Raw genomic sequence first — 57,671 nt, 5'->3', positions numbered from 1 at the left:
CGGAGCAAGCGGAAGTGCAGGTGTATTTTCTACAGCTCAAGATGTCGGAAAATTCGGTCGATATTTCTTGTATCCAGAAATGCAGCAGGTGCTGTCACCGGAGACGATTAGGAATGCTAGAAAGCATGTGATACAAAATCGTGGGCTTGGCTTTGAGGTTTGGGACGGAGAAGGAAAGGCATTATCATGTGGAAGGAGGTGGTCAGAAGGAAGCTTCGGCCACACAGGGTTTACTGGTACTAGTTTATGGATTGATCCTAAAGAAGAGCTGATCGTCACTTTTTTAACGAATATCGTGCATTACGGAAGAAACCACAACATGAGACAGATTAGACTTCATCTTCATTCTTTGATTCATGACTCTTTTACTAATTAAATGAGGGGGAAATATTTTGGATAAAATGAAAGCGTTTACTTTTTCTGGTTTTCTAGCGTTGATTCTTGTTCTATCTGCGTGTAGCTCAGAAAGTGGTGGGAATTCGGGAGACTCTGAAGCAAGTGAAGATAGCGTTACGATAACGATCGGAAGCTGGAGAACAGAAGACAAAGCAAGCTATCAAAAAATGATTGATGCTTTTAATGAAGAAAATCCGGACATTAACGTGGAATTCAAGTCTTCAAAGAATACGGAGTATAACACGATCTTAAATACGGCCCTTCAAAGTGGGGAAGGTCCTGATATCATTCACCTTCGCCCTTATACACCGGGCATCGAGCTTGCGGATGCTGGATATCTTGAGCCGCTGGATGATCTGGAAGGACTAGATCAATATCCAGAGGAAACCCTTGCCGCTTCGAAAGGATCTGATGATAAGCAGTACGGTGTGCCGCTAAATATGAGCACGACGCAAATGTTCTACAACAAGAAAATGTTTGAAGAAATGGGTCTTGAAGAACCGCAAACATGGGAAGAGTTCATGACGCTAAATGAAAAAATAATGAAGGAAGGTACTACACCGATCGCTCTTGGAACAAAGGAAGGGTGGCTCTTATCATTATCGCATGGAATTATTGGTCCAGCTCACTATGGTGGTAATGAATTTGTTGATCAAATCACAGCTGGTGAGACGGATTTTACAAGTGATGAATTTCAAAGTTCGATTGACGCAATGGATGAACTGAAAGAATTTTTCCCTGAAAATTACGAAGGTCTTGGAATGGAAGATATTCGTACGATGTTCTTTACAGGTGATGCAGCGATGTTCCCACTTGGAAGCTGGGAAATTGAAGTGCTACGTGAAATGAATCCTGATCTTGAACTTGGCTTCTTCCCGATGCCGTCTGCTGTAGGAAAAGAACCTACGATTACAACTTGGGTAGATGGATCGTATGCAATCAATGCAAGCTCGGAGCATAAAGATGCCGCGAAGAAATTTCTTCAGTTTATGACAACAGAAGAGTTTGGCACGATGTTCACAGAAGAATTTAAAATGATCAGCGCAATCCCTGGTATTGAGTCGGAAGATGAACTTGTCAATGCGCTTGGAAAAGCAGCAGAAGAACAGTCAACACCGTACATGATGCTCGTTCATTTCGCTGGTGGAAATCCTTCCACAAAAGCGACGATCGAAACAGAGCTTCAGGGGATGTATCTTGGTGAACGTACACGAGAGGAAGTAGCAAAGACTATTCAAGAAAGCGCACAGTCCTGGTATGAGCCACTACAGTAATAAGGGGCGGAAAATATGAAACTAGCTACAAATTCAATCGTGAAAATCAAAAAAGAAAGGAACTGGAAAAGGTGGACCATCCACCTTTTCCCGATTCCTGCCCTGATTATATATGGGCTTTTCATCGTTTATCCTTTGTTTGCCGCCTTAACCTACAGCTTTTTTGATTGGAAAGGAATTGTACGTGGGGAGTTCGTTGGGCTGAAAAATTTTAAAGATCTGTTTACGCTGGAGCCTTTTTCGGGACTATTTTGGGGTGCGTTTGGCCATAACATTCTTTATTTTGTACTACAGATGATTTTCCAGAACGGCCTTGCTTTTGTACTTGCCTATATTATTTATAAAAAAGTGAAGGGATCGGAATTTCTTAAAATTGCTTATTTCCTGCCGCGACTTCTATCCGTCATCGTTGTCGGTTTTCTCTGGAAGCTGATTCTAAATCCAAACTACGGTGCACTGAATGTGATACTTGAAAAGCTCGGTTTGGAACAGTTTCAAAAAGCGTGGCTTGGTGATCCAGATACAGCTTTGATTTCTATTATTCTCGTTAACTGCTGGTATGGTATTGGGTTCGGTGTCCTTATTTTTCTTGCCGGTCTTCAGTCGATCCCGAAGGAACTGTTCGAAGCAGGTAAGCTTGATGGCGCAGATGGTTTGTCGATGATACGTAAAATCGTGCTTCCGTTAATGGTTCCTTCGTTCATGATTATGACGGTCCTCACATTTATTCAGTCATTTGAAGCGTTTGAACTCGTCTACGCGATGCAGGGATCGCAGGGAGAACCTTACCATTCTACTGATACGCTTGCGATTTACTTTTATCGTCTCGCATTCGGAGGTTCTGCAGGAGGATCGACAACGGCAGTCGGATTAGGATCAGCACTTGCGGTTGTGCTCTTTCTCTTTATCTCATTCTTTACCGCACTCTATTTACGCTATATGCAGAAAAAACAAGTGGACATGTAAGGAGGCGATACTATGAACCATACGATTTGGACGAGACCGTTTTACTATGTATTTGCTTTTCTCATCGCATCCATTAGCATCTATCCGATTCTATTAATGATCCTTTCTTCCTTTAAAACAAGCGCGGAGATTTTCACAAGTCCACTCTCATTCCCGAAGACGTTCACGCTTGATACGTATCGGAACTTACTAGAGATCATACCGTTTACAACGTATTTCATGAATAGCGTGTTTGTGAGCGTTGTTTCTGTTCTATTAATTTTGATTACCTCGTCACTTGCCGCCTTCTATATCGCACGCTTCACGTTTGTATGGAATAACATCATCTTCTTTTTCTTTCTGATGGGAATGATGCTTCCGATCAAACTAGGCATCGTGCCGCTGTTTATTTTAATGAAAGATCTCAACTTACTAAACTCGCTCTGGTCACTGATCTTTATGTATATTGCCACGGGAATTCCACTGTCGATTTTGATTTTGACAGGATTCTTCCGAACAATGCCTCGTGAACTAGAAGAAGCGGCCCGTATTGATGGAGCGGGAAACCTTCGTATTTTATGGAGTGTTGTGCTACCACTGATGCGACCGGCGCTTGGAACTGTGATGATCATCCAATTTATCCAGGCCTGGAACGATTTTTTCTTCCCACTTATTTTTATTACCGATGACATGAAAAAGACAATCCCAGTGGGCATGCTTTCCTTATTTGGCGAATACTCTGCAGATTGGGGAGCCCTTTTTGCCGGTCTGACCCTTGCGTCACTTCCGATGATTGTCCTCTTCTTCATCGCATCAAAACAATTTATGGAAGGACTTACTCAAGGTGCAATCAAATAAGCGATTCTACATTGGCATAGACGGCGGAGGAACGAAAACTCTGGGATTATTGTGCAATCAAAACGGAGTGATTTTAGCTAAAAGTACGGCTGGTTCGACAAATCTAAAATCTCGTGCAGAACAAGAGGTGCGATCTGCCATTCATCACGTGATTATGGAATTAACGTCGGGGTTAAAAGATGGAAAGCTTGCAGGAATCTTTGTTTCAACAGCGGGTGGTGATCGAGAAGAGGATCAGAAGCGCTGGGAAAGATGGCTGAGAGAGAGGCTTCCGAGTTTTGAAGGGATTCTCAAAGTTAAGAACGATGCTTACGGTGCACTTGCAAGCGGTACATTTTCGATGGAAGGGACCGTTCTCATTGCCGGTACTGGTTCGATTTCCTATTCGATCGATGCAAATGGTTCCCGTCGTGTGGGAGGCTGGGGCTATTTGTTTGGCGATGAAGGAAGCGGCTACGATATTGGGCGGAAGGCGCTCCGGAAAGTTGCGATGATGCATGATGGAAGAATGATGTTGGATGAAGCTTTTTGTAGTAACATCCTTTCCTTCTTACAAGTAAACGGTGCGCCTGAAATGATTACGGCGATTTATGAGGATTCCTATGCGCGTATGAAAGTCGCTTCTGTTGCTGAGAAGGTCATCAAGCTTGCAGAGCGACAAAATCAAACGGCGTTGAAGATCGTTCAGAGAGCTTTTGAGAGTTTGAGTGAATTAGTTCGTGCCATCGAGATTAGGGGCAGTCAATTAGTGATTTGCGGAGGGTTAATGCAATCCTCCTTCTTTCGAAATGGGTTTCTTGAAGAAATGAAAACAAGAGGGGTAAGCGATGTGTATTATCCTAACTTATCTCCAGCTGTAGGGGCATGTATTTGTGCGCTACTTTGTTGTGGTGTACCGCTCACAGAGGAACGGAAAGCAAATCTGATGTCGTCTCATCACGTAATGGACGGCTAAACTAGGGGAGAGATGACGTTGACAGACGTGAATGAGATGAAGACAGAAATGCGTAATGCAAAATCGGAACATCTGCACCAATTTTCAACGCTTGAAATAATCGAGCTGATGAACGAAGAGGATGGGAGCGTAGCCGGAATTGTGAAAACCGCCCTCCCCGAGATTGAGAAAGTGGTTGATCAAGTTGTTGCTGTGATGAAAAAAGGCGGAAAGCTCTTTTATTTTGGAGCTGGTACGAGCGGGCGTCTCGGCGTGTTAGATGCTTCTGAGTGCCCGCCGACATTTGGTGTTGCGGCTGACCTAGTGAATGGCGTAATTGCTGGAGGAGACCGAGCGCTCAGGTATCCAATCGAGGGGGCGGAAGATAGTAGAGAAACGGGGGCAGAGGATGTAAGGAAGCATGTTGGTGCACATGATTTGGTAATCGGGATTGCTTCAAGCGGAAGAACCCCTTATGTGCTTGGCGCAATCGGAGAAGCGAATAAAATGGGTGTAGTGACAGCAGGGATTTCGTGTAATACAGGTGCGTCGCTTTCAAAAATGGTTACATACCCGATTGAATTACCAGTAGGTCCCGAAGTGGTGACAGGTTCAACTCGACTAAAAGCAGGAACAGCACAGAAGATGGTGTTAAATATGATTACGACAGCCTCGATGATCAAGCTTGGGAAGGTCTATCGTAATTTAATGGTGAACGTTCAAGCATCGAATGAAAAGCTACGGAAGCGAACAGTTTCAATTATTCGGGAGTTAACGAGAGTGAGTGAAGAAGAAGCTGCACGCTACAGTGAACAGGCAGAAGGTGATGCGAGGGTAGCGGTGCTGATGATTTTGCGAAAAGTGGATGCTGATCGAGCAAGGCGACTGCTTAAGGAGAAGGATGGGGATTTTGTGGCTGCGATGGAGGGGTGAAGATAGGTAAGGGGGCAGGTGCGTTACCGGTGACGTACCTGACCCCTATTAAATACATCTGTTTTCTCAACAAAGACACATCGCATTCTTTCTATTAAAACAGCCCCTGCGGAGTTACCGCAGGGGCTGTAAATATTTATTACATCATTAAGTCCGCTGGTGAGTCATCAAAGTAGAGCCAGTGAAAATATTCTACTTCCGCATCAGACATTCTCAGAACTTCTTCTCTGTTCATTGTCGTTTTGTCGCACAAAAGATCAATAAATTGGTTTCGTGCTTGCTGGCTCATTGTAAATCCTCCCTGTATTTTAAGCGGCATTCCCTGTTTCGTAACCGCTTTCAATTTGTTAATTTTATTATACATCTCACAATGAGATGATTCAAATACCAAAATGAGATATATTGCAGGGAACCGATGTGAAATTGCTATGAAAGTGAGCGGAAGTTCAATGAATAAGAGTTATGAAGGGAATGTATGTTCTTATTTTGTTGGTTTTAATTGAAAAAAATGTGTATTTTGGTTGTTTCCTCCTTTTTAACAAACTTGATGAAGTGATCTTTACTTTAGAAGGGATGGTTAGAATCAGAATTAGAGATGGATTTAGAAGGAGATTTGCCCGCTCTGCAGGAGTTTTTTCCTATTCAATGGAAGTAGAGAAGATGTAGAAAGGGAGTGTGGATGATGGAAATTGGAAGTGACAAGAAACAAAAGAATGTGGAAGAAAGCCTTTATGATTTCACTTTTGTTGGTGATCCCCAACTTTCACCTGATGGGAGCTACGTTGTTTATGTAAAGAAAGTGATAAATGAGGACAAAGAATATACTTCAAATTTAGTCATAGTAAATCGCGATACTGGAATTGAGCATGATTGGACATATGCTTCTGGGGAGAAAAAAGATCACTCTCCGCGCTGGTCGCCTGATGGGAAGACGATTGCTTTCGTTTCGAATCGATCAGGAGAAAATCAAATATGGCTTATCTCAACTGATGGTGGCGAAGCGCGACAACTATCTGATTTAAAAAGTGGTGTTTCCGCTCCTGTTTGGAAACCCGATGGTTCTTCGCTACTTGTTTTAAGTAAGGATACAAAAGAGAAAGAAGAAGGACGTAAGCCTCTCGTTGTGACTGACTTACAGTATAAAGCAGACGGGAGTGGTTTTCTTGACAATAACTTTTTGCAAGTTGTCTTGATCGAGGTAACCTCAGGTGAAAAGAGAATAGAATGGCTTACAGATGCACCATTTAATCATTCTAGCCCTAACTGGTCACCGGATGGACAATCCATTGTATATGTGAGAGATCGATGTGAAGAACAGGGGTCCTACATGCGAGCCGACATCTTTATTCAGGGTCTGAATGAAGGATCAGAGCCTGAGCAGTTAAATCGTGAAGGTGGGAGTTTTAGCACACCGAATTGGTCACTAGATGGGAAGAAGCTTTCATTCATTGGCCATAATTTTGAGCATGAAGGAGCTACGTTAAATAAAATCTGGACTGTTGATATAGCGAAAAAAGAGTTTACTTGTTTAACAGAGGATGTGGATTTAGAGTGTTCGGATGTATTGATTTCAGATATGCACTGGGGAGGCGCTTCTCCTGGTGCGATGTGGAGCCAAAATGGAGATGGACTCTATTTTCTTGCTAGTAAAGAAGGAAACACTGGTGTTTATTTTGTCGGAGAAGATTGCACGGTTCGACAAATAACGGGTGGTGACAGGCACCATTACGCATTTCACTACTTGCCAGGCGCGAAAGAAGCGGCTATTGCGATTAGTGATCCACTTAACATTGGCGATATTTATACGCTTACGTTTCATGGAGATCGAGTAAATGAACAGTGTTTGTCTCAATCAAATGCTGATGTTCTCGAAAGCTTGGATCTCTCCAAACCAGAAATGTTTACATACGCTGGGAAAGACGGTTTGGAGATTCAGGGCTGGCTCATGAAGCCAAAGGATTTTAAGGAAGATCAGGGACATCCCCTTATTCTTGAAATTCACGGTGGACCGCATATGATGTATGGTAATTCATTTATGCACGAATTTCAGCTTCTTGCAGCAAAAGGATATGTTGTCCTTTATACGAATCCACGTGGTAGTCAGGGTTATGGACAAGAGTTTGTAAATGGCTGCCGAGGAGATTATGGTGGGGGTGATTATGAGGATTTGATGGCGGGTGTTGATGTCGCGTTGGACAAGTATTCCTTTATTGATGAAGCTCAACTTTTCGTGACGGGAGGCAGCTACGGTGGCTTTATGACGAACTGGATTGTTGGGAAAACCGATCGATTTAAAGCAGCGGTTACCCAGCGCTCCATTTCGAATTGGCAAAGTTTCTATGGTGTTAGTGACATCGGATACTTTTTCACAAAGTGGGAAGTTGGAAGTGATTTAGATGAAAACCCTGCTAAGCTATGGCATCATTCACCGCTTAAGTATGTGGACCAAATCGAAACCCCACTTTTAATTCTTCATAGCGAAAATGATTATAGGTGCCCTATTGAGCAAGGAGAGCAGTTATATGTGGCTTTAAAGCATCGTGGGAAGGAAACGATGTTTGTAAGATTCCCAGATTCTGATCATAATTTATCAAGAAGCGGTCATCCAGAACTACGAGTGGAACGACTTAAGCATCTAGGAAACTGGTTCGACAATTACCTAGAAGGAAGGCAATAAGAAATCTTTCGACAAATATCGGGCGGTGACAGGCACTTTTTGAGATCTTCCCTTGACGCCCTTCGAGAAAGATACTATACTATTGAAAATAGTTAAATAATATTGAAAACTCTTATCAAGAGTGGCAGAGGGACTGGCCCTGTGACGCCCAGCAACCATCTCAGTTCGTGAGAAAGGTGCTAATTCCAGCAAACGAGCAATCGTTTGAAAGATGAGAGAGAGTTCAGCACTGCTGATAATGATGAAATGATACTACTCTCTCTGTACTTTACAGAGGGAGTTTTTTTATTGGGAGGGGATTTTAGCAGGTCGAAGTACTTTTTCGCTTTTATGTTTTAGTGCTAAAACGCTTTACATTACTATATGAATTTTAAAGGAGATTGAGAAATGAAGAAATCATTGTATCTATTTGGTGCACTTATTTTAGTCTTTTTGGCAGGTTGTTCAGGGAATGAGGCTTCTGGGGGTTCAGAAGATGACCCACTGAAGGTAGGGGTAACGGCTGGTCCGCATGAAGATGTGATGAATAAGGTGAAGGAACTCGCAGCGGAAGACGGATTTGAGATTGAAGTGATTGCGTTTAATGATTATGTGATGCCAAATACAGCCCTTGATGAAGGAGAATTGGATGCGAACGTATTTCAGCACGAACCTTATTTGAATGATTATGTAAAAGAAAGAGGACTCGATCTTTCCAAGGTAGCAACTACGATTACTTTTCCAATGGGAATTTATTCTGACAAATATAAGAGTCTTGATGAATTGCAAGAAGGCGACAAAGTTGGCTTACCTAACCATTCAACAGGCGAACCGAGAGCGCTAATGTTGTTTGAGCAAGCTGGCATTATTGAGTTGAAAGATGGCGTTGGTGTTAAAGCAACGATCAAAGACATTGAGAAGAATCCTTACAATCTCGAGTTTGTTCCATTAGAAGCTTCACAAATTCCAAGACAGCTCGGTGAGCTTGCGATTGCAGCAATTAATACGAACTTTGCAATGGAAAGTGGACGCGTACCGAAAGAAGATTCGCTTGAAATGGAACCAGAAGATTCCCCATGGGTGAACGTGATTGCAACACAAACAGAGAACAAAGATGATGAACGTATTCAAAAGCTAGTGAACTACTATCAATCAGATGAAGTGAAGCAATTTATCCAGGACGAATTTAACGGTTCTGTAGTTGCATCCTGGTAATTCGAAAGAGGAGTGAGCACGATGATTCGATTAGAAAATATAACGAAAACGTATAAAAGCGGTGAGAGGATTACGAAGGCGGTTGATGATGTTTCCATAGAAGTTGAGAAAGGAAGCATCTATGGCGTCATCGGTTATAGTGGTGCAGGAAAGAGCACGCTTGTCCGAATGGTGAATCTTCTGGAGCGACCGACAGATGGAAAGGTATTTATCAATGACATTGAGCTCACTTCTTTGTCTACTGGAAAGCTTCAAAAAACAAGACAGCGTATTGGGATGATTTTTCAGTCTTTTAATTTGTTGAAAACAGGCACCGTGTATCAAAACATTGCCATCCCGCTGAAGCTTACGGGCCTTCGTAAAAAAGAGATTGAAGCGCGAGTTGATAAATATTTAGGTATCGTTGGGTTATCAGATAAGCGGGATGCTTATCCTTCCCAGCTATCAGGTGGTCAGAAGCAGCGTGTGGCGATTGCCCGTGCGCTTGCTCATGAACCTGAAGTGCTTTTATGCGATGAGGCAACGAGTGCCCTTGACCCAGATACGACAGAATCAATCCTATCTTTATTGGAACAAATCAATCGTGATTTTGGAATCACGATTTTACTCATTACGCATGAAATGCATGTTGTCCAGAAAATATGTCATGAAGTGGCTGTGATGGAGAACGGGAAGGTGATTGAACAGGGGCGAGTGATCGATATCTTTAGTAAGCCTACTACAACGACGGCCAAACGATTTGTTCAGTCGTTATTTCAGGATGAGCTTCCAGAGTCGCTTGTGTCGCGATTGAAAGAGCGTGGTCAGATCGTGAATCTATCATTTATTGGGGAGAAATCAGGTAGTCCCGCTCTTGCGCTTGTTAGTAAGAAGTTCGACGTGTACCCGTCCATTTTAGCAGGGAACATTACACAACTGAAGGATCAGCCTTTTGGTAGGCTAGTCGTTCATTTAGATGGGGAAGCGGAAGAGACGGCTCGGGCCGTTGCCTTTTTAGAGGAAAGTGGTGTCGTAGTAGAAGGCTATGTTCAGGAGGTGGAAGCTCATGTCAGCTAAGGTATCGGAGTTTATTGATCTTTGGGGTGCAGACATTTGGAACGCGATTATTGAAACATTTCAAATGGTTGGGATCTCACTACTGATTTCAGTGTTGATTGGCCTCCCGCTTGGTGTGCTACTTGTTTTAACTAGACCTGAAAAAGCATTAGAAAATAAAGTTCTTTTCCGTATATTAAATGCGGCTATAAACGTGATCAGGTCGATTCCATTTATCATTTTACTGTTTTTCATCTTACCTTTTACAAAAATGATTGCAGGTACAACTATTGGAGTAAAAGGTGTGATTGTGCCGCTCGTTGTCTTTACGGCGCCGTATATCGCAAGGTTGATGGAGTCTGCTCTTCTTGAGGTCGATCGTGGAGTAGTAGAAGCCTATGAAGCAATGGGGGTAAAAACGAGACACATTATCTGGCATGTTCTTGTAAGGGAGTCTCGTTCATCGATCGTTCTTGGATTAACGATTGCGACAATTGGACTGATTGGGGCAACGGCAATGGCTGGGCTCGTTGGAGCAGGTGGACTTGGTGATCTCGCTTATCGATACGGTCATTTGCGATATGAAGTCGATGTGATGTACGTTACGGTATTTCTCCTTATTGTCCTTGTTCAGGGACTCCAATCGTTCGGGAATGTTCTCTCCGCTCGTTTGAAGAAGGATTAAGTTAAAGGAGGTTGACTGGTGATGACAGTATCTGCTGAGCCTTTTCCTGTTCAGTTTGAGCGGCTTGAAGAAGTTGCGAAACAAAAGATGGCTAAGGAAGTTTTTGATTATGCACAAAGTGGAGCAGGAGCAGAGGAAACGCTTCGGACAAATCGCAAGGCGTTTGAGAAGTGGAAAATCGTTCCTCGTTTTTTAAGCGACGTATCTACCCTTTCGACGAAAGTACTTTTGAATGGATGCGAATACGATGCCCCAATTATGTTAGCGCCAATCGGAATGCAGGGCATTGTTCACGAAGAGGGGGAACTTGCTACAGCTCGAGCCGCTGCAAAGGAAAATCTCCCTTTTCTTTCAAGTACGGTTTCGTCTTATTCAATGGAAGAGATTGCTTCGGAAAGTAATGGACCGAGATGGTTTCAATTGTATTATCCGAATGATCCAGCGCTCGCTAAAAGTCTTGTCGAGCGAGCGGAGAAGGCAGGGTATTCTGCGATTGTGATTACTATTGATACGGTAATGCTTGGCTATCGTGAGAGGGATCGAGAAAATCGGTATTCTCCATTTCTGCTCGGTAAGGGCATCGCAAATTATGAAGCTGATCCAGTGTTCTGTGAACGAATGAGCTTAATAGACAACGCAACCTTTTTAGATGAAATGAAGAAGGTATTTTACAAACCATCTCTTAGTTGGGATAACATCGCGTATTTACAGAAGATCACGTCACTTCCGATTTACTTAAAAGGAATTGTGAGTGCAGAAGATGCGAGGACAGCTGCTGATTATGGCATCGAAGGAATCGTCGTTTCTAATCATGGTGGGCGACAGCTTGATGGATGTATTGCTTCGCTGGATGCACTTCCTTCTATTAAAAAAGAAGTAGGAAATGAGCTAACGATTTTATTTGATAGTGGCATTAGGCGTGGATCTGACATTGTCAAAGTACTTGCGCTCGGTGCAGATGCTGTATTAATTGGTCGTCCTTATCTTTATGGACTTGCTGTAGATGGCGAAACGGGTGTACGACAAGTTATTCAACAGTTAAAGGAAGATCTTTTTATTTCATTGTCATTAGCAGGTGTGTCTTCAATAAATGAACTTCATGATCAGTTTGTTCATCAGATTTAGGAGGAAGAAAAGATGGAATCAATTCAGGTAAGAGCAACGCCAGGACATTATGAGTGTCGATCAGGTATCCTTCAAGAATTACCACGGTTACTTCAAGAAGGGCAGTTCCAAAAAGTATTTGTGATTTCTGGCCATCAATCGTGGGCAGCGGCTCAAGATTATTTCCCGGATCTATCTGCCTTTCATGTAGCTTATTCTACGTACAGTGGTGAATGTTCAGAAACTGAAATTGCAAGGCAATCAGAATTAGCCAAAATTCACGGTGCCGATTTGATACTTGGGGTAGGCGGCGGAAAAGTTCTGGATGTAGCGAAAGCGGTTGGTAATGAAGTGAACAAAGATGTGGCTCTTGTGCCAACTCTTGCGTCTACTTGTGCTGCAACGACGCCGCTTAGTGTGAAGTATTCAGATGAGGGAGAATTTATTACGTATACTATTTTTCCAAGAAGTACATATCTTGTTCTTGTAGAACCTGAAATTCTTGTGCAGGCACCAATCGCTTATTTGAAAGCGGGGATTGGTGATACGCTGGCCAAATGGTATGAAGCGAGAGCACTCATTGAGGAACTGCCTTCGACGCCAATCCCAGTAAAACTAGCGTATGAAGTAGCAAGAAGCTGCCGTGATGTCCTTGTGGCAGATGGTGAAAAAGCGGTTAAGGATCAACAGAAGGGTCGTTTGAGTGATGCGTTTATTCGGGTGATTGAAACAAATCTTTTATCAGGAGGGATGGTAGGAGGTCTTGGAGATCGCTATGGTCGGATTGCAGCGGCACACTCCATTCATAACGGATTAACACATGTATCTGAAGCTCATTCGTTTCTTCACGGTGAGAAAGTAGCTTATGGCATACTTGTGCAACTTGTACTAGAAGGTGAGTGGGAAGAGGTGAGAGGTTTATTTGCCTATTATAAAGAAATTGGTTTGCCCCTCTCGTTAGAGTCAATTGGCATTGAACCAACAAATGTGGAGAGCATAGGTCAAGTCATCGCAGAATACGCTACGAGAGATGGGGAGTCTATTCATTTCCCTTCAGGTCATGTGACGAAAAATGATGTAGTTGAAGCGATTCTTGGTTTAGAAGCATTACAAGTTACATTAAGCTGATTAGAGGCATATCTAGCGAGAAAAAAGTCCCCTGGAAGTTACGATTCAACGTCCAGGGGGCTAAATATGATAGATGGATTTTGCGAGCAGATCAAGATGGCGGTTGCGATGTTCCTTCCATTGACATTGTTGGCCAGCACCAGGCTGAAAATAGTTCTTGATCAGTAATAAAATCATTGAAATGTTCCCCCTCTGATTCAACGAATGTATTATTTAGCGCCTATTAATAATTTCCTGTTCAAGAACGTAAATGTTCTCCATGTCCAGCACCTCCTTGTGTCTCTCTTTCTTTGTTAATTACAGTCTACGCCGTATGCGTATCAAATAAACCAGTCACCAGTTCGGTTTTCAACTCATCCTTAAGATGGAGATTTCATAAGCCTTTTCCTCCATTCGACAAATAGCGGGAAGTGACAGGCACCAGCGCTTGACAGTGCCACAAATTGGTAGTATTTTAGATTAATGCCGACTAAACTTATAAGGATTATAAAGTTTTGGTTTTATAGAGAAAATAAAAGGGGGAAATAGCGTGGATACATTTTTAGTCATTGTGAATATTGCCATTTTACTTGTTCTTATTGGTGTTTTAATTAAGATGCAGCAGAAGCATGTGTCTTTTAGTAAACGTGTGTTTGCTGGTTTAGGATTTGGGGTTGTGTTAGGTGTTTACTTGCAAGCTGTCTTCGGAGCTAGCTCAGAGATTGTGAGTCAAACATCAGATTGGTATAGCATTGTAGGGAGCGGATATGTACGCCTTCTAATGATGATCGTGATACCACTTGTTATGGTTTCGATCATTCAATCGATTACGAATCTTGAGAAGACTTCAGAGCTTGGCAAAATGTCAGGGTGGATTATTGGAATTCTTGTATCAACCGCAATGGTTGCAGCGATCGTTGGTGTAGGTAGCTCGCTCGTCTTTGATTTAAATGCAGAGCAAATTGAGGCAGGGCAAGCGGAACAGGATCGTGGAAGCTATCTAGAAGAAACGCTTGGTAGTGTGAAAGATATGAGTACGCCAGACAAAATTCTTGCGTTTATTCCTGCAAATCCGTTTGAAGATATGACAGGAGCTCGCCCGACCTCAACGATTGCCGTTGTTATATTCTCAGCTATTGTCGGAATCGCGGCACTAGGTGTACGTCGTAAAAATCCAGAGCAAGCAGCCGTCTTCACGAAAGGTGTGAACGCTGTCTATGCGATCGTTATGAGAATCGTCACACTAGTTCTTCGGTTAACTCCATTCGGGATTATGGGCTTGATGGCAACTACCGTCGCTCAAACGAACGTAGGCGGTATTCTCGAACTCGGGAAATTCGTTCTTGCATCCTATTTAGCACTGCTTGTGATGTTTATCATTCATTTGATTTTGGTTGCGACAGGTGGATTAAATCCACTAACATATTTGAAGAAGGTATTACCTGTTCTTACGTTTGCCTTCACTTCTCGTTCAAGTGCAGGGACAATTCCTTTGAATATTTCCGCTCAGAAAAATAGCCTTGGTGTTGATGAAGGAACAGCGAACATGTCTGCATCCTTTGGTGCAACGATTGGCCAAAATGGTTGCGCTGGTATTTATCCAGCGATGCTCGCAGTTATGATTGCGCCAACGGTAGGTATTGATCCGCTCAGTCCTGGATTTTTAATCCAACTTGTCTTAATCGTTGGTATTAGTTCGTTTGGTGTGGCTGGAGTCGGAGGCGGAGCGACATTTGCTGCGTTAATCGTTCTTTCTTCTATGAACCTACCCGTTTACTTAGCCGGTCTTCTCATTTCTGTTGAGCCACTCATTGATATGGGGCGGACGGCGTTAAATGTGAATGGTGCGATGACTTCAGGTACACTAACATCACGAATTCTTGGCAAGTTGAACCACGATAAGTTCAATGATTCAAATGCTGTTGAAAAAGATATTGCCGTTTAACTAACGGATGAAGCCCGCTTTCCAAAGAAGGCGGGCTTTTTTTATGAGAAGAATAACTCGATTGACATAGTGCATCGTCAAAACCCAGTCAGCTTGTTGTTAGGAATTTTTCCATGTGAAGGAAGTGCAACCATCACCGTCGAAAAAGATAAAGGTACAAACGGTCAGGGGGAGAAGCGTATGTATGCGATCAGATTACTCATCGTGGTTTTGATAATGTTGATGGCCGCTTCATGTTCGTCTAAGGCTACTACCGTTCATCATGAAAAAACAGATACCGTTCATTTAGTTCCTGAAGGGTTTGAGGGGAAATTGATCGTGATTTACAACGTGGAAGGCGCTCCAAAATTAAAACAAGAAAAAGGCTTTACGGTTATTCCCTATAGCGAAGACGGTATGTATTTAACTTCAACGGAAGATATGAAATACGGGGCAGTAACGGATGAATTCTATTATGTGGATCAAAAAGACAAGCGTACTGAAATTGATACAAGCTGTACGTATTTGTTCCCAAATAGCGGGATCACTATAGAAGATCGCCGCCTCCTTTATAATGCTTTTTATTTAACACAGTCACACTGTAGTGAAGATTTTCATGGTAAAGGTCCTGAAAATGAAGGGAATCGAAACATTTTCGCTAGCGTAGAGGAGAAGTTAAAGAAAGAGGGGGTTTTAGAATAAGGTTCTTTAAATCGAGACATATCGAGGGTTCAAGTTCTTCGCAAGAAAGTAAACCGCACTCTTGAACAGCATAAAAAATGACGGCGCTAAAGGGCCGTCATTTTTTATGCTGTTCTTTCCCAAATACGCTCGACCTTCATTAACTCTTCTCCTTGAAAGGTGAGGCAATACACATCAGGCATATCGAGATTCTCCCAAAAGTGTCTATCGTACTGATTATCGAAATGACTCATCAGGAGAACCATTAAATTCCCGTGAGTACCGATCACTACGCTTTTTCCTTTGTAGGTTTTAAGTACGTTTTGAAGAGCGCTCACTCCTCGGCTACGAGCGAATTCGTTGGATTCACCACCAAGGTAGCTAAACGTTTCATCTTGCCAAACAGCCTTGATTGCGGATTGGAAATCCTCAACAGGTTGCCCGGCGAGTGTTCGCTCTTTAAATGCTTCTATAACTTGAATGTCTATCAAGTGATGTTTTGCGATGCCTTCAACTGTATGAATCGCTCGATTATAAGGGCTAGAAAGCACAACATCAATTTGTTTTTCTTTCATTAGATGTGTAAGGCTCTTTTCATCCCTGTTACCTTTAGGTGATAATCCTCGTCCGTATTCATCAGGTGTATAAGAAGAATGAGCATGGCGTACAAGATAAATTTTTGTTTCATCCATTCATCGCTTCACCTCTTTAAAGGATTGGGGGGTCAGGTGCGGACCTGCCCCCCCCCCCCCAATCCTCCATTATTTCCTCTCAAGCATAATACGCGTTAGCTGCGTGCGGTTCTTTACACCAGTTTTCTCATAAATTCGACTTAAATGTTTTTTGATAGTCACTTCGCTTAAGGAGAGTTCAGCAGCAAGATTAGCATTTGAGTATCCTTGGATGACGAGTGTAACAACCTCTTCTTCACGCGGGGTAAATTGAAATGGATGGTGCGGTGTTTCCGTTAGATTTACGCCGAGCGTCTGTGCGAATGTTTCAAGGTACTGGGAAAGACGAGCGTTTCTTAAATCAAGTTCATAAGTCTTGGAAGGTCGGCCAGGACCATAGTCAAAATGCATTGCTTCGTGTACTTCGCTGAAACGGAACTGTTCTAATAAATCTTGATAAAAAGGAAGTGGTGTCGATGCAACGAGAATTCCTTCAGTTAGAACAAGAGGCAGAAGATGATACAAAAGTGCCTGGCGATCTTCCATTTGGTTCACATTTTTTACACCGAGGTATCGAATGACCCATCCTGCTGGCTTATCTTGAGACAAAATACGTTTTTCATCTGCAGAAGACAGCCTCTTAAAATAACTTCTTGTAACAGGGCTTTGCTGTAGCTTCTTAAGCGTGCTGGACTGGATTGGAATAAGAAAAGCAATTCCAATAACTTTTCCACCACGGTGACGTAGCAGTTTCACATGCTGAATCCCTACAGACTCAATCATTTCCTTCGTTATATAAGCGGAATCTTTATCACCGCTCTTTGGAGCACGTTGATAAAAAACCTTGGTACTTCGATCATTAACGAACGAGGCTTCCCCGGCGTCATTCATCGTGGAATGGCTTTTCAAATAAGGAAGGACCTCGTCCCAATCGTCTGAGCTAGCAGAAGTCATGCTATAGGTAGAGAGCGTGTCGTGATCAAATAAAGAAGCACGCATCATTGGTTCACCAAGTAAGTAGAAGAATTCGCTGATTTCGGTGGAATCCATGACACGGTCGTGCTTAAAAAAGGATCGACAATAGAGCAGGGCACGTTTCCATAATTGATAATAATACGTGGGTTTTCTTCTACGTAGATCGTCTCTCATTGCCCGTTGAAAAAGAGTGTTGAGCTGCCATCCTGACTCTGTTTCTTCAAAAAAGGAAAGGGATACGAGTGCTTCAAAATCTTTTCGCGAGATCGTTTGATCCAGCATTACTTCAAGTTTTTCCTGTTGAATGTAGTGACCAATCGACGCCACTTCTATGTAGGGAAGGAGGAGATCATCTTCAAGTTCACTTAGCCATTCTTGGACGACGGTTCTATAAATTTTCTGCTCATCCTTCTCATTCCATTCCTGCGTCTCGTTTAGTTTCTGAACGCAAAGTGATAATGCATAGGGATTACCACTTGAAAATTGCCAGGCTAACTTAGTGAGCTCTGGTTTTAAAGTGCGAAAGGCAGAATCATACTGTCCGATGCTGAAACCTTTTAATTCAATGGAAGTAATGAAAGGATACCAGATCGATGCCCTCCAGGATTCCCTGAGCTTTTTGCGCCCGCAAAAAATGAGAATGCTTGAAGAGGGAAGAGATGGAAGGAAAGATTGCCTGAACCATTCGTCTAATTTTTCAAAGCGTTCATATGAGTCAATGGCTATGACGAAACGAATTCCTTGTTGTTCAAGATGTTGGATGTGCATATTAATTGCTTCAAGAGGCGAAATGTATAGGTTAGATGCTCCCATTTGCGCCAATAGTAATTGAAGAAAAGCGGATGGTTCAGCCTTTGAATACTGAGCGTTTACAAGGTAGAAAACAATATCTCTGTCTGACGCTTCCTTTTGATAATGCGTCATTAGCTCACTTTTTCCTGTCCCGGGCTGTCCATATACGGATAGAATGCTGCTCCCGTTTTCATCTAGCAAACGAGAAAATACGGTTAACTCTTTTTCTCTCGTAATATTAAACGGAAAAGCCTTCGACTGAATTTGTTCTTGATTGGGGTTATCTGGAAGGTTCATCCTTATCACACTCCACTGAAAAAGTACTCGATTTTTGTCTAAGTAGTATACTTTCGTATACTACCCTCTAATTCCTGCTTTTGATAAAATTAATTTATACAATATTCAGAATTTACAAAATAAGGGAGGTGTCGCAGTGGAAACAGGGAATAACCCTGAAAAAATGGGCCAAACCCCTCGCAAAACATCGAGTGGTATGGAGGAAAATGTCGCAGGACTGTTGACCTATGTGCTGGGGTTCGTGACTGGTATTATTTTCTTGTTGATTGAAAAGGAAAACAAGTTTGTGCGTTTTCATGCCATGCAGTCGATCGTTGTGTTCGGAACATTATTTGTCGCAAGTCTTGTTATGAATGTGATTCCAATTATAGGATCGCTTGTCTCTCTTCTTATATTGCCACCCCTAAGCTTAATTGTTTGGATCGTCTTAATGGTAAAAGCTTATCAGGGAAAGATGTATAAGCTACCGGTTGTTGGCGAATTTGCAGAGACACAGCTAGAGAAAATCAAATAATAAAAACCGCATTCCTCTATCATGGGAGGAGTGCGGTTTTTATCTTACTTATTTATTTTTTTGTTGTGAGTTCTTGATCCACAACTTGTTTTAAATAGTTCATCACATCTTTTTGAAGGTCTGGACGATTAAGGGCAAAATCAACTGTTGCTTTTATAAATCCAAATTTATCACCAACGTCATAACGTTGACCTTCGAACTCATGAGCAAAGACTGCTTGCTGCTCATTTAGCACCTTGATCGCATCTGTAAGCTGAATTTCTCCGCCTGCTCCTTTAGGTAGGTTCTCAAGAATAGAGAAGATTTCAGGTGTTAAGATGTAGCGTCCAAGAATGGCATAATTAGAAGGTGCCTCTTCAAGGGATGGTTTCTCAACGAGTGACTTAATTGGAATAATGCCGTTGTCAATTTGTTCTCCCTTAGGAGAGATGATTCCGTATTTAGAAACAGCATCGTCAGCCACTTGTTGAACACCTACGATTGAAGTGCGATAACGATTGTAGCTATCCATTAGCTGGCCGATACATGGTTGATCTGATTTTACAATGTCATCACCAAGGAGAACAGCGAAAGGTTCATTGCCGATAAAACGGCTAGCACAATTAATGGCATGACCAAGCCCTTTAGGTTCTTTTTGGCGAATGTAGTGAATGTTAGCGAGATTAGAAATTTGTTGTACTTCTTTTAACATCTTGTCTTTTTGCTTCTTGATTAGCGTTTCCTCAAGCTCATATGATTTATCGAAATGATCTTCAATAGCACGCTTTCCGCGACCGCTAACGATGATAATGTCTTCAATTCCAGCAGCGACAGCCTCTTCTACAATATATTGAATCGTTGGCTTGTCCACGATTGGTAACATTTCTTTTGGCTGTGCCTTAGTTGCTGGTAAGAACCTTGTTCCAAGACCAGCGGCAGGTATAATCGCCTTTCTAACTCTCATGTTGAATCCTCCCAGTAACTAATTGTTTTCAAAATCCCAATAAGTGCTTACTAATATTAACATATATCATGACTATTTTCCTGCATTTTCATAATGAAGAGACATGACGAAAGGAAGACTTCACTCGAATTAAACTAAAATCGAGAATCAACAATAATGCTAACATAGCTTTACAAATAAGAAGCCATTCTTCATTGTCGTTCGCTTCCATAACAGATTTTTCGACAGCGATAGTCGGTATCCTTCTCATTTGGGTAATGTTATGATAAAGCATAACGAAATAACGCTTTTTTTGTGTTTATTGGGTCTTGTTTGCTTTTATTGCCCTTTGCTTCTCATATCTTCATTGTTTTTAATGACATCTAAAAGGGTAATGAAGGTTAACTATGTATAAGTCTGTTTAAGTATAAAATGGATCATTTTTTCAATGATAGAATCTCCTATTCCCATAGCAATCAAAAAGTATGTGTCGGATTTAGATTGCATAGGTCACTAAAGTACGTGATTCTAACTAAGCATCCATTTATTACAAGTGATCGTAGGGCCACAATCTTAATGAGAGCGACGAAGGATGTCAGTATGTTAATTAAAACGTGAATCCATTATGAAATATTAAAATACCGCTCATTTTAAACTCGCTTTTCTGCGATAGGTCTTTGTTTATTCTTAGAAAACGACAGCAATGGCCAATGATTGTTCACACAATTGAAAGAAAATAAATTACTTTTCCCTTATTTTTACAATGATTCTTTAACCTGTATCATGTATACTTAAATATTAGATTGAAAAGGTTTATGTAAGTCTCTTAGATTAAAAGAGAGATAAGGCGAAGTTGTGAAGGGATGAAAAGAAATGAAAGAATTGTTCTTTTCCGTGCTTCTCGTCGTGAAGAATGAAGAGAGGTATATACGAAAGTTGCTGGAAGGTGTCTTGCAACAGGAGTTTCCTCAAGATTCATATGAAATTCTAGTAGTAGATGGAATGTCGTCCGATCGAACGAAGGATATTATAGAAGATGTTAGTAGTAAGAACCCGGGAAGAATACGGTTGTTTGAAAATCCGAAAGAGACGTTGCCGACAGGATGGAATCTTGCCATTCAAAATGCGAAAGGGCAATACATTCTACGAGTAGATGGTCATACTATGATTCCAACTAATTTCCTTACGAGTTATTACGACTTAACTCAGCGTCAGCCTGATATGGACTGCGTTGGTGGAGTCATTCGAACAGAAGGAAAAGGGTTCTGGGGAACGATTAATGCTTATGTTTATTCGCATCCTATGGGCGTTGGGAACTCTATGTTCCGCATCACTAAAAGCTCTAGCAAATGGGAAGGGCGAGTAGATACCGTGCCATATGGCGCTTACAAACGTGAAGTGTTCCAGAAAGCCGGATTATTCAACGAAAACTTAAGAAGAAGTGAAGATATTGAATTTCATGCGAGAGTACGGAATCAGGGTGGCAAGTTTTATTTATCAAGCGAAATTGCTTCCACTTACTACGCAAGAGATAGTCTGAAAGCATTTGTTCAGAAATCCTATGCAGATGGAAAATGGGGTATTATTGCATCAAGAAGTACTCGAGGTGTGATGAGATTCCGACAGCTTGCTCCGTTAATGGCATTTCTAACTGGAACAGGTCTTGGAATTGGAGCGCTTTTTAACAATGCGTTTCTAATTAGCTTAATCACGATCGTTACTATTTATATGATGATGATCGGCATTTCTTCGCTAGGAGTTATTAAAAAACATGGTTTCCGCGCTTATTTCCCAACTGTGATGCAGTTCTTTTTGCTTCACTTTACGAGAGGACTTGGACTAGTAGGCGGATACTTTAGCAAACAATACTGGAAGGTGAAGACCGGTCATGAAAAATGGGCAAGAATTACTACCGACCACATTTCTTGATAATGAGACGATCCTTGCATATCGTAAGCAGTCTCAAACCTTAAGTTACAAAGAAGACCTGTGGTCATGGTACGTACTGCGTCGAATTTCGATTTACCTTACAATTCTTTTTTGTAAAATGCGTATAAAACCAAATACGATAAGCTGGATGAGTGTATTCTTCATTCTCATATCAGGCTTATCACTTGTGATTGCTACACCACTATCCATTATACTTGCAGCGCTCTTTTACAATATCGGTTATTTACTTGATTGTGTAGATGGTGAAGTTGCTCGCATTACGAAGCAAACGTCGTCGAAAGGTTATTATATCGATATTATTATCCAAGCAGCTGCGCTACCTGTCTTTTTATCGATGGTTTTAACGGTATTAAGACAGGCTGGAATGCTAGAAGTTAGTATACTCGAAATGGTTCTTGTTTATGCAACGTTTGTTGCAATTATTATGGCATTACTCGTTCCGATTGCTTATCAATTAACGAAGCTGACGATGTCACAATCAACGACTCAAGATCCTGTTAATTCAATTCGAGATGGATCATTATTCTTTGATATTGTAGCTGTTCTGCTCGGTCTACCTGGTTTCTTTGTAGCTGTTGTTGTCATCATCATTGTTGAACAACTAACAGGAGTAGATCTGCTACTTTACTATATATCCTTTTTCCTTGCCATGCTTGTATTAAAGACAGGCCTACGGGTCTTCATTACATCACGTTCATTTGATAAAAGCTAATATTCAATATAAATCCATTATAAATCATAATGAACTCGCGTGATGTTAAGTGTTATTAAAGATTGTAAATTGTATGTTAATTCACGTCTCGTGAAAATTATTAAACACTACTAACTGGAGGGGTCGAAATGAAGAAGGTTTTGACTTACGGTACATTTGATTTATTGCATTGGGGCCACATTAATATATTGAAGAGAGCAAAAGATCTTGGCGATTATCTTATTGTAGCTATTTCAACAGATGAATTTAATGAAATTAAAAATAAAAAAGCATATCATAGCTATGAAAATCGCAAAATGATATTAGAAGCTATTCGCTATGTTGATGAAGTAATTCCAGAAGAACATTGGGAGCAAAAAGTAGATGACGTAAAAAATCACGATGTAGACATCTTTGTGATGGGTGATGATTGGGAAGGGAAGTTTGATTTCTTGAAAGATCATTGTGAAGTCATTTATCTTCCTCGCACAGCGGGGATTTCGACATCGAAAATCAAGAAAGAGCTACTTGTATCTAACGGATAAGCAATTGTAGAAAGAAAGAATAAATAGTTGAGGTGCTAGGAATTGTTATGGGACAAATTAGTGTAGTAGTAACCGTTTATAATAAAGAAGACTATATCGAAAAATGCCTTGATTCCCTATTGCAGCAAACTTTTCAGGATATAGAAATTATTCTGATTAACGATGCATCAACTGATAATAGTAAGGGAATTATTGAGCGTTACAGCGATTCGAGAATGACTTGCTATCATCTAGATAAAAATGTTGGTGTCTCAAAAGCGCGCAACATGGGGATCGAGTACGCTTCAAGCGAGTTTATCTATTTTGTTGACGGTGACGATTACCTGGCGCCATACACACTAGAGCTTCTCCTAAACAACATAGGAGAAGAAAACTTTATTGGTGGTTCTATTTTCAAAGCTGGAAAAATTGCTATTCCAATGGAAATTGGAGAAGATTCCTACTATTTGCGTAGATTAAGTGGTGGAAGAAAAATTAAAGCACTTCGTCGTAGGAGTGCTACTAACTTGTTGCTACGCAAAGACTTTGTGGACGTTCATGAGCTTCGTTTTGATGAACAAGCTACCTTTTACACGGACCTTACCTTCTCCATTCCAGCAATAGTAAATACAGAGGAGATTCCGATGATTACAGGTGTTCCCACTTATTTAAAAGGGGAATGCTATGATCCGATCGACCAGCCAACTCTCATGCTACATTCTGTAGAGGAGAAGTTGCCTGATTTATTTTATGTGTATCATAAAATGAAGATGTCGTACGCTGATACGAAAAGCATTAGTCGCTATTTGGACCTTCTCTTGTTAAATTATTATTCAAAGAGCATTACAAATAAAGCCGTGAAGGACTCTAACGTTTTATTTGATCATTTCACTGCTTTAAAGAACAGTCTCTCTTTAGTAGCACCTGGAAGGATTAAGAGACGGAATATCATCGAACGAAGAGAGCATCGTCTTCTGCAAAAGGGGAGAAAAGAAGCTGTTCTGAAGTCAATGATGTTTCGTGTACGTTTAAGGCAGTGGCGTAGATCATTGAGGAAGAAACACTTACTCATGCGTCAGCTTTACCGAACGGTTCTCGTAAAAATGCCAATGAAACCGAAAAAAGTACTTCTTGAGAGCTTCGGTGGTAAGGGGTATTCAGATAGCCCTCGCTACATTTATGAAGAACTGTTAAAAAGCGATCATAAGTATGATTATTTATGGGTTTATGATAAAAAGAAAAAGGATATACCGGGGAATCCTAAGCAGGTGCGACGCTTAAGCCCCGCTTACTATTACCATCTTGCGACTGCCAAGTACTGGGTATCGAATGCTAGAATGCCAAACTTTGCGATTAAACGTCCTGAGACAGTTTATTTACAAACATGGCATGGCACACCGCTCAAAAAACTGGCAGCTGATATGAAAGAAGTACGTATGCCTGGCACGACAACTGAAAAATATAAGCGGAACTTTTACAATGAAGCCCAAAAATGGGACTATCTCGTTTCGCCAAATGATTATTCGACTTCTATTTTCAGAAGAGCCTTTAAGTTCGGGAAAGAAGTTCTTGATGTGGGCTATCCGAGAAACGATATCCTCTATCTTGAGGATGAAGAAAAGGCTAGACGTCAGCAGGAAATAAAGGCTAAACTTGGTATTCCTTCTGATAAAAAAGTCATTCTTTATGCCCCAACGTGGCGGGATGACGAGTTTCACGGTAAGGGGAAATACAAGTTTGATTTAAAGCTGAACCTTAGCGAAATGCAGGAACGTCTTGGTGACGAATATGTTATTGGTCTACGCATGCATTATTTAATTGCAGAGCATATTGATACGACTGGAATGAGCGATTTTGTATACAATTTATCTGACTACGGAGATATTGCGGAGCTTTATTTACTATCAGATATTCTGATTACTGATTATTCATCCGTGTTCTTTGATTTCGCAAATTTACGTCGTCCCATTTTATTTTTCACTTATGACATTGAAAAGTATCGCGATTCACTTCGCGGATTCTATATGGATTTTGAGAATGAAGCACCAGGTCCGCTTCTTAAAACGTCGGACGGTGTCATAGATGCGATTGAACATATCGAGAAAATAGAAGCTACCTATCAAAGCAATTTTAATGCATTCTATGATAAATATTGTCATCTTGATGATGGGCACGCTTCTAGAAAAGTAATTAATAGGGTGTTTGAGCCCGAGAAAGCTGAAATGTAGATAGACTTTAGAGAAACAGGGTACTGCCGCTGGTGAAGGCGATATGGCACTATCCTGTTTTTTCAAAGCGACAGCGCATTTCGAATAGAGGTAATCTACTACTAGTCGGGAGTATGGTGTCCATTTCATGAAAAAGCTATTGAGAATGTTGAAAATATATCCATTAATGAAGGCGTTTAGTCGACTTCTTTTTGTGGCGTTGGGCCGTTTTCCAGCAAACAAGCGGCTTGTTATATTTGAGAGCTTTTCTGGCAAGCAGTACAGCTGCAATCCAAGGGCGATCTACGAATATCTGTTAGAGCACGACTATGATTTAGACATGATTTGGAGTGTTGAAGAATCTCATGCTGAGTCTTTTCGTAAAAGGGGTATACCTACTGTAAGGCGTTTTTCGCTAAGATGGTTTTATCTCATGGCGCGTGCGCGTTATTGGGTGACTAATAGTCGGATGTCGCTTTGGATTCCTAAGCCATCTCACACTGTCTATGTACAAACGTGGCATGGAACGCCGCTTAAGAAGCTTGCAGGTGATATGGAAGAAGTGTTCATGCCTGGAACAAACACGCTCTCCTATAAAGATAATTTCTATAAGGAAGCAGCGAAGTGGGATTATTTAATCTCGCCGAATCGATACTCATCTGAGATTTTTGAGAGAGCATTTGGTTTTAAGAAAAACATGGTAGAATCGGGTTATCCACGTAATGATCGTCTTCATCTTGAAAATCATCAAGAAAAGATCGATGCTTTGAAAGTGGAGTATAGCATTCCTACCGATAAAAAAGTGGTTCTTTATGCACCAACCTGGAGAGATGATGAATTTTATCAACCAGGGAAATATAAGCATGAGCTGAAATTAGATCTTGATTTATTGAGACGTGAAATCGGCGAGGAATATGTTATTGTATTAAGGATGCATTATTTAATTGCAGAGCAGTTTGATCTTTCTCCATATGAAGGATTTGTTTTTGATTTATCACTTGGTGTCGATGTCAATGATCTCTATTTAATTTCTGATGTGTTAATTACGGATTATTCGTCTGTCTTTTTCGATTATGCGAATTTGAGGAGACCAATTATTTTCTTCGCTTATGATCTTGCTTCATATCGCGATAAATTGCGTGGGTTTTACTTTGATCTTGAAAAAGAGGCGCCAGGTCCTGTAGTGACAACATCTGAAGAAGTTTTACACGCCATTCAAACGTTTGAAAACGAAGGATTTGGCGTATTTGAAGAAAAGTATAACGATTTCTATAACACTTATTGTTACCTTGAAGGAGGGTCTGCTACCAAAAAGGTTGTTGACCAAATTTTTGTTAGTGAGGCAAAATAAGCATGAATTCTTTGATTGCAGTTTTAAAAGAACAAGTTAGCAACTTTTACCTAATTAATCGGCTTTCGGTTTATCAGGTAAAGAGCACGAATAGCAATAATTATCTTGGTATGGTTTGGGAGATTCTGAATCCCCTTTTCCAAATGAGTATTTACTGGTTTGTATTTGGCTTTGGAATACGAAACGGGAACCCGGTTGATGGCGTCCCATTTGTTCTATGGATGTCTGCTGGACTTGTTGTATGGTTCTTCTTTAACCCTGCTGTTATACAAGGATCAAAGTCGATATATACTAGGATATCAATGGTATCCAAAATGAACTTTCCAATGAGTACGATTCCGAGTTATGTAATTATGTCAGTCTTTTATCAACATTTGATTTTACTTGGTATATACTTTGCAGCAGTGTTATTAACTGGCCAGGGGGTATCCTGGCACTTGCTTCAGCTACCGTATTATATGTTCGCTTTAATTATTCTCATTTTTGCCATCTCCCTCATAACGTCGACGCTATCGACAATCGTTCGAGATGTGCACAAAATGCTTCAGTCGTTTATTCGGATGTTTCTTTATTTAACACCAATTTTATGGACAATTGATGATCTTCCTGGATTTATTCAGATTGGGATGAAACTTAATCCGCTATACTATATAGTGGAAGGCTACAGAGATGCACTTCTCGGCATGGGCTGGGTTCATCAGACGCTTCAATATACCCTTTACTACTGGGTTGTCGTTGTGCTCTTACTGATGATTGGTTCCTACCTGCATATGAAGTTCAAGAGTCATTTCGTAGACTATATTTAATAAGGACTGTCGTTTATGAGTTATTCAGTTAAATTAAACGGGATTACGAAAAAATATAAAATGCACAGGCAGAACTCTGATAAGCTCAAGGATATTCTTCTTCCTGGTGGCTATGGTGAGGATTTCTATGCCATTCGTGATTTAACCTTTGAAGCAGGTGAAGGTGATGTCGTTGGTATCATCGGAGTGAACGGGTCCGGGAAATCAACGTTCTCAAACCTTGTCGCTAATATTACGCCGCCAACTAGTGGGGAAATTGATGTAAAAGGTGATGTTTCCCTTATCGCCGTTTCTGCTGGCTTAAATAAAGAGCTAACAGGGCGAGAGAACATTGAATTGAAGCTGCTCATGATGGGATATAAGAAAGACGTTATTGAAAAGATGAAGCCTGACATTATTGATTTTGCGGATATTGGTAAATTTATTGATATGCCTGTTAAAAAGTATTCCAGTGGTATGAAATCACGTCTAGGTTTTTCTATATCCATTAGCGTCGATCCGGATGTTCTGATCGTCGATGAGGCCCTTTCTGTAGGTGATAAGACGTTTGCCGATAAGTGCCTTGTCAAAATGGACGAGTTTAAGGAACGTGGAAAAACAATTTTCTTTGTTAGTCATTCAAACGGCCAGATGAAGAAGTTTTGTAATAAAGCAATCTGGCTTGAACATGGCACGATCCGTGAGTATGGCGCAATGAAAGATATCATGCCGAAGTATGAAGCTTTTATTAAAGATTACAAATCGTGGTCGAAGGAAGAAAAGCGTCGCTTCAAAGAAGAAGGTATGAAGAAGCAGGAAGGTCTTTTAGCTGCTGATTCAGAAGAGAAAGGAAAGCGAAAGAAATCCAGACTCTTGTCTAGATGATTTGCTTCCTTCTATAGCAGAATCGCTCTCATAGAGAGCGATTTTTTCATTATTTGCGCTGAATTTATGGGAATGAATGTGATATGATGAGAAGGAATTTTTTGGTGACATAACAAGAAGTGGGGGAGTAAGAATGGCTATTTTAGTAACAGGCGGTGCTGGATATATTGGAAGTCATACGTGTGTTCAGTTACTTAATCACGGTTCTGATATTGTTGTCGTGGATAACTTTTCGAATAGTAAAATGGAATCGCTTGATCGTGTGAAAGAGTTAACTGAGCGAGATTTTCCGATTTATGAAGTGGATCTACTTGATCGATCTTCTTTAGAAATGGTGTTTGAAGAAAATGAAATTGAAGCAGTCATTCATTTTGCTGGCTTGAAAGCTGTTGGCGAATCGGTTTCCATGCCACTTCATTATTACCATAATAACTTAACAGGAACGTTCATTCTTTGTGAAGTGATGGAGAAATTGAACGTTCGAAACATTGTGTTTAGCTCATCTGCAACCGTTTATGGTATGCCTGATGTTATGCCAATCACTGAAGAAGCCCCTCTAAGCGCAACGAATCCGTATGGTCAAACGAAGCTCATGATTGAACAGATTCTTCGTGATCTCCATGTTTCTGATTCAAACTGGAGCATTGCCCTTCTTCGCTATTTCAATCCAATCGGAGCTCATGTGAGCGGAAGAATTGGAGAAGATCCTAACGGGATTCCAAATAACCTCATGCCGTATATTAGTCAGGTTGCGGTTGGAAAACTCGAAAAGCTTAGCGTGTTTGGAGATGACTACGATACAGCAGATGGTACAGGCGTTCGTGATTATATCCATGTGGAGGATCTGGCTAACGGGCATTTGAAAGCGTTAGAGCATATCTTAGGTACAACGGGAGTAGAAGCGTATAACCTTGGGACGGGAAATGGGTATAGCGTGCTTCAGATGGTGAAGGCTTTTGAAGAAGCGACTGGGAAAGAAGTGAAGTACTCCATTGCTCCGCGCCGTCCTGGCGATATTGGAGAATGCTATGCAGATCCGGCTAAAGCTGAAGCTGAGCTTGGCTGGAAAGCGGAAAAAGGCATTGAAGAAATGTGCCGCGACACGTGGCGCTGGCAGTCGGAAAATCCTGATGGGTATAAGAGGGGGCAGGTGCGTACCTGACCCCCCCCACGGAGGACAGCTGTCTTTCTATAGAGGACACTAAAGCCCGCTCATCAATGAGCGGGTTTTAGTGTTTAAATAAGGTTTCTCACGTATAACTGCCAGTAGTGTTGTGAAGAATTAGAAAGAAATTCTAAGGAGGTTCTCGCTGTGGCTGGTAAACGATTCAAACCAGGTAATGCGGGTCGACTACTTGATCCGAAACGAAAGGAAATTATTTCACCTGAACAAGTTATCGCTCATCTTGATGTAAAGGCAACTGATCATGTAGCTGATTTAGGAGCGGGAAATGGGTATTTTACATTGCCGTTGTCGGAAGCAGCTGAAAAGGTTTATGCGGTTGATATTGAAAGGCAGATGCTAGATCTTCTTAAAAAGCGTGTTTCAGAAGAAAATCTAGCAGGGCATATCGAGTACGTTGTCAGTAGCTTGGAGCAGATTAATCTAAGAGATCACGTCGCTGACAAAGCGATTGCGGCATTTGTGATTCATGAAGTGCCTGATCTTACGAAAACATTCCAAGAATTTAAGCGAGTGATTAAGCCAGGACGTAAATTGTTTGTACTTGAATGGGAAGCCATTGAAATGGATATGGGCCCACCACTTCATGAGCGAATTTCTTCTGAGAAGATGATGCAGATTTTTAAAGATAATGGACTTGAACCTGAGATTCACCGTTTTCATGAGTCTGTATATGGGGTAACTGCGGAAGTGTGAGGGGGGAAGACAGTTGTCCTCAAAACAAAGACCAAAAAACCAGCTCTCTTCATCGAGAGCTGGTTTCATTTATTTTGCTCAACTAAAATTTCGTTCGATTTAGTCTTCCATTGGTGTTGAGAAGCGGAAGGATTCGCCTTGAAGCATGGCGTCATTATACAAGAACAGGACTACATCAAAATCCTTATCCGCCATATACTCTGTTAAAACCTGATCATCGTTATAACGGATATCATAAACAGTAGTATTGGAGAAATGCTGGGCAATGTGGAACGCAATTGGGTTTGCGTAGGAATCTTTTAGAATCAATAGTCGGCTTTCCTTTTGAACAGCAGGATTCTCGATTGTAATTTCAGCTGTATTGTTCATGTACAGCCCACCAAAATCGATAGGATCGTTATCTCTAAATATGTCTGTACCATAGACCTGTTTAAATGTACGCTCTTTGCCGTTCCAGGAAATTTGATAGTTATCAAATAGATTATCTTTAGGTAACATGTGACAGATCTTTTCACCTGTTGCATCAACCGTTAAATAAAGCTGATTATTATAGCTTCCAATAAATTGCTTGTCGTTATAACACTTTAATTCATAGTCGCTGTCGTCTTCGTTCATGTTTGTATAGTAAGTTGAATTCTCAGAGAGAAGGTCTGCTACTTTTTGATAGCCTTCAAACGCCCCAAACATGTTCCAGTGATGGTCTGTCTTAAAGTAACGCTCTTTCAATTCATCATCAGTATATTCTTCTTTAAATTCCTTCCCAACATCAACTGTTGGGATGCTCTTTTGGTTAAATTCTGAAAAAAAGTAATCTTTCTTTTCTATTCCTGTTCCCTCTTCAATATAAGACGGCAGGATGTCGATGGTATTCACTTTATGAGGAAGAGAAGCAAAATAAACTTCCTTTCCCTCATCCTTCATCGTCGCCGCAAATTTGTTTAAGTTATCAACTGCCTTATCAATATGGGTAGAAGGCTTACTATAACTCGGTTTTGGGATGATCCAATTCGAGTCAGATACATAGTAATCAAAAATATAGGTTTTGTTCGTCATTTGCTGATATTGAAGATATGATTTCAACCAGATATTTCGACCGGGAAACTGATCAAGAAAATACGATTCAAAATCGTTCATGTATTCTCCGTTCGAAACATTCTCAATCGAAAGGTCAGGGTTTTGAGCTAGTTCTCTTTTTTCTACGTCAGATACTTCAATATCTGCTGAAACTGTAAGATAGAAGAAAACGGTAAAGATAAACGCAAAGAATAAGATAATAAGCATCCATTTCCTTGCCTTTTCAATTCGCTGAATCATAGCAAAGCTCCTTTATTGGCATTAAAACCTGAAATAAATAAATGGGTTGTAACTAGAATTGACTAATCGAACCATAGCGAAAATCATTAGCGTCATATAAATCGCTGGTTCTGAGAAAAGCGTGACGACCTGTAGTCCCTTTGCTTTCGTCGCTATACGATTGTAAATGTTGCCGATATTCGCTATGAAAGGTGTGCTGAAAATAACGCCAGCTAGGAATAATACCCAGTTATCATTCCACTGCAATAGGAACATTGAATCTACGAAAGCAGCCTGATTAAAGCCGAACATCGTTTGTAAGTATTCAAATGAATACGTAAAGTTATCAGCGCGGAAAAAGACCCAGCCGATCATGACGAGCAGTAGGACATAGATATGTTGTAGAGGCGACCATAGGCGACTTAACCATTTACCAAATCCGAGGCTTTCAATTACGATAATTGCCCCGTAGTAGAATCCCCAGGCCATAAACGTCCAGCTAGCGCCATGCCAGAACCCCGTAATCGTCCACACGATTAGAAGATTACGTACTTGTACAAGCTTTCCATGGCGATTCCCACCTAGTGGGATATAAACGTAATCTTTGAACCATGTCCCAAGAGAAATGTGCCATCTTCTCCAGAATTCTGAAATGCTTTTAGATATGTAGGGGTATCGAAAGTTCTCTAGAAAATCAAAGCCAAACATTTTTCCTAGACCAATGGCCATGTCGCTATACCCGGAGAAATCAAAGTAAATTTGGAGTGTGTAAGCAATAACACCAATCCACGCCATCATCACGCTCATTTCACCTGCGGGAGTGTTAAATGCCTGATCCGCAACAACTGCGAAACTGTTAGCTAACAGTACTTTTTTTGATAAGCCAATAATAAATCTTTTAATTCCTTCGTGTACCTTATCAGCAGTTATAGAGCGAGAATGAATTTGTTGATCAACGGTGTTGTATCGAACAATTGGCCCTGCAACGAGCTGTGGGAAAAGAGAGATATAAAGAGCTAGTGAGAAAACATTTTTCTGAACGGGTGCATCTTTTCGATAAATATCAATGACATAGCTCATCGCCTGGAATGTAAAAAACGAAATTCCAATTGGAAGAGGCAGCTCTCCAAGTTCAAAACTTGTCCCAAAGGAGCCATTAACATTAGATAATACGAAGCCTGCGTACTTAAAGTAACCAAGAATTGCAATGTTACCGATAATGGATAACGTTAGGAGGAATTTTTTTGTTGCGAGCTGATTATGAAAATGGTCAATTCCTCTCCCAAAACCATAGTTCATTATAATAGAGAAGAGCATCAGAAAGACATACTGTGGTTCTCCCCATGCGTAGAAAACAAGACTAGCAATAAGCAGTACGATGTTTCGAAAACTTTTTCTAGCAAAAAAATAAGAAAATAAAACGATCGGCATAAAAGCAAATAAGAAAACGAGATTACTAAATACCATATAGCTCCTCCAATAATTAAATATAATCCACTTAATACTATAGCATTTATATCTTTGAAATTTGCTTTTCTTCAATATTTTACAAAAACGTAAAATACATGAGGCAGAATGAAAAGATTATAGCCGTCAAAAAGTAAATTAATCAGTAAATATTTACTTGACTATAGTCCTTTTGTACCTTAATCTATAAACATGAATGCGCTTTCATTTTTGTTGTTCGGTGTTTTTTAGTAAACAAACAGGAGGGGTTATTTTGAGAAAGGTAATTGGTCGAGTTAGTTTCTTGCTTATTCTGATGTTAGTTCTCGGTGCTTGTTCTAGTGATAATAGCTCAAGTGGAGGGTCGGCGGGAGACGGAGATAGTAATGGTGAAAAGGTGACAGCATGGGCATGGAACATTAATGTTCCCGTTCTTGAAGAAGCGTCAGAGAAGTTTAAAGAAGAAAATCCGGATTTTGAACTAGAGGTTGTGGAACTCGGTCGTGAAGATGTTTATTCGAAATTAACGACTGGCCTTCAAGCTGGAGGGAAAGGGTTGCCAGATATCGTACTTGTCGAGGATGATCGTATCGAGGGTTATATGGAAACATTCCCTGATGCGTTCGTAAATGTATCTGATAAGGGGTTTGATGAGAGCAAGGATAGCTTTCCTACTTATAAAACAGACCTTCTTTCAAAAGACGATGCAATGTATGGCTTCCCATTTGATGGTGGTCCAACGGGCGTTTTTTATCGAACAGATTACTTTGAAGAAGCTGGTGTAAATCCCGATGATATTAAGACATGGGATGACTTTATTGAAGCGGGGAAAAAGATCAAAGAAGCTACAGGAAAAGCAATGCTTGGTCTTGATTTGAATGGTGATGACGATCTTTACCGTATGATGATGACGCAGCAAGGAACATTCTATTTTGATGATGAGAAGAATGTGAACTTCACTTCTGAAGAATCTAAAATGGCGGCAGAGAAAGTACAAATGATGAAAGAGGCTGGACTAGTTAAAGATACAGTGGGTTGGGACGCGTGGATTAGTGCAATGGCACAAGGTGATGTTGCGACGGCTCCTTCTGGCGCGTGGTTGAGCGGTTCTATTACTCAGCAAGCTAAAGACACAGAAGGTAACTGGGGAGTATTTAAGCTCCCGGCGTTTGAAGAAGATGGAAACCGTGCAGCGAACCTTGGTGGAAGTAACTATGTGATTACAAGCGCGAGCAAGAATCAGGATTTGGCTTACGATTTCATGGAATTCTTTACTACTAGTGATGACGTACAGCTAACGGCGATGGACAATGGTTTGTTTCCTACGCTGAACACGATTTATGAAAATGATGCATTCACAAAGGATGTGGAATTCTTTAGCAATCAGTCAATCTGGGAGCTGTTTGCAAGCGAGATGAATGATATTCCTTCTGTGAACTATACAGGTAATTACGCGCTTGCAAGTGATGAGTCAATCAAAGCACAATCCGAAGTGATGAATGGTCAGAAATCGATTGAAGAGGCTTATAAAGCAGCCGAAGATCGGTTGAAGAATCGGATTCAATAATAGTGCGGGGGTCAGGTACGCACCTGACCCCCTATAAAGACAAAAAGAAGAAAGTGTCCGTCATAGATGGACACTTTCTTCTTTGTAACAACCTCCATTAATTGGAAAGTAAATAAAGTAGTAAACTTTTAGTAAAAGTTTACTTGACTATGTTTACCTCTTCGACTATTCTAATAAGTGTAGACGCTTTCATTACGAATTTTGAAAGTTTTCAGTAATTAATTGGAGGGGTAGTCGATGAAGAAGGTAACGGGTCTAGTTAGTATAAGTATGATGCTTGTCTTAAGTCTGTTTCTTGCGGCGTGTGGGAATGGTGGAGATGATAGTGAAGGATCAGGCGATAGCAATAAAGTAACAGCCTGGGCTTGGAATATTAATGTACCGGTGCTTGAAGAAGCAGCCGAGAAATTTAAAGAAGAAAATCCGGATTTTGAACTAGAAGTTGTTGAAATGGGTACTGATGATGTTTATTCGAAGTTAACAACTGGTCTTCAAGCAGGAGGTAAAGGTTTACCGGATATCGTCCTTGTTGAAGATGATCGCGTTCAAGGTTATATGAGTGCTTTCCCGGACGCTTTTGTAAACGTTTCCGATAAAGGGTTTGACGAAATGAAAGATAGCTTCCCATCGTATAAAACAGAGCTTGTTTCAAAAGATGGTGCAATGTACGGCTTCCCGTTTGACGGTGGACCAACAGGAGTCTTCTATCGCACCGATATTTTTGAAGAAGCTGGCGTAAATGCAGAAGATATTAAAACGTGGGATGACTATATCGAAGCTGGTAAAACAATTAAAGAAAAAACGGATAAAGCAATGATTGGTCTTGATCTGAACGGTGATGATGGTCTTTATCGTATGATGCTCAATCAGCAAGGCACATTCTATTTTGACGATGAGAAAAATGTAGCCCTCACTTCAGAAGAGTCAAAAAAGGCAATGGAAGTACAAAGGAATCTAAATGAAGAAGGACTTGTTAAAGAAACAGTAGGTTGGGACGCATGGATTAGTGCTATGACTAGTGGAGATGTTGCGACAGCTCCATCGGGTGCATGGCTGTACGGTTCGATCACCCAGCAGGGCAAGGATACTTCAGGAAAATGGGGATTAATTGAGCTACCGGCGTTTGAAGAAGGTGGCAATCGCGCATCTAACTTGGGCGGAAGTAACTACATGATTCCTAGTGCAAGCGACAATGGCGACCTAGCGTATGACTTTATGGAATTTTTCTCAACAGATGAAGATGTTCAATTATCTGCAATGGAAGGTGGTTTATTCCCTTCACTAAATACGATTTATGATAACGAGGCATTTACAAAAGAAGTTGAGTTCTTTAACAATCAGCCGATCTGGAGTCTACTTGCTGGTGAAATGGATAGCATTCCAGCCGTTAACTACACAGGAGACTATGCAGTAGCGAAGGATGAAGCTGTTAAAGCGCAATCTGAAATCGCGAACGGTAAAGGCATTGAAGAAGCATTAAAAGCATCAGAAGATCGTTTGAAAAACCGTATTCAATAAGCTAAAGAAATCATCAGGGGTTGATTCATTTCAACCCCTGTCATCTTAAGGTGGGATATTCATGAATCGAGCGAAACGTTTTCCGTATTTATTCGCAGCTCCGGCCATTCTGCTTTTCCTAGCATTTACCGTCTATCCGATTATCGCTTCCTTCGTTCTCAGTTTTCAGGAACGAGTTGGTGGAGAATACGTTTTTGCAGGATTGAAAAATTATACGCGTCTCTGGAACGATGATATTTTCTGGACGGCGATGCAGAACACATTCATTATCTTTGTTGTTCAAGTCCCAGTTATGATCATTCTTGCAATGGTACTAGCCAACGTGTTGAACAACCAGTTGTTAAAGCTAAAAGGATTTTTCCGCGTCTCATTCTTTCTTCCGGCTGTCACATCGCTTGTAGCTTACTCGATATTATTTTCGATCATGCTTCAAGAAGAAGGAATCATTAACACGGCATTAAGCTATATTGGGATTACCGCAATTCCGTGGTTATCTGATCCGTTTTGGGCAAAGGCTTCGATCATTATCGCCATGACGTGGAGATGGACAGGATATAACATGGTTATTTTCCTTGCAGCCCTTCAAAACATTCCAGAAGATTTATATGAAGCTGCTTCACTTGATGGAGCGAATAAGTTTAAGCAATTTTTCTATATTACTGTTCCTCAGCTTAAACCGGTTATTCTCTTTGCTGGTATCCTTTCCACAATCGGAACGCTTCAGCTTTTCGATGAGCCATTCAACTTAACTGGCGGTGGACCGGCGGATTCAACGATGACCCTTGGACTTTATATTTACCAGAGTGGATTTGAATACTTTGATTTCGGCTACGCTTCCGCAATTGCATACGCGGTTGTTGTGATGGTTGGTATTCTCTCCATTATCCAATTTAAGATAGCAGGTGATGATTAATGGCTAAGAACCTTGAGGTAATTGAACAGTCGACGAATAAACTCACCCTTGCTCAAAGGCAACAAAAGAAACCTAAGAAAAAGAAAAATAAGCTAAAAGCCGTTTGGATGTATACGCTTCTTAGTATTTTTCTAGTTGTTTCGATCTTCCCGTTCTACTGGATGTTTATCGGGGCTACGAACGACTCTAGTAAAATGTTTACGAACCCGCCAACGCTTTTACCTGGCGATCAGTTTATGACGAACTTAACCAATCTAAATGAGTCAATTGGTATTTTCAGAGTACTGTTTAACTCTCTCTTCGTCTCAGGACTTTATGTAGTGATTGCCCTTGCAGTTTGTGCGAGCGCAGCCTACGTTCTAGCGAAGTACAGCTTCAAAGGGAAAAAGTTCATCTTTACTGCATTCTTGCTTTCCATGATGATTCCTTACCAGGCAACACTGATTCCGTTGTTCCAAATGATGTCTGATTTTAATCTATTAAACACATACTTTGCGGTTATTGCACCGCAATTGTGCTTCCCGTTTGCGATTTTCTTATTAAGACAGAACTTCCTGGCATTCCCTACAGAGTTGATGGAGTCGGCACGTCTTGATGGCGCAAGCGAAACGCGTATCTTTATCTCGATCGTCATTCCATCAATGCGACCAGCTTTAGCAGCTGCTTCGATCTTCCTTTTCATGACGCAGTGGAACAACTTTATGTGGCCGCTCGTTGTATTGAATACGAACGATATGTACACATTCCCTGTTGCGCTATCTAGCTTAATGGGACTCTCTTATATCGACTATGGTCAAGTGATGATGGGCGTTACGTTAGCGACTGTTCCGATCATTGCATTCTTCTTAACACTGCAAAAACAATTTATTTCAGGTATGCTCGGAAGCGCCTTGAAATAGTAGGAGGCTGTTATGCTGGAAGCGAGAAAGAACCACTTTTACTTAAATGACGAACCTTTTCAAATTCTTTCTGGAGGCCTTCATTACTTCAGAGTTGTCCCTGAGTATTGGAAAGATCGCCTTCAGAAGCTGAAGGCACTTGGACTGAATACGGTAGAAACATATATACCATGGAACTTTCATGAACCGAAGAAGGGTCAGTTTCATTTTGAAGGAATGGCTGATGTGGAGCGGTTCATAGCTGAAGCACAGGACGTTGGGCTTTATGTTATTCTTCGTCCTTCTCCTTATATTTGTGCAGAGTGGGAAATGGGAGGGCTTCCTTCTTGGCTACTAAAAGAAGATGACATGGCGCTTCGCTGTAGTCATCCTGCTTTTCTAAGACATGTAGAGGAATACTTTAATGATCTTCTTCCACGGTTGAAGCCTTTCTTACAAAAGAACGGCGGTCCGGTGATTGCCTTTCAAATTGAAAATGAATATGGCGCATATGGCAACGATCAGAACTATCTTGAGTTTCATAAAGAACAGTACGAGAAACATGGCATTGATACGTTTTACTTCACATCAGACGGACCAGATTTCATTAAACAGGGTTCAATGGATAACGTCGTAACGACGCTAAATTTTGGTTCCAGACCAGAAGAAGCCTTTGCGGCACTTGAAGCGATGAAACCTGATTCACCTAAAATGGTCGCGGAATTCTGGATCGGCTGGTTTGATCACTGGAGCGGCGAGCATCATACACGTGACGCAAAGGAAGCAGCGGAAGTGTTCCGGAAGTTAATGGATATGGGCGCATCTGTGAATTTCTACATGTTCCACGGTGGAACAAACTTTGGTTTCTATAACGGTGCGAATCATTACGAAAAATATGCTCCGACGATTACTAGCTATGACTACGATTCGCTCTTAACAGAATGGGGCGACGTGACAGATAAGTATCTCGCGATGGCGGAAGTGTTGAAAAGCGTAGCAGACGTTTCCATTGAAGACGTTTCTAAAGTTGAGACGAAAAGCTATGGAGAAGTGAATCTATTGGAGAGCGCAAGCCTTTTCGATGTTCTCCAAGAAGTAGGAACCAGGGTAGAGCACGTTGCACCACGGAGCATGGAGAAGATTGATCAGAGTTTCGGCTACACGCTTTATCGAACTTCGATTAACGACACTGGAACGTTTGAGCTTGATACAACGCCAATTCATGATCGAGCTTTTCTTTACGTCAATGGGAAACATGAGGCGACGGTTTCAGTAAATGATGAGTCAAAATCGGTTATGATCCCGTTTCCGAATGAAGTAAATGTTTTTGAAGTTCTTGTTGAAAACCTTGGAAGAGTGAATTATGGAAAACATCTATCTCACCAGAAGGGGATTGTGCAGAATCTCTGGCTAAACAACCAGTATTGGTTTGACTGGGAAATGATCAAAATTGAAGGAGATCGTTTGCCGAAGACGTATTCATTAGGAGAACGTTATCCGAAATATTTCAAAGGCATATTCCAAGCTGATCAATGCTATGATACATTTGTTGATTTGGAAGGGTTTACAAAGGGGAATGTTTATATTAATGGCTTTAATCTTGGTCGCTACTGGCAAACGATGGGGCCACAGCAGCGCCTTTACTTGCCTGGTCCACTGTTAAATGAAGGTACAAATGAAGTTGTCGTTCTGGAATTAGAAGGACATACTGCAAGCAGCGTAACACTAGTGAACGAACCTAAACTCGGATAAAGGATCGATGGCAATGAGCATTCTGGTTAATCAACAGCAGTTTCATCTAACGAATGGAAAGATCAGTTACATTTTTCATATTTTAAAAAATGGTCAGCTCGGTCATTTGTATTTCGGAAAAGCGCTTCGTCCTGATCGTGATTATCGTCATTTTCAGAACACGAACAATCCAACGCCTGCTAGCTGTCATTCATATGAGAACGACGCGGCTTTTTCGCTTGAAACGATTAGGCAGGAGTACCCGGCCTATGGAAAAGGAGATTTTCGAGAGCCTGCCTTTATGGTGTCAGCAGGTCAAAAGCCTATAGCGAACTTTGTTTATAAATCACATGAGCAAGTGAAAGGGAAGCCTCGCTTGAAAGGTTTGCCGGCCACTTATGCGAATGCGCAAGAAGCGGAGACGTTACTCATTGTGTTGGAGGATAAGTATCAGAAGGTTGAGCTTCATCTCAGCTACACGATTTTTGAAAATGAATCTGTGATTGCGAGGAACGCGCGTCTTATTAACAACACAGATAGCGAGCTATCTATTGATCGAATGATGTCACTGTCAGTTGATCTTCCTTATGCTGATATGGAAATGGTGCACCTCTCAGGAACATGGGCCCGTGAGCGTCATGTGAAAACGAGGAAATTAGAGCAGGGCATTCAGTCCGTTTCGAGTATTCGTGGAGCAAGCTCTCATCATCACAATCCATTTCTTGCACTAAAAGCAATGGATGCAACAGAACATACGGGTGAAGTGTTTGGATTCCAGTTCGTGTATAGCGGGAATTTTCTAGCGCAAACGGAAGTTGATCATTATGGCGTGGCACGTGCGCAGCTTGGTATTCATCCTCTTGGTTTTAAGTGGAATCTTCGTCCTGGTGAATCGTTCCAATCACCAGAAGCGATAATAGTTTACTCTGATCAAGGATTGAACGGAATGAGCCAAACGTTCCATCATCTTTACCGCAATCAGTTGATTAGGGAACAGTGGAAAAAGAAAGAGCGCCCTGTCTTAATTAATAACTGGGAAGCTACTTACTTTGATTTTAATGAAGAGAAGCTTATTCATTTTGCGAAAGAGGCAAAAGAACTTGGTGTTGAACTTTTCGTCCTTGATGATGGCTGGTTTGGTAAGAGAAACAATGACCGATCATCACTAGGAGATTGGACGGTTGATCTTAACAAACTCCCAGATGGCATTGCCTCTCTAGCTGAAAAAGTGAAGGAAACGGGATTGCAATTTGGATTGTGGTTTGAGCCTGAAATGATTAGTACTGATAGTGAACTCTACAGAGAGCATCCAGAATGGGCGGTAGGAATTCCAGGTGAGCACTTTACACTTGGACGCAATCAGCGAGTGCTTGATTATACACGTACAGAAGTAGTGAATTATATTTTCGAACGAATGAAAGCGATCATTGAGTCGACGAAGCTGGATTATATTAAATGGGATATGAATCGGAACATTACGGAGGCCTACTCTGCAGGTTTAGAGCACCAGGGAGAGTTTTTCCATCGCTACATTCTCGGTGTCTATGATCTTTATGAACGGTTAACATCAGAGTTTCCAAATGTACTGTTTGAATCGTGTGCGGGCGGCGGTGGTCGTTTTGATCCGGCTCTCCTTTTCTACGCCCCACAAGCATGGGCGAGTGATGATACAGATGCGGTGGAGCGACTGAAAATCCAATATGGTACCTCTATCGCTTATCCTATCTATAGCATGGGTTCTCACGTATCAGCCGTTCCAAACCACCAAACGCTTCGTTCAACTCCGCTGTCAATGCGGGCAGATGTCGCGTATTTTGGAACCTTTGGTTATGAATTGGATCCTTCAACATTGTCTGATGAAGAAAAAGAAATTGTAAAAGAACAAATTAAACGATACCAGTCATTTCGACATCTTGTCCGTGATGGTGATTTCATTCGCTTACAAAGTCCGTTTGTAAGCAATGAAACGGCCTGGATGATCGTTTCGTCGAATCGAAATGAAGCTCTTGTTGGCTGGTATAAATCATCAAGCACTCCGAATCCACGCACCAATCAGTTTGTGAAATTAAAAGGTTTAGCTCCTGATCGTCATTATAACGTCGATGGGGAGACATATTTCGGAGATGAACTGATGCAGCACGGCATTCCGCTTCCGGTTGAGTTCAATGGAGCGAATGGCGAGCAAGCTGAGCGCGGTGGTGACTTTCAATCGAAAGTGTTTTATTTAAAAGCAGAATAAAAAAGGATGATGACCATGGCAACGATTAAGGACATCGCACAAAAAGTGAAATGTTCACCATCGACCGTTTCGCGCGTCCTTAACTATGATGAAACGTTATCTGTTTCAGATGATACGAAAAAGCGGATTTTCGAAGTGGCAGAAGAGCTTTCCTATAGTAAAAAACGTGGAAAAAAATCACTAACACCGAAAATTGCGATTATCCATTGGTATACCGAAAAGGAAGAGTTGAATGACCTGTATTATATGTCGATTCGACTGGGAGTCGAGCAGCGCTGTCAGGAAGAGCGGCTTGAACTCGTGAAAATTTTTAAAGATAACTATGATGAATTAGAAAAAGAAAACATTCAGGGCATGATAGCAGTAGGGAAATTTAGTAGTCAAGAAATAGCTTCATTAAATAAAGTCACCCCGAATATCGTATTCGTTGACTATGATCCAGATAATGAAAAGTACGACGCGGTTGTCGTTGATTTTGAAAAGGCGACAAAAAAAGTGCTCGATTATTTTGCGAGTAAAGGTCATGAGAGAATTGGCTACATTGGTGGCAGAGAAACATTTCGAGATGCTAGTGCTGAAATTGTTGATGAACGCGAAATCACGTTCAAGCGCTATATGACGGAACGTGATCAGGATCATGAATCTTACGTGTACACAGGGTCGTTTACGGTAGATGATGGTTATTCCCTTATGAATCGTGCGATCGAAGAGCTTGGAGAGAAGCTACCGACTGCTTTCTTTGTAGGAAATGACACAATGGCGATCGGGTGTCTCCGCGCTCTTCATGAGAACGGTGTAGCTGTTCCTGATCGTGTTAGCTTAATTGGTGTGAATGACATTAGCGTTTCGAAGTATGTTTATCCTGCTTTGAGTACGGTCAAAGTATACACAGAACTGATGGGTGAAACGGCTGTTGGCCTTTTGATGGAGCGTCTATTGAGAAGGAAAGTAGCCAAAAAAGTGACGATGTCGACAAAACTGAAGCTGCGGAAGAGCAGTAAATAAACGAGGCCGGGTGAAATTAATGAAAACCCTAAACGAAACATTTCGAGAGGTGTATGGAGAAGGTGGCGAGATAAGAAGCTTCTTCTCGCCAGGGCGCGTCAATTTGATTGGCGAACATACAGATTATAATGGGGGACATGTTTTTCCATGCTCGCTTAGTATTGGTACCTATGCCGTTGCTAGAAAAAGAAAAGATAATCTTATTCGGTTTTATTCGCTGAACTTCAAAACGCAAGGTGTGATGACAGTTGATTCAACAAGTCTTGCGTATGATGCTGAACATGATTGGGCGAATTACCCGAAAGGTGTTGTTTCCATCTTTAAGGAGTCAGGTTACGATGTTAGCGGATTTGATGTCCTTTACTTTGGAAACATTCCAAATGGAGCGGGACTTTCGTCTTCAGCGTCAATCGAACTTGCGACGGCTGTTCTATTAAATGAACTAAATCACCTTCATCTTGAGATGGTAGAAATGGTGAAAATAAGTCAGCGTGCTGAAAATGAATTTGTAGGCGTAAACTGTGGCATCATGGATCAGTTTGCCATTGGGATGGGGAAAGAAAAAGCAGCGGTTCTTCTTGATTGCAACACGCTTGCTTATAGCTACAGCCCGGTAGTTCTAGAAAAAGCTTCACTCGTTATTGCAAATACGAATAAACGAAGAGGGCTTGCTGATTCAAAATATAATGAGCGACGTTCTGAATGTGAGCGGGCACTCGCCGAGCTTCAAGAACATGTTTCGATTCAATCACTTGGTGATTTAACAATTGACTCGTTTGAAGCGCATAAACACCACATTACAAATCCGATTGATCAGAAACGTGCGAAACATGCAGTGTATGAAAACGTTCGTACGATTGAAGCGGCTAAACGTTTAAAGGCTGGAGAAATTGAAGCATTTGGTCAGTTAATGAATGAGTCACATGTTTCCTTGCGCGATGATTATGAAGTAACTGGTCATGAGCTTGATGCTTTAGTAGAAGCTGCATGGTCAGAAGAAGGTGTGATTGGCTCCCGGATGACTGGCGCAGGGTTTGGTGGCTGTACGATCAGCATTGTGGAGGATCAATTTTTAACATCATTCCAAACTAATGTAGCGAAAACATATAAAGAGAAAACGGGCTTAACACCTGAATTTTACGTTGTGGAAATAGGTGCAGGAGCAAGAGAAATAAATCAGCTTTCGGAAGCACTGTAATTCTGGAGAGGAGTGGAGAGAAACCATGACGAACATCGATCAAGAGATTAACCGTCTCCTCCAATACGGATTGAATAAACATCTTTTTCGTGAGTGGGATTTATCATATGTTCGCAATCAAATTCTAGAAGTTCTTCAGCTTGAGGAGATCGATACAAGTGATGTTCCTGCGAATATTCCAGATAGCCCTGTTTCGATTTTAGATCGCATCCTGAATTGGGCATATGATCATGATCGGCTAATAGAAAATACTGTAACTTATCGTGACTTGCTCGATACAAAAATTATGGGATGTTTAACCGAGCGACCTTCAGAAGTGATTGAGAAGTTTGAAGCGACTTATGAACATGCCGGCCCTGAAGCAGCAACGGCTAACTTTTATCAATATTCAAAAGACGTTCACTACATTCGTACCGATCGTATAGCAAAAAATGAAGACTGGCTTACGGAAACAGAGTATGGTGAGATGGAAATCACGATCAACCTTTCTAAACCAGAGAAAGATCCTAAGGCGATTGCGGCAGCCAAAACGATGAAGTCAAGCGGCTATCCTGAGTGTCTGCTTTGTAAAGAGAACGAAGGGTATGCGGGACGATTAAATCATCCTGCGCGACAAAATCTTAGGATGATCCCTATAACCCTTGAAGAGAAACAGTGGTATTTGCAGTACTCTCCATACGTTTACTACAACGAACATGCGATTGTGTTATACGGTGAACACGAGCCAATGAAAATTTCACGAGGTACGTTTGATAGGCTACTAGAGTTTGTTGGCAAGTTTCCTCATTATTTTATCGGCTCGAATGCTGATCTACCAATCGTAGGCGGTTCGATATTAAGTCATGATCATTTCCAGGGAGGGAAGCATGAGTTCCCGATGGCGAAAGCAGAGATGGAGCGAAACGTCGTTCTATCAGCTTATCCGAACGTGAAGGCAGGCATTGTGAAGTGGCCGATGTCTGTGCTACGACTTCAAAGCAACGATCGAGATGAACTTGGCGAACTGGCTGATGCGATTCTTCAATTCTGGAAGGGATATAGTGATGAGAGTGTTGATGTTCGCGCGGTTACAGGTAATGAGTCTCATAACACGATTACACCTATAGCTCGTCGAAATGGCGAGCACTATGAGCTTGATCTTGTACTCCGGAACAATCGTACAACGAAACAGCATCCAATGGGACTTTTTCACCCCCATGCAGAAGTGCATCATATAAAAAAAGAGAATATCGGTTTAATTGAAGTAATGGGGCTAGCTGTGCTTCCTGGTAGATTACAAGAAGAGCTTCACTTGCTTGGTGAATCTCTTATAAATGAAAATCCGCTAGAAAGTATTAAGCAAGATGATCGCATTCAGAAACATGTTACATGGGCTGATTCTCTTCTTAAGAAGTATTCAGACCTGAATTCATCGAATGTAGAGGGACGATTGCGTCATGAGGTTGGGTTGATCTTCTCCAATATTTTAAGCCATGCAGGCGTTTTTAAACGAACGGCTTCAGGTCAGGAAGCATTTGACCGCTTTACACATGAGCTTAACAACCATTTAAACCAATAAGAGCTTGCCGATTCTGGCGGGCTTCTTTTCTCATTGATTTAATACTCAAAAAAATAGATCGGTAAAAGGAGCTAACATGATGTATGTAGGTGTTGATTATTACCCGGAACAGTGGCCGAAAGAGCGTTGGACAGAAGATGTACGATTGATGAAAGAACTCGGTGTGAATGTCGTTCGAATTGCTGAATTCGGCTGGCAGCTGATGGAGCCTGAGGAGGGAACGTTTGATTTCTCGCTTTATGATGAAGCGATCGACCTAATGACAAGTAACGGCATCGAGGTTGTTCTTGGGACACCAACGGCCACGCCGCCTGCGTGGATGGTTGAAAAGTATCCAGAAATTTTACCTGTGGATCCTAACGGAACAGTCATTTCATTTGGAGCGAGACGTCACTATACCGTGAACAGTGAAGTATATCAAGAATTGACAGCAAAGATTGTTGAGAAAATGGCGAAACGCTATGGTCAGCACGAAGGAATTATTGGCTGGCAAGTAGACAATGAATACGGTCATGAAAAATCTGATCGAAGCTATGGAGAAGTGGATCAAAAAGCATTCCAAATTTGGCTACAGCAAAAATACGAAACGCTTGATGCCTTAAATGAAGCTTGGGGTACGGTTTTTTGGAGTCAAACGTATACAGCGTGGTCACAAATCCCTGTGCCTCGTAAAGTATTACAGGAACATAATCCAAGCTTGCTTCTTGATTTTGATCGTTTCTGTGCGGATGCGTATACGTCTTATAATAAGATTCAAACTGACATTCTTCGTAAACATATTCGCTCGGATCAGTGGATTACGCATAACTTCGTATTTACGGACTTAGCGATTAATCAATGGGATATGGCAAAGGATCTTGACTTCATTTCATTTGATAACTATCCGGTATGGGGCGGTTTACCAGAACCGATTGCGCCTGCTGCAATCGCACATCAACACGACCTTTGTCGCTCTTCAAAGGGTGGAAAAGGCTTCTGGGTAATGGAAGAACTTTCAGGAGCGCAAGGATGGAGTCGCATCGGTTACTTACCTCGTCCAGGTCATATTAAACTTTGGACGTATCAGGCAATTGCTCGTGGAGCGGAAGCAATTGTTTATTTCCGCTGGCGTGCGGCACGCTTTGGGACGGAAGAGTTTTGCCATGGAGTACTCGATCATGATGGTAAGCCAAAGCGTAAATATAATGAAGTGAAAGAAGTAATCGATTCTCTTAGCGTGTTTGGGGATGAGTGGATTGCGTCTAAGTACCAGGCGGAAGTGGCTGTGTATTATGATGTCGAGAACGCCTGGGCATGGGGTATTCAGCCGCAAAGCAATGCATTTGAATACAAGCAAGAATTCCTCCGCTTCTATAGCCCTGCGCACCGTATGAATGCCATGACGGACATTGTGACGAAAACAAGCAAGCTGGATGGGTACAAAGTACTCGTTGTACCGGTTTATTTTCTTACAGATCCAGTTGTAAACGACAAAATTTCACGTTTTGCTGAGCAAGGTGGAACGGTGATCTTATCCTATCGCGCCGGTGTGAAGGAACAGAATAACTTTGTTGTAGAAGATACGTTGCCAGGCGCACTACGTGAGCTTGCAGGAGTGGAAATTAATGAATATGAATCACTCCAGCTCGGACAAAACAACGAGGTTGAAGGCGTTCAGGGTGCAATGAAAGGCATGAGCTCCGTTGCTTCCATCTGGTGTGATCTCGTTGAACCGACAACTGCGGAAGTACTTGCTGAATATCGCTCTTGCTTCTACGAAAAAACGGCGGCGATTACAAAAAACACATATGGAAAAGGAACGGTCTATTACATCGGCTCTGCACTCCAGGAGGAAATAATGGATGCTCTTTATGCAGAAGTTTTCCAAGAAACAGACGTAACAACGATCGCTTCAAGTGAAAACGTAGAAGCTGTCACGCGTACAGGACAAGACGGGGAGGTATTCTTGTGTGTTGTGAATCATTCGACGGACGAAAAAGGGTCGCTAACATTGCCGAAAGGAACCTGGGTAGATGCCGTTTCTCATGATGAATTTAGTGGAGAAATGTCTATTAAACCGCTTGGATCGTCTGTACTAAAGCTTAATTAGTATTTTCCGGGAAATAACGATAGATTTCGACGAAGTTTTACTAAATGGAGGGAATAACATGGCGATTTTAGTTACTGGTGGAGCCGGTTATATTGGTAGCCATACGGTTATGTACTTGCGTGAGCAAAAAGAAGACGTAGTCGTGCTGGATAATCTAACAAAAGGTCACGAGCAAGCTGTGCTTGACGTTCCTTTGTATAAAGGGGACTTAACAGATGGGAAAGTGATTGATCAAATTTTTGCCGATCACTCGATCGATTCTGTCATTCACTTTGCTGCGAGCTCGCTAGTTGGAGAAAGTGTTTCGAATCCGCTTGAATATTATCGAAATAACGTAGCGGGTTCTCAGGCGCTTGTTTCAAAGTTAGTTGAACACGATGTAAAGTACATTGTGTTCTCCTCGACAGCGGCCACCTATGGGAATCCAGAACGTACTCCGATTCAAGAGAGTGACGCTACCAGTCCAACAAATCCATATGGCGAAACTAAGCTAGCGATTGAGAAGATGCTTCACTGGTGTGATGATGCTTATGGGCTTAAATCAACCTCTCTTCGTTACTTTAATGCTGCTGGTGCTGATCCAGAAGGAAGAATTGGGGAAGATCATCAACCCGAGTCTCATCTTATACCAATCGTTCTACAAGCTGCACTTGGTCAAAGAGAAAAGGTATCTATTTTCGGTAATGATTATGATACGAAGGATGGCACGTGTGTGCGTGATTATATTCATGTGCTTGACCTTGCGCAGGCTCACTACCTTGCTTTGAAAAAGATGAAAGAAACGAATGAGAGCGGTGTATACAATCTTGGAAATGGAAAAGGGTTTACGGTTAAAGAAGTGATTGATACGTGTCGAAGCGTGACAGAAAAAACGATCGAAGCAGAAGTAGCTCCACGCCGTGCCGGAGATCCAGCGACACTGATAGCCTCTTCGTCAAAAGCAATGAGCGAACTTGGCTGGAAGCCAGTATACCCAGAGCTCGCGCAGATTGTATCTCATGCCTGGAGCTGGCATCAAAACAATCCGAATGGATATGAGTGAGGAAGAAATGTAAGGGGGTCAGGCGCGAGCCTGACCCCCTAAAAAGACAAAAAGAAGGAAATGTCCACTCTCAGAGGATTGAATAGAAACGAAAGAAAGTCCCTTTCACTTATTGTGTTCGGTACCTCTTCCAATAAGCGCCACATATGGATAGGAGAGTTGAGTAGATAAAACACTTAAAAAATGTAGCAATTGCCGAGAATCCAATAAAAAGAAATGGGACTTCTGTAATGTCGCTAATTTCTCCGGCGAAGCTCTCCAAATTAAAGGTGAATCCTGTATTCAAGCCTGCAGCTAATAACGACATCATAAAGGCGTATAGCAAGCCGAAGATAATCATGCGATGGAACTGAATTGCTCCTCCCTCGTGCATCCGATAACCTGCCCAAATGAATAAACATAGTGGAATCAGCAAACCAATCATCATGTAGATCTTCGTGTTACCTGGGTCGCTAAATAAGTAGGTGAAAAAATAAAAAGATTCATTTGTTTCGATCTTCATCCCACCAAGTACTGAATAGATCATTTGAAATTTCTCGCCTGGAATATTTATATCGAAGGTAAGGGAAGAAAGGTTCAGCGTGTTCCATAGAAGAAACCCTCCTTGAAAAACGATGATAAGAAAATAACTCGTCGGAATATCTTGAAAGCTAATAAGTGAGTTATCGTCGAACATAAAGCGATAAAGGAAGAGAATCATCAAGACGATTGAGGTGGAGACCCCTAGTGTGAGTGTGCGCAATCCTTCTTTAAGGGGAGAAGAAGTTAATTCTTTCATTGACCGACTGCCGTACAAACTACCAATAAACGAAAAGATTGTTCCAAGGAATAAACCACCAAATAAAGCTTTCAAAAACGGATAGTTATTCTCAATTGATAAACTCGATACGATTCCACCCTCTTGTGCAGAAGCTTCAAAGTTGAATCCAGCGAAAAGAGCGATCATCGCTGTCAGTAATCCGTAAATCATTCCGATAAGAAGTGAAGAAAGCCAGTATTGCTGGAGGGTACACGTTGTTTTTCGTCCATATATATATCCAGCAAGCAGTAGTGCAATGAGAGGTAGTAATAAAAGAATGAGCATTCCTGAATGGAGTTCGATCTCTCCGCTCAATAAACTTCCCGTCCCTTGCGTGTTGAAAGAAAGGATTGAATTGAGAAGGTGAGCTGACATCCAGTAGTCTGTCATTCCATAAAAAGGTTCTACAGTTAACTCCGAATTTTCGTTGCCAAAGTAATAATAAAATTCATTGATTACTTTCGTTGGACCTAACTCAGTGAATTCTTCAAGAGTTTGCTGAAAAGTAGCGGCTTGTTGCTGAAATCCCTCCGATACAATAAACGACATAATACCAACAACTAGAAATGCGAGAAAACCGCATAGTATCGCAAACTTTTTATTAATGGCGCTAAGATCTGGTATCGCGTGCGAAGGAGCTGCTACTTTTTCTTTTGCGCGTTCTACTTTAAATGGAATGAGAGTGAGTTGAAAAGAACCGCACTGAATACAGTAGGGATGATCACTAGTATTCGATGTACCACAATCTGAACAAAACTTTGGTGATGCAGTCGTGACGGTGTGATGTTCTGTGTGAAGCTGAAATGTCCCATCAAAGGGGCAATAATTATCACCAAACGGAACTTCGTTACCACACGTTGTACAGTACATGACTTTAATCACCTCCTAGCCGTTTTTCGAACCACAACACCCACAAAATAAAGCCGTCTCAGGGATTTCTTCCTTGCAGGTGGGACATTGAACTGTCGGTACTGGTATTGGTGCTTCTGATAATTGAACTCGATTGCCACAGCTGCCGCAAAACGTATCCTCTTCATTAACGGCTGCTCCGCACTCACATACGTCACCACCCGGTTCCTTTCGCAATTGACTCTCTAAAGCTCTGTTCGCTTGATAGAGTTCTAGATCATATTGAAGTAGGCGCTCAGCTTGTTCATTTAATTCGGGTTGTTGGATCTCCCCTTTACGGATCAAACGATAGGTGAGTTCGCCAAGCTGACTAATGATTCTTGTTCGGTTTGTGGTAGCATCGCTCGCGTTTTTCTTAAGCTGTGAAACTTCCTGAGCTGTTTGAAGTTTGCTTTTTCCTTGCTGAAGACCATCTTGAAGTTTTGATAGTCCTCCGCCTATTTTAGTTTGCAAATCTGACATTATCATTCCTCCTTATTAAGTGAAATAAAAGTTTCCTGCCAGGATTTTCAGGGAGCTTGTGCTTTTGACGTACTTTTTCATAGTTATGTACAAAGTCCTTAATCATGTTAAAAAAAGCATAGGAAAATAGTAGGGAAAAGTGGTCATAATTAGAAATCTCTCCCATATGATTTGGAATAATGGGTGGAGGTGGGAAGATGAATTGGTGTCATCACTGCAACAGGGAAGAGGCCGGTGCATTTTGTGTGAAATGTGGACAAAAGGTAACGAGAACAGCTCCTGCACAGGGAAAGAAAAAAGGGTGGCTGTTATGGGGATCAATCGTTGTAGGAATTATGATCGTACTAATAGGCAGTTTTATTACCTTAAGATGGATATCTTCTCCTGAACGTGCAGTTGATCAATTTCGAGAGGCTCTGTTGCAAGAGGATTATGAAGCGATCGGGGAAGCTATTCCAAAGGTTAATCCTGTTCTTTCGCATGAAGCTGAGATTGCGAGTTTTGTATCGTTATTAAAGAATCATCCAGATCAACGGACACTATTGCTTCAAGATTTAGAACGACAAGCAATGGCGATAGAGGACCATGCACTCACGAGTCGGAACGAAGAATTGCTGGTCCAATTGGAATTAGTAAAGGAAGGTAAGACTTTTTATCTTTTCAATAATTATGTCATTTCACCTGTACCTATTTACGTACAGCTTCATACACAATTCTCTAAAACAGCTCTATATATTAACGAGGAAGAGAGCGGCACAATTGGAGAAAAGGGGAAGAAAATGGGTCCGTTCCTTCCAGGGGACTATCATTTTGAAACAAAGTTAGAAAATGAAGGTTATAAGATGCGGGGAGAAGCGGAAGTAGAATTGATTAAACCGGGCAAACATTTAGAAGTGGACCTTCCTGTAAACGGTGCGTTTCTAACACCTAATTCCAATTATGAGGATGCTCGCTTGTTTATTAATGGGAAAGATACCGGGGAAACGATTAGCAAAACCGGTCAAATAGGTCCCTACCCAACAGACGGTTCGGTTGTGATGCATGCAGAAAAAAACTTCGAAGCTGGCGTAATTAAAAGTCCTTCCGTTCAATTTGAAGGTGAGGATGTTTATTTCGTTATTGATTATAGTGAACCAGAACCTGTAGTGATCGAGAAGGAAGTGGCAATCGATGTTCCAGAGAGTGGTCGTGATGAGACGAATGCAATAATAGCGGCAGTGAACACGTATTTATATGACTGGATAAAGGCTTATGAGAATTTAGACACGGGCTACTTTTCAAATCTAACACCTGAGTTAAATTTGTATTTTGAAGATCGCTTTATTTCAGTGAAAGAAAATAATGCGGCCTTTACGGGAGAAGTGTTAGAAGCAGCTTTTGACCTCGACAGCCTCTACCTCGACTCTTCCGGCAAGAAAGCAGAAATCGACGTTCTCATTACGATGGATTCAGCGAACCATGACCGAGGCGAGAGCAATGTGAAGACAGAGGTAACTTCAAATGCGTTTCATTATAAACTTGTAAAAAGCGGAGGGGAATGGTTGATTGATAGTCGAGAAGAAGTGGATAACATCGACTTAACAAATGCTGTGGTATATTAAAGTGGTATTGCAGAGGGGGTTAGGCGCATATCTGACCCCCTTTGCGATATAAATTACTGATAATTTCAAAAAAACCATTGCAATCATGAATACGTTTACAATATAATATTATAAAAGGTTATGATGTTTAAATAAACATTACTACTTATATCGGAGGTTCGGCTATGATTGAAATGGTAAAGGAACGGAATCCACATCTGGATGTGCAGTCGGTTGACTCGGCAGCTTTTAAGACGTTTGGCAGAATTCTTCATGATTTCCCATATGAACAGATGTCGGAGTTAATGAAGGAAACGGTTATTCCTGAACAAGGAAATCAGTACGTTCCTTCAAAAGAAGACCTTGAGGATGATCGTATCAGAAAGTTCATCGAGAACAGCTACTATGGAGGTATGCCGGTCCAAATTGGATACTGCAACGGGAATAATTCTTCTCTTGGAGGACTTGAGCATCATAAGGGCAGCGAAATAAATGTGGCAGTGACGGATTTTGTGCTCCTACTAGGACATATAAATGACATTGTGGATCATACATACGATGTGAAGAACATCAAGGCTTTTTATGTTCCAGAGGGCACCGCGATTGAAATATACCAAACGACCCTTCACCTTGCTCCTTGTAAAGTAAGTGATGAAGGATTTAAATGTACGGTGATCTTACCTGAAGGAACAAATTCACCTTTAGCACAATCGCAAAGAGGGCACGATCCGCTTCTATTCATGAAAAATAAATGGCTTCTTGCTCATCGTGAACATGAACGTTTTATGGCACAGGGGGCATACGAAGGAATAGTCGGTGAAAATATAACAGTTGCTTACAGCAAGCTATAAAGGAGGACAAGCTCATGTCTGGTATTACATTCACATTAGTATCGTGTGTCTTTTTCATGGCACTTGTTGCTTGGGTTTCATACTTAAAAACAAGAAATTCAGTTAATGACTCGGATGGTTACTTTCTCGCAGGTCGTGGGTTAACAGGAGGATTTATTGCAGGATCTCTTTTGCTTACAAACTTATCAGCAGAACAGTTAATTGGTTTGAATGGACAGGCCTATAGAACAAATCTTTCCAACATGGCCTGGGAAGTAACGGCGGCTTTTGCAATTGTCATTATGGCATTAATTTTGCTACCGCGCTATCTTGGCGGAGCCTTCTCAACATTACCTGAGTTTTTAAGTAAACGATATGATGAAAGCGTTCGCAGATATACAGTTATTCTGTTTATGCTTGGTTATATGTTTGTAACCATTCCATCAGTACTGTATTCAGGAGCGCTTGCTATTCTTCGCCTTTTTGATGTACCGGAGCTACTCGGTATTTCTTTTCAATCCTCTGTCTGGCTTGTGATTTGGGTTATTGGTATTATCGGTGCCATCTATGCGATCTTCGGAGGATTGAAAGCGGTGGCAGTTTCCGATACTCTGAACGGAATCGGTCTTCTCTTTATTGGATTAATTGTTCCAGTACTAGGTTTTATAGCACTTGGAAATGGCGACATGTTAGATGGGATAAAAACGATTACAACGGAAAACCCTGAGAAGTTAAATGCAATTGGCTCAAGTACGGATTCTGTTCCGTTTTCAACGATTTTTACAGGTATGATTTTTATGAATATGTTCTACTGGGGAACGAACCAGTACGTGATTCAACGAACGCTTGGGGCGAAGAACCTTGCTGAAGGACAAAAAGGGGTTCTTTTATCAGGATTCTATAAATTAACTGTTCCGTTTATGATGATGATTCCAGGTGTTATTGCCTTTCACCTTTATGGCAGTTCAATGGATCCTGTTGATCTAGCATATCCGACGGTTGTATCAAATTTGCTACCTACATTTATGTCTGGACTCTTTCTAGCTGTGCTTCTTGGTGCTGTGTTCTCGAGTTTTAACTCCCTATTAAATAGTGCGGCTACGATGTTTGCGCTTGATGTATACAAAGCAGGTATTAATAAAAACGCAACAGATCGACAACTAATTAATGTCAGTAAGTATTTTGGAAGCGTTCTCGCACTTGTCTCTTTTTTCATTGCGCCAATGCTGATGAACGCACCTGATGGATTATGGGATTTGATTCGACGTTTTACAGGATTCTTTAACATACCCATCATTGCGATTGTTCTTGTGGGGATAGTTTCCAAACGCATTCCTGCGCTTGGTGCAAAAATCGCGATTATCTTCCATGTGATTACGTACTACATGCTTGTATGGGGAGTAAACCAGCTATTTAGCATTGAGATTACGATGAACTTTATTCATATCTCAGCGATTCTTTTCCTTATTGAAGTCGCTATCATGATGGTCGTCGGTCGCATTAGTCCTCTTCCTGAAGCGTATGAATTTAGAGCAAATCCTAAGGTTGATATGGTTCCGTGGAAGTTTACGATACCAGTCTCTGTTGTTCTGATTAGTCTCGTTGTTATGGTTTATATTCTATTCTCACCTGTTGGACTAGCTTATGCAGGTGGAATGGTTTCAGCATGGTTCTGGCCATCAATACTAGGTGCGGCTGTAGTCGGAACGCTTTGTTATCTTTTCGCATTAAAATCCTGGAATAAAAAATACTCAGGTTTTGTAACAAGAAAACATGAAGAAGCGGTAAACGCTGAGAAAAAATTTAGAAGTGCTTAAACAAAACGAACGTAGGGGGAATTACATTGAATACTTTAAAGACTAAACTTGGTTTTGAAGTGAAGCAAAATGGAGAAGAATTCGAAGTTTATTTTGACCGTCGCTTAATGTTTCGGCATTCACCTGCCCGCCCGTTTATTTTCATTGGTAGCGGTGAAGAAACGATTGATATGTATAGAGGGAATTTTAAAATAAAGGATTATGTAGTGGAACGAGTAGCTCTTCGGTATGCCACAGTGCGGTATGAAGGAGAGACGTGTCGAATCGGCTTTCGGCACTTCTCACATGATCATGAATTACTAACAATGGTATTAAAGCAGGACATAGATGGACTTCGCGTTTCTTTCGAACTCGTCGATCCACTCTTTAATCGTTTCTGGGTTCGGGTTGTAGCCGATGCAGATGAGAAGATTTACGGTTGTGGGGAACAGCTTTCCTACTTTAATTTAAGGGGAAAGAATTTCCCTTTATGGACGTCTGAACCTGGTGTGGGGCGGAATAAATCTACGTATACAACTTGGCAGGCCGACGTGAAAGATCAAGCTGGTGGCGACTATTACAATACGAATTATCCGCAACCAACCTATGTATCTACGAATAAATATTATTGCCATGTAGAGACAACTGCTTTTGCAGACTTTGATTTTCAACGAGACGATTTTCATGAGCTGCATATCTGGGAAGCACCAGCCTCCATTCTTTTTGAAACGGGTCAAACATATAAGGATCTCGTTGAAAAACTAACTTCTCGTCTAGGTAGACAGCCCGAGCTGCCCGAGTGGACGTATAATGGCATCTGGCTCGGAATGCAAGGAGGAACAGAACGAGTACAAAATAAGCTTGATCGTGCTATTGAAAAAGGGTTGAAAATCGGTGCTGTTTGGTGTCAGGACTGGCAGGGAAAGCGTGTGACGTCATTCGGTAAGCGGTTAATGTGGAATTGGAAATGGAATCCGGAGGAATACCCGGAGCTTGACCAAAAAGTGAAAGAATGGAAGCAAAAAGGGATTCGTTTTATGGGGTATATTAACCCTTATGTCGCTGTGGAGGGTGATCTTTACCGTGAAGCTTATGACAACGGCTATCTTGCTACAGCGTTAGATGGCGGTGATTATATCGTTGACTTTGGTGAGTTTTATTGCGGCGTGGTCGACTTTACTAACGTAGCAGCATGTGAATGGTACGAAGATGTCATTCAAAAGAACATGATTGATTTTGGTATGGACGGGTGGATGGCCGATTTTGGTGAGTACTTGCCAACTGATCTGAGACTTCATAATGGTGAACCTGCTACAAAGATGCACAATGTGTGGCCAGTGATGTGGGCAAAAGTGAATCACAATGCTGTAAAGAAAGCTGGACGATGGGGCGATGTTGTTTACTTTATGCGCGCAGGATACTCAGGAAGTCAGGGGTATTGTCCACTTCTATGGGCAGGTGATCAAAGTGTCGATTGGAGCCTTGACGATGGTCTTGCATCTGTTATTCCGGCCGCTCTATCTGCTGGAATGAGTGGGAATGGCGTTCACCATAGTGATATCGGCGGATATACAAGTCTTCATGGGAACAAGCGGAACAAAGAACTGTTGCTTCGCTGGGTTGATATGGCCGCATTCACTCCCGTCATGCGTACACACGAAGGCAACCGTCCTGACGATTGCTTCCAGTTTGATCAAGATGAAGAGACGCTTGAGCATTTTGTGAAAATGACGAACGTTTATACAGCACTTAAGCCTTATCTTAAAGAGCTAAGCAAAGAAAATACTGAAAAAGGAATTCCGATGCAACGTCCATTGTTTATGGAATATGAGAATGATCTAGCCTCTTATGACATTCAATATCAATATATGCTTGGATCAGATATGGTTGTCGCCCCGGTTTATGAAGAAGGAAAAGAAAACTGGTCCGTGTACTTACCTGAAGATGAATGGGTTCATTTATGGAGTGGCAAAGAGATGCGAGGAGGACAAGTTGAAGTAAAGGCTCCAATCGGAGAAACTCCTGTTTTCTATCGAAAGGGTTCTTCTTATGCAGACATATTCCAAAAAGCAGCCCTTGAGTTAAAATAAGAAAGTAAATATAAAGGTTACTACCTATTTTAAAACATAATAATGTATGATATAGTATTTTTAACAAACAGAGGAGAAAGGTTGTGACCAATCGTGGCTAAAACAAGCATTCTATATGTACCAATTGGTAGAAAAACGTTTGATCTTGAAGCGGGGGAACTACAAAGAAAGAAAAGTTCAGAATTTCTTCATAGTGTGACGGCAAATGTGATTGAGCCTGAAGAGATCATCACATCACCTGAAGATCTAGAAGCTTTTATTGAAAACGTTAACAGCGAAGACATTGTTGCTAGTATTTATCAAAGCGTCACGTTTGCGGACGGTGAATTCATTGAGGCCCTCATTAAAAAAGTAGAAGCGCCAGTGATCGTCTGGTCCGTTCGTGAACCAAGTGTTGGCGGGAGACTTCGCTTAAACTCCTTAACCGGCGGCAATAGCACAAGTCATGTGCTTCGATGTGCGAATCATCCATTTAGCTTTGTATTTGGGAATGGCGATGAAGCGCAGGTGCAAAAGAGAATCAAGATTCAGCTAAAGG

General features: G+C 41.4%; 47 protein-coding genes, 1 pseudogene and 1 riboswitch (2 of these 49 cut by a window edge). Of the genes and pseudogenes, 40 read left to right on the top strand and 8 right to left on the bottom strand.

Annotation, left to right across the window (positions count from 1 at the left end; all coding sequences use genetic code 11):
* The 6 genes in view from Q4550_RS15695 to murQ are tightly spaced (at most 25 nt apart) and all read left to right on the top strand, a layout consistent with a single transcriptional unit that may run on beyond the window.
* Positions 1–376, top strand: partial view of a serine hydrolase domain-containing protein gene (locus tag Q4550_RS15695; protein ID WP_303534320.1) — the 3' end only. 644 nt of this gene lie to the left of the window's left edge; only the last 376 of its 1,020 coding nucleotides appear in the window; the start codon falls outside the window, past its left edge; its stop codon occupies positions 374–376.
* A 25-nt stretch (positions 377–401) separates the two neighbouring features.
* Positions 402–1,670 carry an ABC transporter substrate-binding protein gene (locus Q4550_RS15690; RefSeq protein ID WP_303534362.1) on the top strand — a complete coding sequence of 423 codons (1,269 nt, stop codon included), beginning with the start codon at positions 402–404 and terminating at the stop codon, positions 1,668–1,670.
* A 15-nt stretch (positions 1,671–1,685) separates the two neighbouring features.
* Complete coding sequence (locus Q4550_RS15685; RefSeq protein WP_226615407.1) at positions 1,686–2,636, top strand: carbohydrate ABC transporter permease; 951 nt, start codon at positions 1,686–1,688, stop codon at positions 2,634–2,636.
* A 12-nt stretch (positions 2,637–2,648) separates the two neighbouring features.
* Positions 2,649–3,473, top strand: coding sequence for a carbohydrate ABC transporter permease (locus Q4550_RS15680; RefSeq protein WP_303534315.1), 825 nt, complete (start codon positions 2,649–2,651; stop codon positions 3,471–3,473).
* Positions 3,460–4,428, top strand: a complete 969-nt coding sequence (locus Q4550_RS15675) for an N-acetylglucosamine kinase (protein ID WP_303534312.1) — start codon at positions 3,460–3,462, stop codon at positions 4,426–4,428. The genes Q4550_RS15680 and Q4550_RS15675 overlap by 14 nt, the downstream gene beginning before the upstream one ends.
* A 12-nt stretch (positions 4,429–4,440) precedes the next feature.
* Complete coding sequence (gene murQ, locus Q4550_RS15670) at positions 4,441–5,340, top strand: N-acetylmuramic acid 6-phosphate etherase (RefSeq protein WP_303534308.1); 900 nt, start codon at positions 4,441–4,443, stop codon at positions 5,338–5,340.
* A 139-nt stretch (positions 5,341–5,479) separates the two neighbouring features.
* Here murQ and Q4550_RS15665 read toward each other — a convergent pair whose 3' ends face one another.
* Positions 5,480–5,629 carry a BH0509 family protein gene (locus Q4550_RS15665; protein ID WP_159785356.1) on the bottom strand — a complete coding sequence of 50 codons (150 nt, stop codon included), beginning with the start codon at positions 5,627–5,629 and terminating at the stop codon, positions 5,480–5,482.
* 393 nt (positions 5,630–6,022) lie between these two features.
* Here Q4550_RS15665 and Q4550_RS15660 point away from each other — a divergent pair, with 393 nt between their 5' ends.
* The 8 genes from Q4550_RS15660 to Q4550_RS15625 all read left to right on the top strand — a co-directional run bounded on the left by Q4550_RS15660 (position 6,023) and on the right by Q4550_RS15625 (position 15,768).
* Positions 6,023–8,017 (top strand): S9 family peptidase, encoded by a 1,995-nt coding sequence (locus Q4550_RS15660; RefSeq protein WP_303534303.1) that lies wholly within the window; start codon positions 6,023–6,025, stop codon positions 8,015–8,017.
* Positions 8,018–8,126: 109 nt separating this feature from the next.
* Positions 8,127–8,235, top strand: a riboswitch (SAM riboswitch).
* Between the two features lie 169 nt (positions 8,236–8,404).
* Positions 8,405–9,211 carry a MetQ/NlpA family ABC transporter substrate-binding protein gene (locus Q4550_RS15655; protein WP_303534300.1) on the top strand — a complete coding sequence of 269 codons (807 nt, stop codon included), beginning with the start codon at positions 8,405–8,407 and terminating at the stop codon, positions 9,209–9,211.
* Between the two features lie 21 nt (positions 9,212–9,232).
* A complete protein-coding gene (locus tag Q4550_RS15650) occupies positions 9,233–10,267 on the top strand; it encodes a methionine ABC transporter ATP-binding protein (protein WP_303534298.1) in 1,035 nt (344 codons plus the stop codon).
* Positions 10,257–10,931, top strand: a complete 675-nt coding sequence (locus tag Q4550_RS15645) for a methionine ABC transporter permease (RefSeq protein ID WP_194218643.1) — start codon at positions 10,257–10,259, stop codon at positions 10,929–10,931. Before Q4550_RS15650 ends, Q4550_RS15645 begins: the two co-directional genes overlap by 11 nt.
* 21 nt (positions 10,932–10,952) lie before the next feature.
* Positions 10,953–12,056, top strand: coding sequence for an alpha-hydroxy-acid oxidizing protein (locus tag Q4550_RS15640; RefSeq protein WP_303534359.1), 1,104 nt, complete (start codon positions 10,953–10,955; stop codon positions 12,054–12,056).
* A 12-nt stretch (positions 12,057–12,068) separates the two neighbouring features.
* On the top strand, positions 12,069–13,163 hold the full coding sequence (locus tag Q4550_RS15635; protein WP_303534294.1) for an iron-containing alcohol dehydrogenase family protein: 1,095 nt from the start codon (positions 12,069–12,071) through the stop codon (positions 13,161–13,163).
* A gap of 529 nt (positions 13,164–13,692) precedes the next feature.
* Complete coding sequence (locus tag Q4550_RS15630) at positions 13,693–15,087, top strand: L-cystine transporter (protein ID WP_194218645.1); 1,395 nt, start codon at positions 13,693–13,695, stop codon at positions 15,085–15,087.
* Between the two features lie 180 nt (positions 15,088–15,267).
* Positions 15,268–15,768: a DUF6843 domain-containing protein gene (locus Q4550_RS15625; RefSeq protein ID WP_303534291.1), complete on the top strand. Its 501-nt coding sequence runs from the start codon at positions 15,268–15,270 to the stop codon at positions 15,766–15,768.
* A gap of 104 nt (positions 15,769–15,872) precedes the next feature.
* Here the strand turns inward: Q4550_RS15625 and Q4550_RS15620 are convergent, their stop codons facing one another.
* Positions 15,873–16,439 carry a histidine phosphatase family protein gene (locus Q4550_RS15620; protein WP_303534287.1) on the bottom strand — a complete coding sequence of 189 codons (567 nt, stop codon included), beginning with the start codon at positions 16,437–16,439 and terminating at the stop codon, positions 15,873–15,875.
* A gap of 69 nt (positions 16,440–16,508) precedes the next feature.
* The gene (locus Q4550_RS15615) at positions 16,509–18,482 is read right to left on the bottom strand and encodes a LuxR C-terminal-related transcriptional regulator (protein WP_303534284.1); all 1,974 of its coding nucleotides are present in this window, start codon (positions 18,480–18,482) and stop codon (positions 16,509–16,511) included.
* A gap of 136 nt (positions 18,483–18,618) precedes the next feature.
* On the opposite strand from Q4550_RS15615, the gene Q4550_RS15610 reads away from it, so the two are divergent.
* The gene (locus Q4550_RS15610; protein ID WP_303534282.1) at positions 18,619–18,996 is read left to right on the top strand and encodes a DUF4870 domain-containing protein; all 378 of its coding nucleotides are present in this window, start codon (positions 18,619–18,621) and stop codon (positions 18,994–18,996) included.
* Between the two features lie 52 nt (positions 18,997–19,048).
* Here the strand turns inward: Q4550_RS15610 and galU are convergent, their stop codons facing one another.
* Positions 19,049–19,939 (bottom strand): UTP--glucose-1-phosphate uridylyltransferase GalU, encoded by an 891-nt coding sequence (gene galU / locus Q4550_RS15605; protein ID WP_303534280.1) that lies wholly within the window; start codon positions 19,937–19,939, stop codon positions 19,049–19,051.
* 852 nt (positions 19,940–20,791) lie between these two features.
* Here galU and Q4550_RS15600 point away from each other — a divergent pair.
* The 9 genes and pseudogenes from Q4550_RS15600 to Q4550_RS15560 all read left to right on the top strand — a co-directional run bounded on the left by Q4550_RS15600 (position 20,792) and on the right by Q4550_RS15560 (position 30,190).
* The gene (locus Q4550_RS15600) at positions 20,792–21,847 is read left to right on the top strand and encodes a glycosyltransferase family 2 protein (protein WP_303534277.1); all 1,056 of its coding nucleotides are present in this window, start codon (positions 20,792–20,794) and stop codon (positions 21,845–21,847) included.
* Positions 21,807–22,580 (top strand): CDP-alcohol phosphatidyltransferase family protein, encoded by a 774-nt coding sequence (locus tag Q4550_RS15595; protein WP_303534275.1) that lies wholly within the window; start codon positions 21,807–21,809, stop codon positions 22,578–22,580. The genes Q4550_RS15600 and Q4550_RS15595 overlap by 41 nt, the downstream gene beginning before the upstream one ends.
* Before the next feature lie 128 nt (positions 22,581–22,708).
* Positions 22,709–23,104 (top strand): glycerol-3-phosphate cytidylyltransferase, encoded by a 396-nt coding sequence (tagD, locus tag Q4550_RS15590; RefSeq protein WP_194218652.1) that lies wholly within the window; start codon positions 22,709–22,711, stop codon positions 23,102–23,104.
* A 47-nt stretch (positions 23,105–23,151) separates the two neighbouring features.
* Positions 23,152–25,311 carry a bifunctional glycosyltransferase/CDP-glycerol:glycerophosphate glycerophosphotransferase gene (locus Q4550_RS15585; protein ID WP_303534272.1) on the top strand — a complete coding sequence of 720 codons (2,160 nt, stop codon included), beginning with the start codon at positions 23,152–23,154 and terminating at the stop codon, positions 25,309–25,311.
* A gap of 127 nt (positions 25,312–25,438) precedes the next feature.
* Positions 25,439–26,641, top strand: coding sequence for a CDP-glycerol glycerophosphotransferase family protein (locus Q4550_RS15580; protein ID WP_371017649.1), 1,203 nt, complete (start codon positions 25,439–25,441; stop codon positions 26,639–26,641).
* Positions 26,642–26,643: 2 nt separating this feature from the next.
* Positions 26,644–27,447, top strand: coding sequence for an ABC transporter permease (locus Q4550_RS15575; RefSeq protein WP_303534270.1), 804 nt, complete (start codon positions 26,644–26,646; stop codon positions 27,445–27,447).
* Positions 27,448–27,462: 15 nt separating this feature from the next.
* A pseudogene (gene tagH, locus Q4550_RS15570) lies at positions 27,463–28,248 on the top strand (teichoic acids export ABC transporter ATP-binding subunit TagH); the annotation flags it as partial.
* 196 nt (positions 28,249–28,444) lie between these two features.
* Positions 28,445–29,473 (top strand): UDP-glucose 4-epimerase GalE, encoded by a 1,029-nt coding sequence (gene galE, locus Q4550_RS15565; protein WP_303534268.1) that lies wholly within the window; start codon positions 28,445–28,447, stop codon positions 29,471–29,473.
* A gap of 150 nt (positions 29,474–29,623) precedes the next feature.
* Positions 29,624–30,190, top strand: coding sequence for a class I SAM-dependent methyltransferase (locus Q4550_RS15560; RefSeq protein WP_303534265.1), 567 nt, complete (start codon positions 29,624–29,626; stop codon positions 30,188–30,190).
* 99 nt (positions 30,191–30,289) lie between these two features.
* Here the strand turns inward: Q4550_RS15560 and Q4550_RS15555 are convergent, their stop codons facing one another.
* Both Q4550_RS15555 and Q4550_RS15550 read right to left on the bottom strand, forming a co-directional pair.
* Positions 30,290–31,504, bottom strand: coding sequence for a DHHW family protein (locus Q4550_RS15555; RefSeq protein WP_303534263.1), 1,215 nt, complete (start codon positions 31,502–31,504; stop codon positions 30,290–30,292).
* A 21-nt stretch (positions 31,505–31,525) separates the two neighbouring features.
* Positions 31,526–32,950 (bottom strand): MBOAT family O-acyltransferase, encoded by a 1,425-nt coding sequence (locus Q4550_RS15550; RefSeq protein ID WP_303534260.1) that lies wholly within the window; start codon positions 32,948–32,950, stop codon positions 31,526–31,528.
* 253 nt (positions 32,951–33,203) lie between these two features.
* Here Q4550_RS15550 and Q4550_RS15545 point away from each other — a divergent pair, with 253 nt between their 5' ends.
* The 11 genes from Q4550_RS15545 (at position 33,204) to galE (Q4550_RS15495) (ending at position 48,667) form a co-directional block, all read left to right on the top strand.
* The gene (locus Q4550_RS15545; RefSeq protein ID WP_303534258.1) at positions 33,204–34,496 is read left to right on the top strand and encodes an ABC transporter substrate-binding protein; all 1,293 of its coding nucleotides are present in this window, start codon (positions 33,204–33,206) and stop codon (positions 34,494–34,496) included.
* 237 nt (positions 34,497–34,733) lie between these two features.
* Positions 34,734–36,014 (top strand): ABC transporter substrate-binding protein, encoded by a 1,281-nt coding sequence (locus Q4550_RS15540; protein WP_303534256.1) that lies wholly within the window; start codon positions 34,734–34,736, stop codon positions 36,012–36,014.
* 61 nt (positions 36,015–36,075) lie between these two features.
* Complete coding sequence (locus Q4550_RS15535; RefSeq protein ID WP_159785293.1) at positions 36,076–36,927, top strand: carbohydrate ABC transporter permease; 852 nt, start codon at positions 36,076–36,078, stop codon at positions 36,925–36,927.
* Positions 36,928–37,034: 107 nt separating this feature from the next.
* Complete coding sequence (locus Q4550_RS15530; RefSeq protein WP_303534354.1) at positions 37,035–37,826, top strand: carbohydrate ABC transporter permease; 792 nt, start codon at positions 37,035–37,037, stop codon at positions 37,824–37,826.
* Positions 37,827–37,838: 12 nt separating this feature from the next.
* Positions 37,839–39,557 carry a glycoside hydrolase family 35 protein gene (locus Q4550_RS15525; protein WP_303534250.1) on the top strand — a complete coding sequence of 573 codons (1,719 nt, stop codon included), beginning with the start codon at positions 37,839–37,841 and terminating at the stop codon, positions 39,555–39,557.
* Between the two features lie 13 nt (positions 39,558–39,570).
* The gene (locus tag Q4550_RS15520; RefSeq protein WP_303534247.1) at positions 39,571–41,775 is read left to right on the top strand and encodes an alpha-galactosidase; all 2,205 of its coding nucleotides are present in this window, start codon (positions 39,571–39,573) and stop codon (positions 41,773–41,775) included.
* Between the two features lie 15 nt (positions 41,776–41,790).
* Complete coding sequence (locus Q4550_RS15515; protein ID WP_283153541.1) at positions 41,791–42,780, top strand: LacI family DNA-binding transcriptional regulator; 990 nt, start codon at positions 41,791–41,793, stop codon at positions 42,778–42,780.
* Between the two features lie 19 nt (positions 42,781–42,799).
* Complete coding sequence (locus Q4550_RS15510) at positions 42,800–43,978, top strand: galactokinase (RefSeq protein ID WP_303534242.1); 1,179 nt, start codon at positions 42,800–42,802, stop codon at positions 43,976–43,978.
* 25 nt (positions 43,979–44,003) lie between these two features.
* Complete coding sequence (gene galT / locus Q4550_RS15505; protein WP_303534239.1) at positions 44,004–45,536, top strand: UDP-glucose--hexose-1-phosphate uridylyltransferase; 1,533 nt, start codon at positions 44,004–44,006, stop codon at positions 45,534–45,536.
* Between the two features lie 76 nt (positions 45,537–45,612).
* Positions 45,613–47,625, top strand: coding sequence for a beta-galactosidase (locus Q4550_RS15500; protein ID WP_303534236.1), 2,013 nt, complete (start codon positions 45,613–45,615; stop codon positions 47,623–47,625).
* A gap of 58 nt (positions 47,626–47,683) precedes the next feature.
* On the top strand, positions 47,684–48,667 hold the full coding sequence (gene galE / locus Q4550_RS15495; protein ID WP_303534234.1) for a UDP-glucose 4-epimerase GalE: 984 nt from the start codon (positions 47,684–47,686) through the stop codon (positions 48,665–48,667).
* A gap of 109 nt (positions 48,668–48,776) precedes the next feature.
* On the opposite strand, the gene Q4550_RS15490 is transcribed toward galE (Q4550_RS15495), so the two are convergent.
* A complete protein-coding gene (locus Q4550_RS15490; RefSeq protein WP_303534232.1) occupies positions 48,777–50,336 on the bottom strand; it encodes a zinc ribbon domain-containing protein in 1,560 nt (519 codons plus the stop codon).
* Between the two features lie 15 nt (positions 50,337–50,351).
* A complete protein-coding gene (locus Q4550_RS15485; RefSeq protein WP_303534229.1) occupies positions 50,352–50,837 on the bottom strand; it encodes a zinc ribbon domain-containing protein in 486 nt (161 codons plus the stop codon).
* A gap of 197 nt (positions 50,838–51,034) precedes the next feature.
* Between Q4550_RS15485 and Q4550_RS15480 the strand changes: the two genes are divergently transcribed.
* From Q4550_RS15480 to sftI, 5 genes are all read left to right on the top strand, one after another.
* Positions 51,035–52,438: a zinc ribbon domain-containing protein gene (locus tag Q4550_RS15480; RefSeq protein WP_303534227.1), complete on the top strand. Its 1,404-nt coding sequence runs from the start codon at positions 51,035–51,037 to the stop codon at positions 52,436–52,438.
* Positions 52,439–52,602: 164 nt separating this feature from the next.
* Positions 52,603–53,268 carry a DUF4867 family protein gene (locus tag Q4550_RS15475; protein ID WP_303534224.1) on the top strand — a complete coding sequence of 222 codons (666 nt, stop codon included), beginning with the start codon at positions 52,603–52,605 and terminating at the stop codon, positions 53,266–53,268.
* A 14-nt stretch (positions 53,269–53,282) separates the two neighbouring features.
* Positions 53,283–55,064 (top strand): solute:sodium symporter family transporter, encoded by a 1,782-nt coding sequence (locus tag Q4550_RS15470; protein WP_303534221.1) that lies wholly within the window; start codon positions 53,283–53,285, stop codon positions 55,062–55,064.
* Between the two features lie 26 nt (positions 55,065–55,090).
* Positions 55,091–57,133 carry an alpha-glucosidase gene (locus Q4550_RS15465; RefSeq protein ID WP_303534218.1) on the top strand — a complete coding sequence of 681 codons (2,043 nt, stop codon included), beginning with the start codon at positions 55,091–55,093 and terminating at the stop codon, positions 57,131–57,133.
* Between the two features lie 93 nt (positions 57,134–57,226).
* Positions 57,227–57,671, top strand: partial view of a sulfoquinovose isomerase gene (gene sftI / locus Q4550_RS15460; RefSeq protein ID WP_303534215.1) — the start only. 899 nt of this gene lie beyond the right edge of the window; 445 of the gene's 1,344 nt are visible here — the first part of the coding sequence; it begins with the start codon at positions 57,227–57,229; its stop codon lies beyond the right edge, outside the window.

This window comes from Anaerobacillus sp. 1_MG-2023 (assembly GCF_030547345.1).
In the GTDB taxonomy this organism is placed as follows: domain Bacteria; phylum Bacillota; class Bacilli; order Bacillales; family Guptibacillaceae; genus Guptibacillus; species Guptibacillus hwajinpoensis_B.
The sequence above is the reverse complement of the archived record's forward strand: the minus strand, read 5'-3'. Positions and strand labels throughout refer to the sequence as shown.

Bases quoted from the DNA above. Each gene is read 5' to 3' on its own strand.
- Q4550_RS15690 (WP_303534362.1), top strand. From the start codon at position 402: ATGAAAGCGTTTACTTTTTCTGGTTTTCTAGCGTTGATTCTTGTTCTA.
- Q4550_RS15685 (WP_226615407.1), top strand. From the start codon at position 1,686: ATGAAACTAGCTACAAATTCAATCGTGAAAATCAAAAAAGAAAGGAAC.
- Q4550_RS15680 (WP_303534315.1), top strand. From the start codon at position 2,649: ATGAACCATACGATTTGGACGAGACCGTTTTACTATGTATTTGCTTTT.
- murQ (WP_303534308.1), top strand. From the start codon at position 4,441: ATGACGTTGACAGACGTGAATGAGATGAAGACAGAAATGCGTAATGCA.
- Q4550_RS15665 (WP_159785356.1), bottom strand. From the start codon at position 5,629: ATGAGCCAGCAAGCACGAAACCAATTTATTGATCTTTTGTGCGACAAA.
- Q4550_RS15660 (WP_303534303.1), top strand. From the start codon at position 6,023: ATGGAAATTGGAAGTGACAAGAAACAAAAGAATGTGGAAGAAAGCCTT.
- Q4550_RS15655 (WP_303534300.1), top strand. From the start codon at position 8,405: ATGAAGAAATCATTGTATCTATTTGGTGCACTTATTTTAGTCTTTTTG.
- Q4550_RS15650 (WP_303534298.1), top strand. From the start codon at position 9,233: ATGATTCGATTAGAAAATATAACGAAAACGTATAAAAGCGGTGAGAGG.
- Q4550_RS15645 (WP_194218643.1), top strand. From the start codon at position 10,257: ATGTCAGCTAAGGTATCGGAGTTTATTGATCTTTGGGGTGCAGACATT.
- Q4550_RS15640 (WP_303534359.1), top strand. From the start codon at position 10,953: ATGACAGTATCTGCTGAGCCTTTTCCTGTTCAGTTTGAGCGGCTTGAA.
- Q4550_RS15635 (WP_303534294.1), top strand. From the start codon at position 12,069: ATGGAATCAATTCAGGTAAGAGCAACGCCAGGACATTATGAGTGTCGA.
- Q4550_RS15625 (WP_303534291.1), top strand. From the start codon at position 15,268: ATGTATGCGATCAGATTACTCATCGTGGTTTTGATAATGTTGATGGCC.
- Q4550_RS15620 (WP_303534287.1), bottom strand. From the start codon at position 16,439: ATGGATGAAACAAAAATTTATCTTGTACGCCATGCTCATTCTTCTTAT.
- Q4550_RS15615 (WP_303534284.1), bottom strand. From the start codon at position 18,482: ATGAACCTTCCAGATAACCCCAATCAAGAACAAATTCAGTCGAAGGCT.
- galU (WP_303534280.1), bottom strand. From the start codon at position 19,939: ATGAGAGTTAGAAAGGCGATTATACCTGCCGCTGGTCTTGGAACAAGG.
- Q4550_RS15600 (WP_303534277.1), top strand. From the start codon at position 20,792: ATGAAAGAATTGTTCTTTTCCGTGCTTCTCGTCGTGAAGAATGAAGAG.
- Q4550_RS15595 (WP_303534275.1), top strand. From the start codon at position 21,807: ATGAAAAATGGGCAAGAATTACTACCGACCACATTTCTTGATAATGAG.
- tagD (WP_194218652.1), top strand. From the start codon at position 22,709: ATGAAGAAGGTTTTGACTTACGGTACATTTGATTTATTGCATTGGGGC.
- Q4550_RS15585 (WP_303534272.1), top strand. From the start codon at position 23,152: ATGGGACAAATTAGTGTAGTAGTAACCGTTTATAATAAAGAAGACTAT.
- Q4550_RS15580 (WP_371017649.1), top strand. From the start codon at position 25,439: ATGAAAAAGCTATTGAGAATGTTGAAAATATATCCATTAATGAAGGCG.
- Q4550_RS15575 (WP_303534270.1), top strand. From the start codon at position 26,644: ATGAATTCTTTGATTGCAGTTTTAAAAGAACAAGTTAGCAACTTTTAC.
- galE (WP_303534268.1), top strand. From the start codon at position 28,445: ATGGCTATTTTAGTAACAGGCGGTGCTGGATATATTGGAAGTCATACG.
- Q4550_RS15555 (WP_303534263.1), bottom strand. From the start codon at position 31,504: ATGATTCAGCGAATTGAAAAGGCAAGGAAATGGATGCTTATTATCTTA.
- Q4550_RS15550 (WP_303534260.1), bottom strand. From the start codon at position 32,950: ATGGTATTTAGTAATCTCGTTTTCTTATTTGCTTTTATGCCGATCGTT.
- Q4550_RS15540 (WP_303534256.1), top strand. From the start codon at position 34,734: ATGAAGAAGGTAACGGGTCTAGTTAGTATAAGTATGATGCTTGTCTTA.
- Q4550_RS15535 (WP_159785293.1), top strand. From the start codon at position 36,076: ATGAATCGAGCGAAACGTTTTCCGTATTTATTCGCAGCTCCGGCCATT.
- Q4550_RS15530 (WP_303534354.1), top strand. From the start codon at position 37,035: ATGTATACGCTTCTTAGTATTTTTCTAGTTGTTTCGATCTTCCCGTTC.
- Q4550_RS15525 (WP_303534250.1), top strand. From the start codon at position 37,839: ATGCTGGAAGCGAGAAAGAACCACTTTTACTTAAATGACGAACCTTTT.
- Q4550_RS15520 (WP_303534247.1), top strand. From the start codon at position 39,571: ATGAGCATTCTGGTTAATCAACAGCAGTTTCATCTAACGAATGGAAAG.
- Q4550_RS15515 (WP_283153541.1), top strand. From the start codon at position 41,791: ATGGCAACGATTAAGGACATCGCACAAAAAGTGAAATGTTCACCATCG.
- Q4550_RS15510 (WP_303534242.1), top strand. From the start codon at position 42,800: ATGAAAACCCTAAACGAAACATTTCGAGAGGTGTATGGAGAAGGTGGC.
- galT (WP_303534239.1), top strand. From the start codon at position 44,004: ATGACGAACATCGATCAAGAGATTAACCGTCTCCTCCAATACGGATTG.
- Q4550_RS15500 (WP_303534236.1), top strand. From the start codon at position 45,613: ATGATGTATGTAGGTGTTGATTATTACCCGGAACAGTGGCCGAAAGAG.
- galE (WP_303534234.1), top strand. From the start codon at position 47,684: ATGGCGATTTTAGTTACTGGTGGAGCCGGTTATATTGGTAGCCATACG.
- Q4550_RS15490 (WP_303534232.1), bottom strand. From the start codon at position 50,336: ATGTACTGTACAACGTGTGGTAACGAAGTTCCGTTTGGTGATAATTAT.
- Q4550_RS15485 (WP_303534229.1), bottom strand. From the start codon at position 50,837: ATGTCAGATTTGCAAACTAAAATAGGCGGAGGACTATCAAAACTTCAA.
- Q4550_RS15480 (WP_303534227.1), top strand. From the start codon at position 51,035: ATGAATTGGTGTCATCACTGCAACAGGGAAGAGGCCGGTGCATTTTGT.
- Q4550_RS15475 (WP_303534224.1), top strand. From the start codon at position 52,603: ATGATTGAAATGGTAAAGGAACGGAATCCACATCTGGATGTGCAGTCG.
- Q4550_RS15470 (WP_303534221.1), top strand. From the start codon at position 53,283: ATGTCTGGTATTACATTCACATTAGTATCGTGTGTCTTTTTCATGGCA.